41 protein-coding genes (1 of these 41 running past the window's edge) are annotated in these 57,671 nt (G+C 46.7%); 18 read left to right on the forward strand and 23 right to left on the reverse strand.

Annotated elements, in window-relative coordinates; genetic code table 11:
* Positions 1-56: 56 nt before the first annotated feature.
* The 4 genes from QUA77_RS10875 to QUA77_RS10890 form a co-directional block, all read right to left on the reverse strand.
* A complete protein-coding gene (locus QUA77_RS10875) occupies positions 57-671 on the reverse strand; it encodes an SMI1/KNR4 family protein (RefSeq protein WP_333450130.1) in 615 nt (204 codons plus the stop codon).
* A gap of 69 nt (positions 672-740) precedes the next feature.
* A complete protein-coding gene (locus QUA77_RS10880) occupies positions 741-3,089 on the reverse strand; it encodes a DNA phosphorothioation-associated putative methyltransferase (RefSeq protein ID WP_333450131.1) in 2,349 nt (782 codons plus the stop codon).
* A gap of 206 nt (positions 3,090-3,295) precedes the next feature.
* Entirely contained in the window at positions 3,296-6,712 is a 3,417-nt protein-coding gene (locus QUA77_RS10885) for a response regulator (protein ID WP_333450132.1), read from the reverse strand.
* Between the two features lie 124 nt (positions 6,713-6,836).
* Positions 6,837-7,268 carry a response regulator gene (locus tag QUA77_RS10890; protein ID WP_333041223.1) on the reverse strand — a complete coding sequence of 144 codons (432 nt, stop codon included), beginning with the start codon at positions 7,266-7,268 and terminating at the stop codon, positions 6,837-6,839.
* Positions 7,269-7,525: 257 nt separating this feature from the next.
* Between QUA77_RS10890 and purC the strand changes: the two genes are divergently transcribed.
* The 8 genes from purC to QUA77_RS10930 all read left to right on the forward strand — a co-directional run bounded on the left by purC (position 7,526) and on the right by QUA77_RS10930 (position 16,792).
* A complete protein-coding gene (gene purC / locus QUA77_RS10895) occupies positions 7,526-8,254 on the forward strand; it encodes a phosphoribosylaminoimidazolesuccinocarboxamide synthase (protein ID WP_333041222.1) in 729 nt (242 codons plus the stop codon).
* 185 nt (positions 8,255-8,439) lie between these two features.
* Positions 8,440-10,824 (forward strand): BamA/TamA family outer membrane protein, encoded by a 2,385-nt coding sequence (locus tag QUA77_RS10900; protein WP_333450133.1) that lies wholly within the window; start codon positions 8,440-8,442, stop codon positions 10,822-10,824.
* Between the two features lie 258 nt (positions 10,825-11,082).
* Entirely contained in the window at positions 11,083-11,937 is an 855-nt protein-coding gene (gene lpxC, locus QUA77_RS10905) for a UDP-3-O-acyl-N-acetylglucosamine deacetylase (protein ID WP_333184362.1), read from the forward strand.
* Positions 11,938-12,022: 85 nt separating this feature from the next.
* Positions 12,023-12,544 (forward strand): 3-hydroxyacyl-ACP dehydratase FabZ, encoded by a 522-nt coding sequence (gene fabZ, locus QUA77_RS10910; RefSeq protein ID WP_333041219.1) that lies wholly within the window; start codon positions 12,023-12,025, stop codon positions 12,542-12,544.
* Between the two features lie 228 nt (positions 12,545-12,772).
* A complete protein-coding gene (lpxA, locus tag QUA77_RS10915; RefSeq protein ID WP_333041218.1) occupies positions 12,773-13,567 on the forward strand; it encodes an acyl-ACP--UDP-N-acetylglucosamine O-acyltransferase in 795 nt (264 codons plus the stop codon).
* A gap of 41 nt (positions 13,568-13,608) precedes the next feature.
* Entirely contained in the window at positions 13,609-14,211 is a 603-nt protein-coding gene (locus QUA77_RS10920) for a Uma2 family endonuclease (RefSeq protein ID WP_333450134.1), read from the forward strand.
* A gap of 9 nt (positions 14,212-14,220) precedes the next feature.
* Positions 14,221-15,393: a lipid-A-disaccharide synthase gene (gene lpxB, locus QUA77_RS10925; protein WP_333041216.1), complete on the forward strand. Its 1,173-nt coding sequence runs from the start codon at positions 14,221-14,223 to the stop codon at positions 15,391-15,393.
* A gap of 136 nt (positions 15,394-15,529) precedes the next feature.
* Positions 15,530-16,792, forward strand: coding sequence for a DNA cytosine methyltransferase (locus tag QUA77_RS10930; RefSeq protein WP_333450135.1), 1,263 nt, complete (start codon positions 15,530-15,532; stop codon positions 16,790-16,792).
* Positions 16,793-16,979: 187 nt separating this feature from the next.
* Here the strand turns inward: QUA77_RS10930 and QUA77_RS10935 are convergent, their stop codons facing one another.
* On the reverse strand, positions 16,980-17,180 hold the full coding sequence (locus QUA77_RS10935; RefSeq protein ID WP_333450136.1) for a chemotaxis protein CheW: 201 nt from the start codon (positions 17,178-17,180) through the stop codon (positions 16,980-16,982).
* A gap of 143 nt (positions 17,181-17,323) precedes the next feature.
* Between QUA77_RS10935 and QUA77_RS10940 the strand changes: the two genes are divergently transcribed.
* The 3 genes from QUA77_RS10940 to QUA77_RS10950 all read left to right on the forward strand — a co-directional run bounded on the left by QUA77_RS10940 (position 17,324) and on the right by QUA77_RS10950 (position 21,884).
* Positions 17,324-17,668, forward strand: coding sequence for a BON domain-containing protein (locus QUA77_RS10940; protein ID WP_333041213.1), 345 nt, complete (start codon positions 17,324-17,326; stop codon positions 17,666-17,668).
* Positions 17,669-17,910: 242 nt separating this feature from the next.
* Positions 17,911-18,282, forward strand: a complete 372-nt coding sequence (locus QUA77_RS10945; RefSeq protein WP_333184346.1) for a DUF4278 domain-containing protein — start codon at positions 17,911-17,913, stop codon at positions 18,280-18,282.
* A gap of 233 nt (positions 18,283-18,515) precedes the next feature.
* A complete protein-coding gene (locus tag QUA77_RS10950; RefSeq protein WP_333450137.1) occupies positions 18,516-21,884 on the forward strand; it encodes an RNA-binding domain-containing protein in 3,369 nt (1,122 codons plus the stop codon).
* Between the two features lie 229 nt (positions 21,885-22,113).
* On the opposite strand, the gene QUA77_RS10955 is transcribed toward QUA77_RS10950, so the two are convergent.
* On the reverse strand, positions 22,114-23,295 hold the full coding sequence (locus QUA77_RS10955) for an RtcB family protein (protein ID WP_333450138.1): 1,182 nt from the start codon (positions 23,293-23,295) through the stop codon (positions 22,114-22,116).
* A gap of 383 nt (positions 23,296-23,678) precedes the next feature.
* Positions 23,679-26,906, reverse strand: coding sequence for an efflux RND transporter permease subunit (locus tag QUA77_RS10960; RefSeq protein WP_333450139.1), 3,228 nt, complete (start codon positions 26,904-26,906; stop codon positions 23,679-23,681).
* Positions 26,907-27,090: 184 nt separating this feature from the next.
* Here QUA77_RS10960 and QUA77_RS10965 point away from each other — a divergent pair, with 184 nt between their 5' ends.
* Positions 27,091-27,222 (forward strand): hypothetical protein, encoded by a 132-nt coding sequence (locus QUA77_RS10965; RefSeq protein ID WP_333450140.1) that lies wholly within the window; start codon positions 27,091-27,093, stop codon positions 27,220-27,222.
* Between the two features lie 365 nt (positions 27,223-27,587).
* Here QUA77_RS10965 and QUA77_RS10970 read toward each other — a convergent pair whose 3' ends face one another.
* From QUA77_RS10970 to QUA77_RS10985, 4 genes are all read right to left on the reverse strand, one after another.
* Positions 27,588-28,532, reverse strand: coding sequence for a GDP-L-fucose synthase (locus QUA77_RS10970; protein ID WP_333450141.1), 945 nt, complete (start codon positions 28,530-28,532; stop codon positions 27,588-27,590).
* Between the two features lie 408 nt (positions 28,533-28,940).
* The gene (gmd, locus tag QUA77_RS10975; RefSeq protein WP_333042705.1) at positions 28,941-29,972 is read right to left on the reverse strand and encodes a GDP-mannose 4,6-dehydratase; all 1,032 of its coding nucleotides are present in this window, start codon (positions 29,970-29,972) and stop codon (positions 28,941-28,943) included.
* A gap of 455 nt (positions 29,973-30,427) precedes the next feature.
* A complete protein-coding gene (locus QUA77_RS10980) occupies positions 30,428-31,159 on the reverse strand; it encodes a sugar transferase (protein ID WP_190663127.1) in 732 nt (243 codons plus the stop codon).
* A gap of 243 nt (positions 31,160-31,402) precedes the next feature.
* A complete protein-coding gene (locus QUA77_RS10985) occupies positions 31,403-32,569 on the reverse strand; it encodes a glycosyltransferase (RefSeq protein ID WP_333450142.1) in 1,167 nt (388 codons plus the stop codon).
* Positions 32,570-32,868: 299 nt separating this feature from the next.
* Here QUA77_RS10985 and QUA77_RS10990 point away from each other — a divergent pair, with 299 nt between their 5' ends.
* Positions 32,869-34,956: an iron uptake porin gene (locus QUA77_RS10990; protein ID WP_333450143.1), complete on the forward strand. Its 2,088-nt coding sequence runs from the start codon at positions 32,869-32,871 to the stop codon at positions 34,954-34,956.
* 459 nt (positions 34,957-35,415) lie between these two features.
* Here the strand turns inward: QUA77_RS10990 and QUA77_RS10995 are convergent, their stop codons facing one another.
* The gene (locus tag QUA77_RS10995; RefSeq protein ID WP_333450144.1) at positions 35,416-37,215 is read right to left on the reverse strand and encodes an NFACT RNA binding domain-containing protein; all 1,800 of its coding nucleotides are present in this window, start codon (positions 37,213-37,215) and stop codon (positions 35,416-35,418) included.
* Positions 37,216-37,444: 229 nt separating this feature from the next.
* Entirely contained in the window at positions 37,445-39,022 is a 1,578-nt protein-coding gene (locus QUA77_RS11000) for an NAD(P)/FAD-dependent oxidoreductase (protein ID WP_333450160.1), read from the reverse strand.
* Between the two features lie 66 nt (positions 39,023-39,088).
* Between QUA77_RS11000 and QUA77_RS11005 the strand changes: the two genes are divergently transcribed.
* A complete protein-coding gene (locus tag QUA77_RS11005; RefSeq protein WP_333450145.1) occupies positions 39,089-39,673 on the forward strand; it encodes a hypothetical protein in 585 nt (194 codons plus the stop codon).
* Positions 39,674-39,910: 237 nt separating this feature from the next.
* Here the strand turns inward: QUA77_RS11005 and QUA77_RS11010 are convergent, their stop codons facing one another.
* On the reverse strand, positions 39,911-42,376 hold the full coding sequence (locus QUA77_RS11010; protein WP_333450146.1) for a CHAT domain-containing protein: 2,466 nt from the start codon (positions 42,374-42,376) through the stop codon (positions 39,911-39,913).
* Positions 42,377-42,618: 242 nt separating this feature from the next.
* The gene (locus QUA77_RS11015; protein WP_333450147.1) at positions 42,619-43,221 is read right to left on the reverse strand and encodes a hypothetical protein; all 603 of its coding nucleotides are present in this window, start codon (positions 43,219-43,221) and stop codon (positions 42,619-42,621) included.
* An 83-nt stretch (positions 43,222-43,304) separates the two neighbouring features.
* Here QUA77_RS11015 and QUA77_RS11020 point away from each other — a divergent pair, with 83 nt between their 5' ends.
* A complete protein-coding gene (locus QUA77_RS11020; protein WP_333450148.1) occupies positions 43,305-44,195 on the forward strand; it encodes a hypothetical protein in 891 nt (296 codons plus the stop codon).
* A gap of 179 nt (positions 44,196-44,374) precedes the next feature.
* Here the strand turns inward: QUA77_RS11020 and QUA77_RS11025 are convergent, their stop codons facing one another.
* Positions 44,375-44,857 (reverse strand): hypothetical protein, encoded by a 483-nt coding sequence (locus QUA77_RS11025; protein ID WP_333450149.1) that lies wholly within the window; start codon positions 44,855-44,857, stop codon positions 44,375-44,377.
* A 210-nt stretch (positions 44,858-45,067) separates the two neighbouring features.
* On the opposite strand from QUA77_RS11025, the gene QUA77_RS11030 reads away from it, so the two are divergent.
* Positions 45,068-45,253, forward strand: a complete 186-nt coding sequence (locus QUA77_RS11030; protein WP_332952640.1) for a ribbon-helix-helix domain-containing protein — start codon at positions 45,068-45,070, stop codon at positions 45,251-45,253.
* A gap of 313 nt (positions 45,254-45,566) precedes the next feature.
* On the opposite strand, the gene QUA77_RS11035 is transcribed toward QUA77_RS11030, so the two are convergent.
* The 4 genes from QUA77_RS11035 to metK all read right to left on the reverse strand — a co-directional run bounded on the left by QUA77_RS11035 (position 45,567) and on the right by metK (position 53,108).
* The gene (locus QUA77_RS11035) at positions 45,567-47,528 is read right to left on the reverse strand and encodes a HAMP domain-containing sensor histidine kinase (RefSeq protein WP_333450150.1); all 1,962 of its coding nucleotides are present in this window, start codon (positions 47,526-47,528) and stop codon (positions 45,567-45,569) included.
* Positions 47,529-48,086: 558 nt separating this feature from the next.
* Positions 48,087-50,003: a HEAT repeat domain-containing protein gene (locus QUA77_RS11040; protein WP_333450151.1), complete on the reverse strand. Its 1,917-nt coding sequence runs from the start codon at positions 50,001-50,003 to the stop codon at positions 48,087-48,089.
* 459 nt (positions 50,004-50,462) lie between these two features.
* Positions 50,463-51,638: a family 10 glycosylhydrolase gene (locus QUA77_RS11045; RefSeq protein ID WP_333450152.1), complete on the reverse strand. Its 1,176-nt coding sequence runs from the start codon at positions 51,636-51,638 to the stop codon at positions 50,463-50,465.
* Positions 51,639-51,845: 207 nt separating this feature from the next.
* Positions 51,846-53,108, reverse strand: coding sequence for a methionine adenosyltransferase (metK, locus tag QUA77_RS11050; RefSeq protein WP_190663141.1), 1,263 nt, complete (start codon positions 53,106-53,108; stop codon positions 51,846-51,848).
* 302 nt (positions 53,109-53,410) lie between these two features.
* Here metK and QUA77_RS11055 point away from each other — a divergent pair, with 302 nt between their 5' ends.
* Positions 53,411-55,135, forward strand: a complete 1,725-nt coding sequence (locus tag QUA77_RS11055) for an AAA-like domain-containing protein (RefSeq protein ID WP_333450153.1) — start codon at positions 53,411-53,413, stop codon at positions 55,133-55,135.
* A gap of 91 nt (positions 55,136-55,226) precedes the next feature.
* Here QUA77_RS11055 and QUA77_RS11060 read toward each other — a convergent pair whose 3' ends face one another.
* Entirely contained in the window at positions 55,227-55,574 is a 348-nt protein-coding gene (locus QUA77_RS11060) for a rhodanese-like domain-containing protein (protein WP_333040418.1), read from the reverse strand.
* 98 nt (positions 55,575-55,672) lie between these two features.
* On the reverse strand, positions 55,673-56,302 hold the full coding sequence (locus tag QUA77_RS11065) for a hypothetical protein (RefSeq protein ID WP_333450154.1): 630 nt from the start codon (positions 56,300-56,302) through the stop codon (positions 55,673-55,675).
* A gap of 196 nt (positions 56,303-56,498) precedes the next feature.
* On the opposite strand from QUA77_RS11065, the gene rpsD reads away from it, so the two are divergent.
* Positions 56,499-57,107, forward strand: a complete 609-nt coding sequence (gene rpsD, locus QUA77_RS11070; protein WP_172190738.1) for a 30S ribosomal protein S4 — start codon at positions 56,499-56,501, stop codon at positions 57,105-57,107.
* A gap of 272 nt (positions 57,108-57,379) precedes the next feature.
* Here rpsD and QUA77_RS11075 read toward each other — a convergent pair whose 3' ends face one another.
* Positions 57,380-57,671, reverse strand: partial view of a catalase gene (locus tag QUA77_RS11075; RefSeq protein WP_333450155.1) — the end only. The gene runs 911 nt beyond the window's last position; 292 of the gene's 1,203 nt are visible here — the last part of the coding sequence; its start codon lies beyond the right edge, outside the window; the stop codon is at positions 57,380-57,382.

The raw sequence follows: 57,671 nt of genomic DNA on the forward strand, positions 1-57,671 counted from the left end.
TTACTTAAACGGCTTAATTGGTAAATCACGAAAAGCTGCTTAAGTATTTTTACTCATCACAAAAGTGACACGCTCCCGTATCGATCAGTATCAACTGCGCGATCGAGTATTTCAAAGTCAACTAGATCGACTAACCCATAACCATTCTCAGAAAACCAATATTCTCTTCGTTCTAGTGCATCTGCAAAGGTCTCCAGATAAACTCGAAAATTAGGTGCAATAAGCCATCGGGTAGCCTCCTGCCACTCTACAATAATGACTTGTCCAAAATTTCCGCCTGCTGCTGGAGCTAAATCTACGCAGTTGCAAGCACCATTGCTTTCCATTGTAAATGGAATCCAATTCTGGTTCCACCAACCGTTCCAGATTCCTTCAAAAATGTTGTCACGATCGCACCTAAAATTATCGTCTGAACAATCCTGCCATTTTTCAGATATTTCGATCGCGCTTTGGAGAGAGAGGAACTCCAAGTTGGGGAACAGGGAATAAGATTCTTCATCCTGACCGTTATGCACGCGGTAAGACAGCTTGAAATCTTCGGGAAACTCTACACCAAAGAATGCTTCTGCTCGATCGATCTCCTCATCAGTAGCGCCCGGTCTGAGACTTTTCAGCACTTGAGGTGCATTGGCTGCCAGCCAATTATCAATCCTTTCCCAAATTATTTTCATGAAAAAACCTCCGAATCTCTCTTTTATACCTGAGCATTGTTAGACCGAGCCTTACCCGATCGCCCCTCTCTAATTCAAGGTTTCGATCGTAACAGTACCATCCTCAACTGCTTCAATCTGAACCTTTTTTCCATCCTTTGTGCTCTCTGTACCCTCTACGGTTTGTTCAATCTTTCCCCCATTTACCTCAATCTTTTTCTGCTGACGTTCCGAGGCAGCTTTTTGCAGCATTTTCAACTTTTCTGGGTCAGCATTCGATCGCCAAAACAACTTATGATCCTTAATTTTAACGCAGTTTTCCTCCAAACACTTCACCCATTCCCGATGTTTCTTAACTGCGCCACGATCGAGAATCCCTAACTTCTCTTCTTGGCGGGTGAGTTTCGCAAACTTGTCGTAATGGGGATAACTAGCAGTAACAAAAGCTTCTTTTCTCAATAAAATTGGCGGGTTGTACACATCAGAATAGTCTTGATAACTGACAGAAAGGTCGCGCAAATCTATGTGCATAGAAGTGTGAAGGGCGGGATGCGGGTTCGTGTCAAAATCGGGATAAAATAAATAGGAAATCTGAGGTTTGCGAGCGTAAAATTTGATGATTGTCGCGCCGTCAAGTCTGCCAATTGTGCGGTTGGCGCAGCCTTCGTAAAGCCTGAGCAAAGGGTCTAGTTCTTCTAATGCAGAGACGTGAACTGAAAGAGTACCGGGCTGTTTGTAGCCGATCGCACTATCTTCGCAGCAATCCGCAACAATATCAGCTTTGCCCAAACTGTACAGCATTAAATCAGCCAAAGTGCAAGCTTTTTGATAATTGTCGAACAAACCTTTGATGTCGTTGCGGATTTGAGCTGGGAGTCGGCGCATTGAAGGCCGATCGCCCAAACCGATCAGAGCCAGATACACCAGCAAATCCTGGCGGCGCTTGTCGGCGATTTTCTCCCAATCATCCGCATCCGTTGCTTGCAAAATCACCCTCCAAGCGCGATTAAAACTGTGAAATTCCTCCTTAATTGGTGATTCTTCGGCTAATTCGCCTTTAACTGGAAGGCGGCCCCGATCGCTCACAAAAGCCATCAAAGGAGCCAGCATTTCCGCATAATCCTCAAACCGCTTAACTTGCGATCGCACTCTGGGAGTCGATAAGTGCGATCGAAACCGAGAAGCACGAAAACCTTCACCCTCCGCAGCATCCCGAAACACAAAATAAATCCCCAAAGCAACAGGAATTGCATCCACACTCAAAACTTGGTCGATATAAACCTTCAACTCTTCTTGTTCGTAATACTTCTGAAAAGTATTCCGAGAAGTAATCACCCCATCCCCGTAAACAATTTGACCTTGTTGGCGATCGTCAATCAAAACCTGAGCTGCTACAACTAATAAATTCTTAGTTAATTCCCAAGCATTCAGCAAAGCTTCTCGGCGTTCCGCCAAAGATTCAATGACATTAATCACGTAACCAATATTCACAATATCAGCACAAATTCGCGGAGTATCCGGCTGATAGTATGGGTCCCAACCAGAAATAGCATAACCCTCTTGTGCAATATATTTAATATCCCCGCCGTAACCGCAACCGTAATCAAAAAAAGTAGCCCCGTCCCTCGCTAAATCTGCTTCTAAAACCAGACGCAGAGGTTTAGAAAGCGAATTGCGTACCATTGCAGCTTTGTGCCGCTCAATCTTAGGAATTGATAGCTCACTATTCTCCTGTTTCAAACGTTCGACAACAGTATGATCTTGGATTTCCACACCGCAATATCCCAAATATTTGAGCCAACCCTCGCGAGTGCCGATAACGCTAGTATTGTCAAGCAGCCCCCACTTTTCCTCGCAGCGAGTCAGCCTCGAAAACTTTTCGTAATGGGGATAATCTGCTGCTACAAAAGTTTCCTTACGGTGCAAAACAGGGGGATTTTCGCTGTTGCTGTAATCGAAATATTTAACTTCCCCAGTTGCGAGATTAATCTGGATGCTGGTTTGCAAACCAGGATGAGCATCTGTATCGAAATCTGGGTAAAAAAGATAAGATATTTTAGGTTGATGGAGTGAAATTTTAACTAAAGTTGCTTCATCAATATTTTCCAGAGTGCGTCTGGCACAATTTTCGTAGATTTTGAGGACAGGGTTGAGTGTCTGCAAAGCCGAAACGTGAACGTAAAAAGCGGTCGGTAATTTTTTTCCAACCTTGCTTTCCCGACAGCAGCGAGCCACTTTTGCTAGGAGATTCTCAACACAAAAATTATTGATTTCTTCGGGGGGAGACGGCACAGCATTTACCGATCTTTGCTCACCAACCGCCTTGTTTTCATACAATAAAACTTCCTGAGCAAAAACCCTCAAAGGCGTAAGCATTTCTTCATTATTTTCTAATGAATTGATCTCTAAGATATTGTTTGTACTGGTATCGTAATTCATAGCTAAATTAATTATTTTTTTAATTAACCGCAGAGAACGCAGAGGACAGGGAGTGAAGAAACCAACAAAATTTACCTATAATTTCTATATGTATGATGCACACTCCGTACCGTACCGCTTTATTTCTTAGTCTCTTAGAGAGGGACTTCGTTTTTGTAATGGCGATTTTTATCGCCGACTACGATTGACTACGAGCGAGTAAGATATTAACCCAAAATTCGAGTTTCCACAAATTCTTGAACCAGGGCTAAATGACTGGACAAACTCACTAATATGTTCTCAATCCTCTCAATATTTAACAATTCCACCTCTGGTGTTTCAGATTGAAAGCATCGCGCTTGATGCTCCAATTGTGCGGCCAAATCCGACATCAGAGCAACTCCCACATTAGCAGAAGTTCCTTTGAGACGGTGGGCTTGATATTCCACAGCTTGCCAATCTTTAGCTTCTACGGCTAGTTTGGCCGCAGCGATATCAGCTTGAGCGTCTGCCACAAAAGCTTGCAAAAGTCGCTCTGGCAATTTAATATTGACTCGTCCGAGTTGCTCCAATCTGCTCTTGTCGAACAGTCCGTCGTAGTCTCTATGTTCCCAAGTTTGAAGTGCGATCGCCCTTGGTGTCGGCAGAGCTACAACCTGCGCTTTTTCCATAACTTCTGTATAATTTGTTGCTAAGTGAGATTTATTTTCCGAATTTATACTTTTAACTCCATACTTATTTTCACCCTGAACGTTTAGGGCTTCATACTTTTTCAGGGCCGCCGCCAAAGCATCTAAATCTACAGGTTTGCTGAGATAATCGTCCATCCCCGCCGCCAGACACTTTTCTCGTTCCCCCGGCATAGCATGAGCAGTTAAAGCCATCACAAAAGTATGCCGATCACTTCCTTCGATTTGCCTCAACTTTTGCGCCGTTTTGTAACCATCAAGTACCGGCATTTGACAGTCCATCAGCACTAAATCATAGCTTTTTTTTGCCAGCAAATCCAGCGCTTCTTGACCGTTGACCACGCAGTCAGCCTGATAGCCTAAAACTGCCAACTGTTCGACAAGAACTTGTTGATTGATCGGGTGGTCTTCCGCCACCAAAATTCTCAGCGATGACAGCGAATTCGGAGTAACATATTGAGAATTAACTGGCGGCAACTTGCAAGTATTAGCAGCCTCCACTCTCCCAAACTCGCCCGTTCCCTTCACCGGCGCCTGCAAAGCCTCAAGCAGGCGGCTTGGTCGCACCGGCTCGATCAAATATCCGTTAAAACCCCGACTGCAAAGCGATTCAGCCTTCGGCTGTTCTCGCAAACCAGTCATGGCGATTAACGACCCAACTGTCGAGGTCGATCGCACTTTCCTAGCAAATTCCTCTGCATCCAACTCCGGCATTTGCAAGTCCACAAGCACCACATCCCAGCTTTTTCCACCCTCTCCCGAATTCTGAGAAATCCTGCCTTGGGCATTTTTAAACCAACTAAAAGCCTCAGCAGCAGTTTCTGCCTCGTCGCAGCGCGCACCCCTACTTTGAGCGATTGATCGCACCGCTGCCCTCCTCAAAGCACTTCCAGAGACTACTAACAGCTTCTTGCCCGCAAGTTCGGGATCTTGAGGCTCCACTGGCAACTGTTTTTCCAAAGGTACCGTAAACCAAAAAGTCGAACCGCTGCCTAGCAAACTGCGAACTCCAATCTCGCCGGACATCATCTCCACTAACTGCTTACAAATAGCCAAACCCAAACCCGTCCCGCCGTAAGGCCTAGTAGGAGAATCGTCTACCTGAGAAAAAGATTGGAACAGCTTTGTTTGCCCTTGGACCGAAATTCCAATGCCAGTATCCCGCACCGAAAATAGCAATCTTGCTTCTTGTCTACCGTCGGCCCGTCTGTTGCCCTGTTTCACAGTTACGTGAACTAGAACTTGACCGCGATCGGTAAATTTTATCGCATTACCCGTCAAATTCAGCAAAACTTGCTTCAATCTGCCCAAATCGCCCACCAACTTTCTCGGCACTGAGCTGTCAACTAAAATATTCAATTCAATACCTTTTTCTTCGGCCAAATGCGCTATGATTTCTATCACCGACTCAACGCAACTATCCAAATCAAAATTAGCCTTTTCCAGTCGCATTTCTCCCGCTTCAATTTTAGAGAAATCGAGGATATCATTAATAACATTCAGCAAATGCTCAGCACTGCGGTAAATCGTCTGAGCACAGTCCCGCTGTTTCTGTTCTAGAGGAGCGCGCAGCAGCAATTGAGCCATTGCCAAAACCCCATTCATCGGAGTGCGAATTTCGTGACTCATGTTCGCCAAGAATTGCGACTTCACCCGGCTAGCTTCTAAGGCAGTTTCCCGCGCTTCCACCAACTCATTAATCTTGTCGGCAACCATCACTATTCCCCCGACTTTCTCGTCTGGATCGTACCAAGGGTGAGCAGCCCACCGCAGGTACAGAACCGATCCGTCGGCTCGTTCCCAGGCATCTTCGCTCACAGAAACTACCTTGCCTTTGAGCACTTCTTGGTACATTACTTTCCAGCGATTCGGTGTATCTGGAAACAATTCGTAATGGCTAAAATTATTCAGAGACGGCAAGTTTAAATTAAATTGACTAACCCATTTTTTAGAGTTAGCCATATAGCGCATTTGTGTATCGAACATCGCCATTGCTACAGGCACGCAAGTAATAATTTGTCTCAGTTGCTGCCGTTCCCTTTCCAGAGCGTCTTCCGCCTGTTTTCGCTCAGTAATGTCGCTAATCATGCCTGCCATTCGCAGCGGTTTTCCTTGGGAATTCCGCTGAGCTTTTCCCTGAGAAGTACAGTAGCGGTAAACACCGTTCGAGTGTAGCAGCCGAAATTCTACATTATAGTCTATTTCTTGTTCCAAGTGAGCGGCGATCGCCGCGACAATTCCCTCCTTGTCATCGGGGTGCAGGCGGTTGTATAGAGCGTCCATAGTCCTGCCAAATTGCTTTCGCGACAAACCGATAATTTCCAAAAGGCGATCGTTCCAATAAACCTCATTTTTACTTAAATCCCAATCCCAAATTCCGTCGTTCACTCCCTCTAAAACTAACCTGTATCGTTCCTCACTTTCCTTGAGCTTTTGACTGGTATGAAACGCCTGAAATTCGGCGCGGTAAACGCGCATCGCATTGGATAAACTGCGAGACAAACTTTTGGGAGAAAGCTTGTTTTTAGCGATATAATCAGAAGCTCCTGCCTTCATTAATTCCACAGCAATTTGTTCGTCGCCTTGACCTGTGAGCACAATTAAGGGAACTTTCAGCCCAGCTTCTCGTAGATATTTTACTAAACTCAGTCCGTCACCGTCCGGCAATCCGTAGTCGAGCAATACGCAGTCAAATTTGCACTCAAATATTTGATTTAATAGCAGCCCTTTTTCGGTCTCCTCAACCTCGCTTAAAGGTTGAGATTTATTTGGTTTGGAGAGTTTCGTGGTAGCCTGCATAGAATTTTTGCTGACCGAGAGTTGGGCCAGGGCATCCGCGCAGTCTTCTGCTTCAGTAACTTCTGCCGAAACACCAGCGGACTTGAGCGAACGTTTGATCGCCATTCGATCGACTGCATCGTCATCAACTATCAGAATTGTGAGAATTTTGTCCATAACAACCGAATTGTGGATTACTCCGAAAAAGCTGCAGTCTGGAAAAAGGAATTAAAATAACGGCAGCGCTGAAAAATCACCAAGCCCGATCAAAAAATAAATTTTTTATTAAATTTTCCCAATTTTAGGGAATTTCGCTTAGCATCCAGTATCTGTTGAGGGTAGCCATCACTTCCACAAAGTTAGAAAAAGTAACGGGTTTAAGAATATAACCCGCTACATTCAAATTATAAGCTTTTACTTTATCTCTATCTTCATTAGAAGTTGTGAGGACGATTACTGGAATCGACCTCAAACATTCATCCAGTCGCAATTCTTGCAAAAACTCGATCCCGCTCATTCTCGGCATATTCAAGTCCAGCAAAATCAACCGGCGCGCTTGAGGCATGGGAGGATCTATTTTTGCTTCTCCACGTAATATAGCTAGAGCTTCTAATCCATTGGCAGCAATGTAGAGGGGGTTGACGATGTTATTTTTTTTGAAAGCTCGCCGGACGTTCATCACATCAACCTCATCATCTTCTACCAAAAGAATATGAATTTTTTTGTCTTGCATAAATCAGCCATTTTATAGATGTTTTTTAAGCGCCCGTCTCGTTGGTAAGGTTTAGTCAGCACGGATCGCGAACCCAGCAGGTTTAATCTCTATTGTCGTTTGTCAAGAATCATTTATGGTTGGGCCGCTCGCGGGATCTACCTGCAGGTGTACTCGCCCCTCATGCTCTGAGTGGCGCAGCCGAGATCCAAAAACTCGCCAATAACGCCCGATCGAGCTACGGTAAAATCTAAAACTCATCTACATTATTAATCGCCATGTCAGCCGATCGCAAACTCTACGAAGGCAAAGCCAAAATCCTCTACTCCACCGAAGACAGCGAAATTTTGCTGACCCACTTCAAAGACGACGCCACAGCCTTTAACGCCCAGAAACGCGGCAGCATCGTCGGCAAAGGCGAAATCAACTGCGCCGTATCCGCCCACCTGTTTCGGATGCTAGAAGCCAAAGGCATTCCCACCCACTTCATCGACACGCCGGCCCCCAACCAAATGCGAGTCTGTCGCGTCCAAATCTTGCCCTTGGAAGTCGTAGTCAGAAACATTGCCGCCGGCAGTCTTTGCAAGCAGACCGGACTCGCCCTCGGCACAATAGTCAATCCGCCGCTGGTGGAGTTTTATTACAAAAACGACGATTTGGGAGACCCGCTGCTGACCCGCGACAGGCTGCTGCTAATGCAGTTAGCCACCCCCGAACAAGTAGACCAACTAGAAATCGCCGCCCGCGAAATTAACGAAATACTCAAAGAATTTTTCAGCCAGTGTGGCATCACCCTGGTAGACTTCAAACTAGAATTCGGGATCGACCAACATCAAAATCTGATCCTCGCCGACGAAATCAGTCCCGACACCTGCCGCCTCTGGGACAACGCAGAAGCCGACCCCGACGCCCGTGTTATGGACAAAGACCGATTCCGCCGCGACTTAGGATCGGTAGAAACCGCTTACCAGCAAGTTCTCCAACGCGTTCTCGCTCAGAAAGTCTAGAGGCCTTGGTAATGCGCTAGAATTGCACAGTTTGTCACCCTTCTGTTTTCGATGTCAGCAATCAGCGGTCAACAGTCATCAATTAGCGGTCAGCGCGAAATTCCACCGACTTATATAACTAATGACTAATGACTAATGAATAATGACTAATGTGGTGTGTGGATTGCCCAAAAAAGTGAACAAAAATGCGTTTATCTGCTGTATTGGTGGCAGTTTTTACTGCCTCAGCAACATTCGGGTTATCAAATTCGGCAAGTGGCCAAACATCCTACTCTGAATCAGCAGAGGAAGCTGTGGCTGCCCTTCCGCCCGCCCCGTCGATCGAATTACCCGATCGCCCCATTCCAGAATTAACCCAAAACCCTCCTCAAAACCGCAAAGCCGCTAAAACCAGCAAAGCCGAAGCCCTAAAAATAGCGGAGGCCCCTGCCAGAGGAGAGGACGACCGCGATGATCCCCCAAACCGAGTCAGAGACACCCCCTCCCCGGTTTCACCTCTGAGCCTTGAAATCAAACCCGAGCTAGCATCCAACCCCTCCCCCGCCTCTAGCAGCCAAAACGCCCTGCCAGACGCGCAACAAGACAGCTCGCTCCCCCCATCGGAAGCGGCTGTAACGCCCGCCTGGATCGCAGCAGAGCTAGGGAAACCAGAGGAACCAGGGACGATCGCTCAAAACGCCCAAGTTACCCCCAGACCGGACCCGACCAGACCGCCGGCTGACACCGTTCCCCCATTACCCCCTGGCCCAGCACCGCAGCCCAGACAAACCCCCGCACCCGCCGGGGCGGCAGAACCGCAAGTGCTAGTTGCAGAAGTTACAGTCACCGGGGCGACGGACGACCTGGAAAGCGAAATTTACCGAGTCATCAGCACCCAACCAGGACGCACGACCAACCGCAGCCAACTGCAACAAGACATTAACGCCATTTTTGCCACGGGCTTTTTCAGAAACGTGCGGGCAGTACCGGAAGACACCCCGTTGGGCGTCCGGGTGACTTTTATTGTGCAGCCAAATCCGGTGCTGCGGGGAGTGACAATCACCGGTCAGCAAGTGCTGCCCCAAAGCGTAATTGACGAAAGCTTCCGCGATCAATACGGCAAAATTCTCAACCTCCGCCGCTTTGAAGAGGGAGTGAAAAAAATTAATGCGTGGTATCAAGACAACGGCTATGTTTTGGGCCAAATCACTGATGCCCCGCAAGTAGCAGACGACGGCACTGTCACCCTGGTAGTGGCAGAAGGCCAGATCGAATCCGTTGATGTCCGCTTCCTGAACAAGGAGGGAGAGTCAACGGATGCCACGGGTCAGCCGATCGGAGGCAACACACGTCAGTTTGTCATCACCCGCGAAGTAGAACTCAAGCCCGGAGACATCTTTAACCGCACCAAGGCGGAAAGGGATTTGAGACGGGTGTTTGGTTTGGGAATTTTTGAAGACGTGCGACTTGCCTTGGAACCGGGAACGACTGACCCCCGCAAGGCAAGGGTAATTGTCAACGTCATTGAGAAAAATACCGGTTCTCTGGCGGCGGGTGCGGGTTTGAGTTCCGCTACGGGTTTGTTCGGTACGCTGAGTTACCAGCAGCAAAACTTGAGAGGTAGGAACCAGAAATTGGGGGCTGAAGTACAAATCGGGGAACGCCAAACGTTGTTTGACCTGAGTTTTACCGACCCCTGGATTGCGGGCGATCCTTACCGGACTTCTTATACGATTAATGCGTTTAGAAGACGATCGATCAGCGTGATTTTTGACGGCGGGGAACGGGAAGTCAGATTGCCGAACGACGATCGACCCCGCGTCGTCCGCACCGGTGCCGGCATCAATTTCACCCGTCCCCTGTCGCGCAATCCTTTTGCAGATCCTGAGTGGACAGCTTCAGTCGGCTTGCAGTACCAGCGAGTCTCAATTACCGATCGCAAAGGCAGGCGCGAGTCCGAGGACGAACTCGGCAACCTGTTGAGTTTTAGCGATTCGGGCTCCGACGACTTGACAACTTTGCAAGCAGGTGTTGTGCGCGATCGGCGCAACGACCCCCTCCGCCCCACTAGCGGTTCGCTGCTCAGGTTTGGGATGGAACAATCGATTCCTGTAGGTTCCGGCAGCATCCTGTTAAACCGCCTGCGGGCCAGCTACAGCTTGTACCTACCAGTCAAGTACACTAACTTTACCCCCGGCCCTCAAACCCTGGCATTCAGTTTTAGAGGCGGCACCGTCTTCGGAGATTTGCCTCCCTACGAAGCCTTTGCCTTGGGGGGCGCGAACTCGGTGCGCGGATACGACGAAGGCGACATGGGAGCAGGTCGCAGCTTCCTAGAAGCCAGCGTTGAGTACCGTTTCCCGATTATTTCGTTTATCGGCGGAGCGCTATTTTTGGATGCTGGCACCGACTTGGGCACGGGCGAAGAGGTCCCGGGCGACCCTGCCGGTATCCGCGGAAAGCCCGGTAGCGGTTACGGTTACGGCCTCGGCGTGCGGATTCAATCTCCTTTAGGGCCGATCCGGATCGATTACGGTATCAACGACACTGGCGACAATCGAATTCACTTTGGGATTGGTGAGCGATTCTAATTGGGAATTGGGCATTGGGAATTGGGCATTGGGCATGGGGCATGGGAAATTGGGCATTGGACACTCGTACTGAGCGTAGTCGAAGTCTTGGGCATTGGACATTTAGAATTGGTAATTGGTAGTAATTAACTAATAACTAATAACTAATAACCAATAACCAATAACCAATTACCGATGCCCAATAACCAATTACCAATAACCAATTACCGAGACCCAATTCCCCATGCCCCATGCCCCATCCCCAATTCCCAATAACTAATGACTCAACGTACCTTAAAATCTGAATTTGAACTGTCGGGAATCGGTTTGCACAGCGGCGAACAAACTCGCGTCCGAGTTTTGCCTGCAGAGGTTGGGGAAGGCCGCTATTTTGTCAGAATAGACTTGCCCGGTGCTCCGAGAATTCCTGCAAAAATTGAGGCGGTTTGTCAGACTGCACTTTCAACTGAACTGGCAGGTATCGATGCTCAAATTCGCACTGTAGAGCATTTATTAGCCGCTTTGGCCGCGATGGGGGCGGATAATGCTCGAATTGAGGTTGAGGGGCCGGAAGTGCCGCTGCTGGACGGTTCGGCTCTGGTTTGGGTAGAGGCGATCGCCCATACCGGCTTAGTTCCTCAAGAATCGAAGCAAGACCCCACTTCCTCCTTCGTCCTAGAACAGCCAATTTGGGTGCGCCACGGGGATGCCTTTGCAGCAGCTTTACCGTCAGCGGAAACTCGGTTTAGTTACGGAATTGATTTTGAGGAACAGGCGATCGGCAATCAATGGTACAGTTGGTCGCCAGAGGCAGAAAGTTTTGCTAGCGCGATCGCCCCAGCCCGCACTTTTGGACTTGCTCGCCAAGTTGACCAATTGCGACAAGCAGGTTTGATCAAAGGTGGTACCCTAGAGAACGCCCTAGTTTGCGATCGATCCGGCTGGCTCAACCCGCCTTTGAGATTTGCCAACGAACCAGTGCGCCATAAAATCCTAGATCTAGCAGGCGACCTCAGTCTGCTCGGAACTTGGCCAAAAGCTCACTACTTGGCTTACAAAGCCAGTCACAACCTGCACGTCCAACTCGCCCAAGCCCTGAAATCGGAAGCTCTAGCTACCCTAGATAAAAGTTAGGAAAAAACAAGTGATCTTCTGTTAAGATTGCATCTTCCTTCTTCCTTCTGCCTTCTGCAATACCACACTCAAAAGTCTTCAAGCAATGTCTACGCTGACTGAAGTTAACACCCTCAATACTGCTAATTCTGAATCCGTACCCACCAAAAACGGTGAAGATTCTCCAGCGGTTAAATCTACTTTTACTCTCGAAGAAGTTCAGAAATTATTACCTCATCGCTATCCTTTTGCACTGGTTGACAAGATTGTTGATTACGTGCCGTCCGAGAAGGCTGTAGGAATTAAAAATGTGACTTTTAACGAACCGCATTTTCAAGGGCATTTTCCCGGACGGCCGATTATGCCGGGAGTATTAATTGTCGAAGCGATGGCTCAAGTTGGCGGTATTGTTCTGGCTCAGTTGCCCGACATCAAGCAAGGATTGTGGATGTTTACCGGAATTGATCAAGTCAAGTTCCGTCGTCAGGTTGTACCAGGCGATCAGTTGCTGATGACTGTAGAATTGCTGTGGGTAAAACGCCGCCGCTTTGCAAAAATGCAGGCTCTGGCTGAAGTTGACGGACAAAAAGTTTGTGAAGGAGAATTGACTTTTTCGATGGTAGATTAATTTGGGAATTGGTGAGTGCTTGCGGGTAGTTTTAAGTGTTGAATTTTTAATTTAAATTAAAACCGCGAAGCCTTCCTCGGAATGAAGCAATCTTAAAATTTTAAAATATCCTTCTTCCCTCTTCCTTCTTCCCTCTTCCTTCCTTCTTCCGTCAACATCCATTCGTTTAATCCGTTACACTGCGCGTTGCCAAACTTCCTTCCCACTTACCAGCAAAACAACTGACAAATGCTTACTTTGATTCACCCAACTGCTGTGATTCATCCCCGCGCTGAACTTCACCCAACTGTAGAAGTGGGAGCTTATGCTGTAATTGGGGAAAGAGTGAAAATCGGGCCGGATACTAAGATTGGCGCCCATGCAATTATAGACGGGCTAACAGAAATAGGCGCTCGCAATCAAATTTTCCCCGGTGCGGCGATTGGTTTGGAACCTCAAGATTTGAAATACGAGGGTTCTCTGACTAGGGTGAAAATTGGCGACAACAATCTCATTCGGGAATACGTGACAATTAACCGCGCTACAGGAGCCGGAGAAAGCACGACAATTGGCAATCATAATCTATTGATGGCTTATGTTCATGTGGGACACAATTGCGCGATCGCCGATCGAGTAATTATCGCAAATGCTGTAGCCTTAGCCGGACACGTTAAAATCGAGTCTCAAGCCCGCTTGAGCGGTGTTTTGGGCGTTCACCAGTTTGTCCACATCGGCCGCTTGTCTATGGTTGGCGGCTTGAGCAGGATCGATCGAGACGTACCTCCTTATATGCTAGTCGAGGGGAATCCTTCGAGAGTGCGAGCAATCAACAAAATAGGTCTCGAACGCGCTGGTTTTACACCAGAAGATTTGCTAGTTTTGAAGAAAACTTTTCGTATTCTATACCATTCGGGCTACACTCTCAATCAAGCTTTGGAACAGTTGGATTTGTTGCCAGAAAACCCCCACTTGCAGCACCTGCAGAGATTTGTGCAGCAGTCTATAACCAAAGGGCGGCGCGGTTTGATTCCTGGAAAAAAGTGAATCAGGTAGAATAAACCTATGAACTAAGCGACTGTTGCCCTATGAATGTATATACTTCAGTCAAATCTACATCCCCTGAAACAGAACCAGATGGCTGCATCAGGTTCTCAGATGTTAGTTGGGAGCAATTTGAAGCTATAGAAGCAGCTTTTAAAGATTTTCGAGGTGTGAAATTTTTCTATCTCGATCGACTACTGCAAATTATGACTGTCTCGCCCGAACACGAAATAATCAAGAAAACTCTCTGTATGCTGGTAGAGGCATATATGAGAGCAAAGGGGCTTCGATTTTACGGCAAGGGCGGCCCGACTCTAGGTAACAGAGAATTAGGCGGTAGAAAAGAGCCAGATGATTCTTATGATATAGGAACGCAAAAAATAGTCCCAGATATTGCTATTGAAGTGGTAATTACCAGTGGCGGGATAAATACTCTAGAATTCTACAAAAGATTGGGCGTTCGGGAAGTCTGGTTTTGGCAAAATAGTCAGTTATCTCTCTATTACTTAACAGGTGAAAATTATCAGGAGATGGCCCGAAGTACATTCCTTCCCGATCTGGACTTAGAATTACTGCTAAGCTGTGCTAATATGCCCGATCAATATGATGGTGTTACCGAGTTATTAGCAAACATCTCACCTGTATAAAGTCAGAATATGAAAATTTTTATCAGCACTGGTGAGGTTTCTGGCGATTTGCAAGGATCTTTGTTAGTGGCAGCCTTAAAACGTCATGCTGTCGCCGCCGGTTTGGAGTTAGAAATAACCGGATTGGGCGGCCCTCGTATGGCGGAAGCTGGGGCTACAATTTTAGGCGATACTGTGGGCATTGGTTCTATGGGTCTGATAGAATCAGTGCCGTATATTTGGCCCACGATCAAAGTTCAGCAAAAAGCTAAACAATATCTCAAAAACTTTCGCCCCGATGCTGTTGTATTGATTGATTATTTGACTCCAAATCTCGGTATTGGCAGCTACATCCGGCGCTGTTTGCCTGATTTGCCGGTGGTTTGGTACATCGCACCTCAAGAATGGGTTTGGTCAATTTCTCCTCGCAATACTGATCTGATTGTCAATATTTGCGACCAACTTTTGGCAATTTTCCCAGAGGAAGCTAGTTATTATCAAAAAAAAGGAGCCCAAGTGAGTTGGGTTGGTCATCCTTTGGTGGATAGAATGCAATCTGCGCCCAGCCGGGAAGTTGCCCGCAAAACTTTGGGAATTGAGCCGGAACAGGTCTCGATCGCTCTAATTCCCGCTTCCAGACACCAAGAACTCAAGTACCTGATGCCGGTTATATTTGAGGCTGCTCAAATTATTCAAGCTAAATTGCCGGAAGTTCATTTTTGGATTCCGCTTGCTAACAAAGCTTTTCGCAGCAAAATCGAACAGGCGATCGAGAATTACGGTTTGCGGGCTACTTTGTTAGAAAATCAAACTCTGGAAATCTTGGCTGCTGCCGATCTGGCGATTACTAAATCTGGTACTGTTAATCTGGAGTTGGCTTTGCTGGATGTTCCGCAAGTTGTCCTCTATCGCGTCAGTCCAATTACGGCTTGGATTTTTCGCCACGTCCTGAAATTTTCGATTCCTTTTATGTCTCCGCCCAATTTGGTGCAAATGAAGCCGATCGTCCCGGAGTTACTGCAAGACGACGCTACTGCGGAAAATATAGTGAATCACGCACTGGAATTGCTGCAAAATGCCGATCGACGCCAGCAAACTTTGGCAGGTTATCGGGAAATGCGGGAAAGTCTCGGAGATGTGGGTGTGTGCGATCGGGCCGCTGTGGAAATCATGAAAAATGTTAAATTAAATACAGCTTCTTAAAGCATTTTTCGTCTTGAAAGGTTATGTATAAACCCGGTTTATTTGTGGCTGGATCGTGGACAAACCTACGATATATTACCAGAAACGCGGTTGATTTCCTTAATTTCTATTAAAGCAACTTTGTTATTGAAATGTTATGCCAAGCAATCGGAAAAAGCGACCGATCGCTGTTGATTTATTTGCAGGCGCGGGCGGCATGACCCTGGGTTTTGAACAAGCAGGTTTTGATGTACTTGCCTCAGTCGAAATTGACCCAATTCACTGCGCCACACACCAGTTTAATTTCCCGCTGTGTTCTATTCTGTGCAAAGATGTCGCACAGCTTACGGGTTCGGAAATTAGGAAAAAATCGGCGATCGGGCGGCGCGAGATAGACGTAGTAATCAGCGGTTCGCCCTGTCAAGGATTCTCGATGATGGGCAAGCGCGATGTGGACGACCCGCGAAATTCTCTAATTTTTCACTTTAAACGCTTAGTTTTGGAGCTAAAGCCCAAGTTTTTTGTAATGGAAAATGTGCCGGGAATTGCATCAGGAGAACACAAAGAACTCCTGAATATTTTAATTACCTCTTTTCTGGAAGCCGGCTATAAAGTCGAAGAAAACTATCAAGTTCTCAACGCTGTTCACTATGGAGTGCCGCAAGCTCGCAAACGCTTGTTTCTGATTGGGTGCAAAGCAGGTTATGAGCTACCCAAATACCCTCAGCAAACTACTATATTGCCTAAAATTAAAATTCCTAAACGCTATAAAAAAATTAATTTACCTGCTGTCCCGACAGTTTGGGATGCGATTGGAGATTTGCCGGAAGTGGAAAAGTACAGCGAGTTGCTGCACCGAGATTGGGTCAGGGCGGAGTACGGAAAGTGCAGCACTTATGCGAGTATAATGCGCGGAATTGATGGTTTGGATGATGATTATTCCTACGATCGCGAGTACGATCGACAAATCCTCTCTTGTAGTTTGCGAACTAAACATTCTCAGGAATGTATGGAAAGGTTCCATGCGGCCAAACACGGCGAAAAAGAGCCGATCAGCCGTTTTTACAAGCTGCATCCCGAGGGAGTTTGCAACACTCTCAGGGCCGGAACCGACAGGGCGAGGGGGGCTTATACTTCGCCGAGGCCGATTCACCCGATCGCCCCTCGGTGCATTACAGTCAGAGAAGCTGCGCGACTGCATTCGTATCCTGACTGGTTTAGATTTCACGTCACAAAATGGCACGGTTTTCGCCAAGTCGGAAATTCTGTACCACCGCTATTGGCGAAAGCTGTAGCAGCCCAGATTATTAGTGCTTTGGGCGTGACAGCAATTAAGCCGAGTCTCAAGCTGACATGGGGAGATGATTCGTTGCTTAAACTGAATTGGTCGGAAGCAGAACAATATTATCTAAAAAGTTAAGAATTAGATTTAATTATCTATAATTGGGAATTGGTGAGTAGTAGTTGGGAATTGGAAATTGGTGAGTAGTAATTGGGAATTGGGAATTGGGAATGGGGAATTGGTAAATAAGTAGTGATTTTTGCCTTTCATCTGCACACAGCGGCTTACATCAAATTGCATCACTACTTATGGAGGACTACACCAATTAAGCGCGGGTTAGCGTCCCCTGCATCAGTGAACACAGTTCGATGACCCGCACGAGATGTCCCCAGTAGTTAAACAAACCGGGAATGTATTCCGGCGCGCTGTGCAGGTTTTTCAAGGTAAAAGTGGGAACTATTTCAACTACTGGTCTGCAATCCAAGGCGTAGCGAGCGTCAGATACATAAAATAGCCAAATCAACATCTAGATATCAGGGGAGATTTGAGATTGTGAAAGTCTGCCGAAAAACATTTTGATAAATTTCGCTGAGTTTTGCAACAATTACGAGTCTTTTGGAATTCTAGAGCTATCTTGGAAAAAGTGTATTTTCAGGAGACTCAAATACTATGGGTTGGTTTAAAAGACTGTTCGGACTCGAAAAGCCTGCACCCCAGGCTGAACCGATGGCACAAGTAGTACAGCAAGCTGCCCAAGCGCAATCCATCGCTCCTGCTAAAGTCGGCCCAGACGGAAATTTTGACGAAAGCGGCCTTGCGAAGCGGGTTGCTTTAGCTTTTGACGCCGATCCAGAAGTTGCTGATATCGAGACTGTTTATGTGGCTCAGCTCAGCGGCACGGTTGTTCTCAAAGGTCAAGTTCCCAGTCAGGAAATTCTCGACAAGTTGGTGGCGATCGCCTCTGCTGAAGAAGGTGCCGCAGGCGTGCAAACCGATCAGGTGACAGTTGGCTAGTTCTTCGGAACCGAAGCAGTTTCGCTCCGGGTGCTGCTCGAATTAGTCAAAAACTCGATTAAACCCGCTCCGGCGGGTTTTTTGTTGCCGTCTCCCCCTCAAAATATTAATTTTTGTAAATAAAACGGATTCATCTCAAAGAACAGTATAATTGAATACAGAAACTAAAAAAGTTTTAGCCAAAAAAACCAACCCTGACCTGACTGCCCTTTTTATCTTCATAAATATAAGGATCAAAAAATATGAAACTGACTTATCGCGGTTCAAACTACGAGTACGACATTCCTACAGTTGATATGGTCGAAGGCGAAGTGGCGGGCAAATACCGGGGCCAAAACTGGAACTATCGGTATCCGAGACACATTCCCAACCCCAAAAAATACGGTGGCACCAACAATACCAAAAAGCGAGATGCTCAAGCTGGCGATCGGGATGCCGCAGCAGCGCGCACCTCAGCGACAGTGGAATATTACCCCACAGTTGTGGAAGTGGCGCAAGTGCACCAGGCGAATATTTGCAATATTCTCGATCGTAGAAAGCAAGCAGCCAAGGCCAAGGGCGACGAAACACTGCTGCGCTTGCTAGAAATTGAGTCGAGACAGATGGTCTGTTAGAGAAAAAGCTTCAGAAAACAAAGCGTTTGTCAAGAGGGGGAAATTTAGAGTGCTTCATTTCCCTCTCTGATTTCACAAATAAGTAATTGATTTTTTCCCTCTACAAATAGGCTATGCTGCCTGAGTCACGGGTGGCAGGAAGAGAAATCAGTTCTATTAAATCAACAAATCGCTATACTGGACCTAGAGCCAACCTTGGCTTTGGAAATGACTAGGAACCCTATAGCAGAAAAATGCCTGACCCCAGAGAAGTTTTTCAAAATCCCAGCAAATACTGGGATTTTCTAACAGCCTCAGTCGATAAAGACTTTGAAGGTCAGTTATTCGATCGCAAAGAAGCTGGAAGAATCGGGTCCAATGGTTGCGTTGAGAAAAAACAACTAGATGGCGTTCTGGACCAAGTAGCTGAGTGCATATCTGCATTCGCCAATAAAAACAAATCTGGAAGTTTATTGGTTATTGGTATTTCCTCACAAGGTGAAGTTAAAGGAATTAGCCACTTATCAGATGACCAGAGAAGCAGATTGACTGGTTTTAACTCGTTGTTATCCGATCAGGCAGCTCAAGCGCAATTCTTTGAATGCCTCAATGATTCTGGCAGACAAGACTCGATCTGTCTAGTCTATATCCCTTACACATCACGGCGAATTTGCCAAACAGTGGGAAATCACCCTCGTGCATGGGTCAGGCAAGGTTCACAAAACATTTGTCTTAACCAGGCACAGCTTGAACAGTTGCGGCGAGATAAAAAAGTCATAGAGTACGAGCAAGCAGATTGTTGCCCCTATGATTCTAGAGATTTGGATCGAGCAGCTTTTCAAGAATTTCGTAAAGTATTCTTAGTGGACTCTTCTTATGACTACAACGATGAAGAGTTACTGTACCAGGTTGGTGCAATCAATAGAGATGGCGAAGGATATACCTTTACGAACGCAGGTTTACTTTTTTTTGCATCCAATCCTCAGAGATATCTGCCTGCCTCATTTATTCGTTTACTTAGGTTTGAAACGGATGTGGAAAATAGAGATAATCGAGGCTTGCCAACATTTGACAGAAAATTTACAGGACCAATCACAAAACAAATTCGCGACCTCAGAACTTTTTTTAAAGAATCAGGATTCTTCAAGCTTTACCAAAGAAGAAAAGCTGAGGGTGGTTTTATCGAGGAGCCAGAATATCCTTTGATTAGCGTCGATGAAGCGATCGTTAACGCTGTGGCTCACCGTGAATATGCCATTGGATTGCCAATAGAATGTGAGTCTTATAAAAATGCTTTTGTTGTACGCAATTCAGGAAAAATTCAGCAAAGAGATGGCGATGTACCTGCAGAATTTTCTCTGGAAAATATGCGACTCAATTCTTCCCCACGCAATCCGCAACTTATAGAGTGGCTAAAGATGATGCGTGATGAGCGTGGGGCTGAATTTGTTAGAGCACTCAGTGAAGGAACTAGGCGTATGCGTGACGAGATGAAACTCCTAGGCTTGCCAGCACCCATATATAGGATCGGCGAGTCTCAGACAACAGTTGTTTTATTCAACAACGCTAAAGATAGAGAAGCTACTTTTCGATTAGCTGCTATATCTGAATCTACTGAATTTGCAAATTTATTCCCCTTGACTTTTGTATCTGAGAGTAACGAAACTCTTAGTATTGATGAGTTATCCAATCGATATATAGATATTATGAATGGTTTGAAAGATGCGCTTTCAAGTCACGGTTGGTTTATAGACAGTTCTAAATTTAGTAAATTAATAGCTCACCGACAAGGAATAAATATTTCCCTATCATCCTCAGTTGATGAATTAGTAAGATTGTATCCAGCATATACATTTCAACTACGTCAATATTTAGGAAGTTATTATTTGTGTATTGATTATACATTAGAAGTCAAAAATCTTAAGACCGCTAAAGATTGTCTTGCTTTCTTTTCTACCAATGAATTAATTGGCAAATCAGCAGTTGTCAGATGGAATGGTTGGGAACTGGGCAAAATTACTTCTCTCGATTCCGAATGGGCTAATGTGTATCTATTCGATTTCAAGCAAGAAATTCAGGTTTCCAGTAATAAAGTAATTCCAAATTTGTCAAGGTCACAAATCGAACTTTTACTCAGCGAACACAGAATTAGATTTGATCTCTCTAGAGCAATAAAACAACATAGCTTAGCTCTGGAGCCAAGCTCTTCAAGAGTTCGTGCCGAAAAAACTCAAAAAACAGCTACCGATATTGCTGAGGAGATATTTCCATTGAAAGTTAATGGATTTTGGTGCAACCTTCAACCTGAGCCAAGGCCCTTACACAGGCAAAGCGAATTTTTTAATGGCTTTCAAGTTCGCAGTGTGCCTGAGCCAGATGTTGAATTTAGCCGTCATCGCGAATCCAAAGATATTCGTGATGGTATTACAAAGTTTGGAGCTTATGGTAATTTTGAAAAAATAGTTGAAATTGTACCTGTTTGTAGCTCGGATTTACGCAGTAATATGGCTGCTATTATTGAGCGTCTGAAAACAGGAAAGTATAAATATCGGGGTTCAGAACGTACTTTTGGGACACGATTCACTTACTCTTCTATTGTGACGCCCGTCTCAATTGAGGATACTCTAGCCGAATGTAAAAGATTACTTCACGAACATCCAGAATGGATTGGGTCTCCAAGCCTTGAGCGGATATTTCTTATTCACATTCCTGAAGGAAGTTATGCAGTTGATGATGAACGCTCTCCGTACTATACCGTTAAAAGGTTCTTGCTTGAGAAGGGGATTCCTTGTCAGATGCTCGATACCCCTACACTTCTCAACCCTGATTGGAAGGATCTTAATTTATCTTTGAATATAGTTTCAAAATGCGGTGTTACTCCTTGGGTACTACCAGGAGCAATACCTGATGCTGACTTCTTCATTGGTCTTTCCTATACACAGAGCAGTCGAGGTAACTTCGATCGGCTAATGGGATACGCAAATGTGTTTGATCAGTATGGTAAATGGCAGTTTTACTCCGGCAATATAAATACTTTTCCCTATAGCGAAAAGATTAGGTATTTTAGCTTGTTGATAGAACAAACTTTAAAGAAGCTGGCGTTATCTGAAACACCAAGTATTTATTTTCATTACTCTGCCAAATTTTCACGCGAGGATAGAGGAGCAATCCTAGAAGCGGCTAGAAAAATTAGACCACAAGGAAAATATTCATTTATTTGGATAAATTCACATCATAATGTGAGACTCTATGATAGTCGTCCTGAAACTGACGGGAGTTTGAGTCGAGGCAGCTATGTAATTACATCTCCCAATCAAATCTACCTTTCGACAACAGGTTACAACCCTTATCGTAAAGCCCTTGGAACTCCGATAATGCTTGAGATAAATGCAAGAGCTGAGTATCCTCAAGGTACTCCTAACTCTCCACCTGATTTGAGAGCAATAGCAGCACAGATTTTAAGTTTAACTAAGCTGAATTGGCGTTCTACTGATTCACTCTGTGGTGAACCAATTACAACTAAATATGCAGGGGACATTGCTTACTTGACATCTGCTTTTATGAGACAAGGTGAGCTTTTTCGGTTACATCCTGTTTTAGAAAGAACTCCTTGGTTTATTTAGGATTGATCGAGATCGGTGCTTGCAAAAGTAGCGATTGCCCCATAAAATGAAAGACCGATCTCCCTGACTGTTTTTTCCCATTGTGCAAGCTGTTATCTTCACTTCAGCCTCAAAAAGATGTCAAAACAGTGATGCGAATCAAACTTGCCTCTCCCAAAATTCCCGACAGTAAAAATTGTCCGCGTGTACGATAGGAAATTTGCTGTGGCGAGCTTCCAAATTCTCACCATCACCCCTTGACGCAAACCACCTGCTTCAAAGTCGCCACAATTTCCACCAAATCCGACTGCTGACTCATCACCTCATCAATCGGCTTATAAGCCCCCGGAATTTCATCTAAAAATTGCTCATCCTTCCGGCACTCAACCCCCTCAGTCTGCCGCACAAAATCATCGAGAGTGAATACATTCTTCGCTTGATTGCGAGACATCAATCGGCCAGCACCGTGACTGCAACTACAGTAACTCTCAGCATTTCCCTTCCCTTTAACAATGAAAGATTTCGCCCCCATCGAACCAGGAATAATCCCGTAATCTTCTACATCCGCGCGCACAGCACCTTTGCGAGTCACATACACATCTTCGCCAAAATGCACCTCTTTTTCCGCGTAATTGTGGTGGCAATTCACCTCTAATAACGGCTTAACAGATTTGCCACCCGCGACGTGCTTTTCCACAATTCGCTTAAACCGATTCATCATCACATCGCGATTAAAACGAGCATAATCTTGCGCCCACTGCAAATCGTGCCAGTAAGCCGCAAACTCCTGCGTACCCGCTACAAAATAAGCCAAATCTTTGTCAGCAAGATTAATTTCTGCCAGTTTAGCTAAATCTTTAGCCGTCTCGATATGCTGCTGTGCGAGCAAATTTCCTATGCCGCGAGAACCGGAATGCAGCATCAGCCAAACAAAGTTTTCACTATCAACGCAAACCTCAATAAAATGATTGCCGCCACCGAGGGAACCCATTTGTTTTAAGGCTTTATTGTTTTGGTGCTGCACACCTTGATGAAGTTCCTTAAACTCGCCCCATCCTTGCCAGTTGGTGACAGTTTTTTCTACTTCCTTGTTTTCCGCAAATCCCACGGGAATTGCGGCTTCGATATCGAAGCGAATTTGTTTAAGTTTACCTTCTAATTTTTCAGCCTTGAATGGCATTTTAATGGCAGCCATCCCGCAACCAATATCAACCCCCACAGCAGCCGGAATAATCGCTTCTTTTGTGGCAATTACTGAACCGACTAAAGCACCTTTGCCTAAATGTACGTCGGGCATTAGGGCGACGTGTTTGAATACAAAGGGCAAAGATGCTACGTTTGCGGTCATCTTGGTTTCTTTTTCGCCCAGGGCGTGATTTGCCCAAGATAATACTGGTTTTGGGGCTGATATGTCTAATTTTTCGTAGGGCATTTTTGTTTAAGTTTGTTTTGCCTGGTTGTTATGTAGTATTATTGTAACATACAAGTTTGGGATGTCAAAAACACTAATTCTTGTAGGGTGTGTCAGTCGGGAATTTCTTTTGGGAGTTATAAAAAGTTTACTGACGCACCTTACCCACTAATTCTTGCGGCGTCAACTTCACATCCAATGCAGTACCGGTATTGTTTGTAAGTCCGACAGTCCGACAGGGAATGAATTCCCTGTCTCATAGCGAAAGTCCTCTGAAAGAGGACTGAAATAGATCGCACTTTCCGTCAAAATCTACAGTCGGTTTTAACCGACTTTTGCTGTGAGGCAGGGGTTTAAACCCCTGCCGGATTGCGTCGAAGTCCATAAAAAGCTGACACTACATTTTACAAATTCGGAGTCTTTCTCGCCGTTTTCTGCAGCGGAATAGCCACCGCCTGCGGCTTCTTCTTCGCTGCAAACATCCCAAAGAAGTCGTGCAGCAAAATATAGAAGCAGGGAATAATAAACAGCGTCAGCAAAGTTGCCAGCGACAAACCAGAAAATACCACAACCCCTAAAGGTTGTAAGAATTCCGAACCCTCTCCAATACCCAAAGCTAGGGGAAACAAACCCAAAACTGTAGTAATAGTTGTCATCAAAATCGGCCGCAAGCGCTGAGGTGCCGCCCTGAGAATTGCCGTTGTGCGATCGACTCCTTCATCTTCCAGAATTTGGTTCGCCAACTCGATCATAATGATGCCGTTATTCACCACAATTCCCACTAGCAAAATTGCACCGATCATCACCGTCGCACCGATCGCAGTTTTGGTCACATAAAGCCCGAATACTCCCGCCGCCAACGCCAGCGGCACTGTCAGCAAAATCACCAGCGGGTCAACCAAAGAATTGTACTGCACCGCCATCGCTACAAACACTAAAAAAGTCGCCAACCCTCCCAAAAGCTTGAGAGAAGTTTGCAATTGCTCATTAGTTTCAGCAGCCGCACTCGGCACAATTCTTACTCCTCGCGGCAACTTGAGTTCTGATAAAACTGCATCGACTTGCTGGACAGCATCGCCGAGACTTGCACCCTTATTCAAGTTTCCGACAACTAAGAAAACTTGCCGCTGATTGAGACGCTGAATTTCTGCCGGCGCTTTGCCGAGAATAATATTTGCCACGTCGCTTAAACGGATGATGCTGTTATTGCTGCCAGATAATGGAATTTGTCCGAGTTGAGCAATAGATTTGACAGAAGTGCGATCGAACTGCACCCGCACATCTATTAATCGGTTTCCCCGCTGCAACTGAGTGGGAACAGCACCTTCAATTGCTGTCTGAATTGTCTCCCCAATATCTTGGGCTGTCAGCCCGTACACAGCCGCCCTTTCCCAGTCTGGACGAATTTGTACCTCTGACTGCGGCGGGTCTGCCTCCGGCCGAAACCGGGCTAATTTTACCTTCTCATCTAATGCTTTTAATATCTGACTGCCTGCTTCCTGCAATGATTCTTCAGTGTCCCCCTGAACCACGACATCAATTTCGCCACCTCGCACTGGAGAATTAGTTAAAACTAAACCCCTAATCGATTCTGGAACTAGCCGCAGACGAGTTCCTTTAGGAAGGTCAATTTTTTTCAATTCCTCAGTCATTCTTTCTGTAAAATCGGTGGTATTGGTACCAGATTTGAGCGTAATTGTGCTGCTTCCCCGGAGCAAATTTTCAACCGTATTGTTGCCGAACAGCAGCCCTCCCGCTGTCGTTAAAGTGTACTCTGTTTCTGGCTGTTCTAGTAGAATTTTATCGACAGCAGCAATCACTTTTTGATTTGTTTCCAAGTTAGTACCCGGAGGAAATGAAGCAAATAATCTGGCTTGGCTTGTATTAACTCTTGGCAAAATTTCTTGGGGAATTTGTCCCACCATCACCCAAGTGCCGCCACCTAAAATTACAAAAGCGAGGGCAATGATAATTAACCGCAAACCCAGCACTTTTGACAGCATTGAACCGTAGGCTCGCGTGCCGTTTTCAAAACCGCGGTTGAAATGTTTTATCGGCCCGAACTGACTGATACCGCTGGAATAAGACATTCCCATCAAGCGAGAAGTCAGCATCGGCACTACCGTTAAAGCTACTAGCAGAGACGCTGCTACTGCAAAGCTAATTGTCAAAATCAATTCGTTAAATAGCAGCGAAAAGAAGCCACCGATCAGCAAAAATGGCAGCACTGATACTAAGTTTGCCGCTGTAGAGGCAACCATTGCTGATTCTACTTCTTCACTCCGCTCTACCGACTCTTCTATCGTGCGTTCTTTTCGATCTTTTATGTTGCCTTTTTTCAGATGAGGGTTGCTGTCTAGACCGACTACAATATTTTCTAAAATAACTACGCTGGTATCGATCGCCTGACCGATTCCTAGCGCTAAACCGCCTAAACTAAATAAATTCAGCGACATACCGAACAGCCGCATTAAAATAATGGCTGCTAGAGTACACAGAGGAATAGTCAGAGAGATAATCAGGGTTTGTCTCAGGGAGCCTAAAAAGAACAAAACTGCGATCGCAGCCAGCACTGCCCCTGAAACCCCCGCATTCGCCACATCGGCTAAGGAATTGCGGATAAATCTGGATTCATCTAAGGTAGTAACTACGGTCATGTCCGCCGAAATTAAGCCCGACTCCTGCATTTCTTTGATGCGATTTTTCACTCCGTCTACAACAGTAATCGTGTTGGCGTCCGGCTGTTTCAAGATGCTAATTTTAACGGCAGGTTTTTGATTGAGAAAAACTTTTACTCGCTGTTCTTCCGTTCCGTCATTGACTTGGGCAAAATCGCGCAGGTAAACTCGTTTTGGCGGGTTGGAACCGGATACTTGAAAGGAAAGATTGGCGATTTCAGAAGCTGTTTTAAAGCGACCGATTGTGCGCGTCAGCGGTTCGTTAGATTCTTGCCGCAGCCGGCCACCGGAAGTGTCTAAATTGCGATCGCGCAAAGCATTAAAAACGTCGTTAAGATTAACTCCTAAACTTTGCAGCCGGTTCAGGTCAATATTAACTTGAATTTCTTCTTGAACCCCGCCGGAAACGTCAACGGAAGCTACTCCGGGAATAACGTTAATTTCCCTGGCTAATTCTTCATCGGCAAATACCCGCAAATCTACCCCTTGTCGCGAGTCTGAAGTCAGGGCAAATTCGTAAACCGGCTGTTGAGAAGGGTCAAATTTAAACAGATTTGGCGATTCAACCGTATCGGGAAGTCGGTTGCGAATGCGGTTGACGGAGGCTGTAGCGTCATTAAGAGCCTGGTCAATATCGCCGCCCGGTCTGAAGAATAAATCGACGCTGACTTGTCCTTCGCGGGTGCGGGAAAAAACTTGCGTGACTCCTTCTGTTGCGGAAAGTCCTTGTTCGAGGGGGCGAGTAATTTCGTCAACTGCAACTTCTGGCGAGACTCCGGGGGCGTCTAAGCGCACGCTGATGCGGGGATAGGTGATGGAGGGCAGCAAGTCAACGGGCAGTTGGGTGATGTAGAAAATGCCCACGACTATAATCGCAAGTGTCAGCATGAGGGTGCCGATGTGGCGGCGAATCGCGGTCGCGCTAATGCTGAATCCGGGTTTGTCGGCTGTCATTTGATTTTAGATTTTAGATTTTAGATTAAAGAATTGGAAAGTTTACACCGTCACTCAGCCTGCAAAGGAATGAATCGCGGGGCTAGTGACCAAATTGTTTTCGGTCAGGCTTGATTTTGTATAGGGAGTGAGAGAGTATTTACGCTCCGCACCTGACAAGTAGTATAATAAATTTTAATAAATTGTGAAAAATGTTTTTTTGAATATTCCTTTAGAGGTAGTCGATCGCCCAAAACGCAGATTGACAGAAATTGCGAGCGGCTTTTTTATCGATCGAAAGCAATTGCGATTTACCGCTATCGTGGGGGTGGGTTGACTATATTGTTGGTCTTACCCACAGATGGTTTGTAAAACCCGCCCCTCCATTCTTATTCGGCGTTGCGGATTTACGGTATGGAAAGCTAAATATGCCGGATATTCCGTACTTCGTGTGCTCATTTATCTGAAATTAATAGCCTAAATTTTTACACAGCAAGGTTTTCCAGTCTTACTTTAGTTAATTTGGAGCCATTTTTTCCTTCGATTCATACATAGCTTTAGTTTTCACTACTTAAACTAATCGTTTGGCACACTAAGTAAGGAAGAGCCAGCTTTACTAACAAGTTCTTTCTACTGATTTACTGCCATTCACCACCTTTCCTAAAAAAACCCGGTTTCAGGAAGAAACCGGGTTTTTCACACTTAAACTGCGTGTTTTCGATACCACTCAATCGTATTTTTCAACCCTTCCTTAAACTTCACCTCCGCCACAAAACCAAACTTTTCCTTAGCCCTTTGGGTATCCAAACAGCGGCGCGGCTGACCGTTCGGCTTGTCTGTTTCCCAAACAATTTCTCCCTCAAATCCCATCAATTCGCAAATCGTTTCCACTAAATCGCGAATTTTAACTTCGCTATTCGTTCCCAAGTTAACCGGGTCAGATTCACTGTAATCTTGCGTTGCCATCACAATTCCTCGGGCGGCATCTGTGGAATACAAAAACTCGCGGCTAGGGCTGCCGTCGCCCCAAACGGGCAGTGTTTTGTCTCCCCTTTCTTGCGCTTCGTAGACTTTGCGAATTAATGCGGGGATGACGTGGGAACTTTTCGGGTCAAAGTTATCTTCTGGGCCGTACAGATTTACTGGTAGCAAGTAGATACCGTTGAATCCGTACTGCTGGCGGTAGGATTGCAGTTGCACTAATAAGGCTTTTTTTGCTACTCCGTAAGGTGCATTAGTTACCTCTGGATAGCCGTTCCACAGGTCGTCTTCTTTGAAAGGAACTGGGGTTAAATTGGGATAAGCGCAAATAGTGCCTACGCAGACAAATTTTTCGACTCCTGCTTCGTAGGCGGCGTGGATTAGTTGCGCGCCCATCATCAAATTATCGTAAAATAATTCAGCGGGTTTGACTAGGTTTAAGCCGATGCCGCCGACGTGGGCGGCGAGGTGAATGATAATATCTTGTTTGTCTGCGGCGCGCTTGCAGTTTTCCATAACGCGGAGGTCGCAGTCGCGCGATCGAGTTACCGAAATTTTATCAGCATCTGCCCCTGCTTTCACTAGCTGGTCGATTACCTGACGGCCCAAGAAACCGGCGCCGCCCGTGACTAGAATGCGTTTGCTGCTTAAATCCAAGCTTGTCATAATTTTAGCCTCGGGATTTTGAATAAAGGTCGATCGACAATTTCAATTCTAAAATTGTTGCTTTAGCAAAAAAAGCTTTCAGCTACAGGATGAGGTTGCCCACACATTTGTTTTAGCTGCGGTAGATAGGGACAATTTGCGCCGTGCACACCCGAAAGTTAGATATAGGGGTCGCGACTCCCCAACAATCATTTTAATGTTTTTTTTAGCCCGCACAGCCGAAAATTTTGCGAGCAATTAAGCTGGTTCTTTGAATGCCGATCGCCCTACGCTAATAGCTGTAACAACCCTCTCATCTGTTGTGAAGTGTGTGCAGGGGCAATCCTCCGGTGCACGCCTTTCGCCAAAGGGGTAGACACGGGGCCCTACCCCTACAAATTGTTCGCATTGACGGCTTGGTTTAGCGACTTAATCAAATCCGTTGCCCGAACCTCGACCTTGCTGGTCTAAAGCTTTCATGTCAGCATCTACCATTAAATGTACTAACTCCTGAAAAGTTACAGAAGGTTCCCAATTTAATTGCTGGCGCGCCTTAGTCGAATCGCCAATCAAAAGTTCGACTTCGGCCGGCCGCAAGTAGCGTTCGTCAAACTCTACATATTTTTGCCAATCTAAATTGACGTAAGTAAAAGCCAAATCGAGAAATTCCTTAATAGAATGAGTCTCGTTGGTAGCAATGACATAATCGTCAGGCTTGTCTTGTTGCAGCATCAGCCACATCGCCCGCACGTAGTCTTTAGCATAGCCCCAGTCTCGCTTAGAATCGAGATTGCCCAAGTAAATCTTTTTCTGCTTGCCGGCGACTATTCTGGCAACGGCGCGAGTAATTTTGCGAGTTACAAAAGTTTCGCCACGGCGGGGAGATTCGTGATTGAACAAAATGCCGTTGCAGGCAAAAAGTCCGTAAGATTCGCGATAATTTACTGTTTGCCAGTGCCCGTAAACTTTAGCGCAGGCGTAAGGGCTTCTGGGATAAAAAGGAGTTGTTTCCTTCTGCGGAACTTCCTGTACCAAACCAAACATTTCCGAAGAACCTGCTTGATAGAACCGCACTTCTATGCCGGTGCGGTGCTGATAGTCCCGAATTGCTTCTAGCAGCCGCAATACTCCCATCCCTACTGTGTCAACCGTATATTCCGGCGAGTCAAAACTGACTCGAACGTGAGATTGAGCGCCTAAGTTATAAATTTCTACCGGCTGAACTTCTTCCAATATCCGGCGGAGAGTGGTGCCGTCCGTCAAGTCGCCGTAGTGTAGAAACAGGCGCGCACCCTCGCTGTGAGGATCGACATAGATGTGGTCAATTCGATCGGTATTGAAACTAGAACTGCGCCGGATAATGCCGTGAACTTCATATCCTTTCTCTAACAGTAATTCGCTCAAGTAGGAGCCGTCTTGACCTGTAATACCTGTTATTAGCGCTCGCTTACGTTGCGTCATCTGATTTTCCTTTGACAGGCTGTGTTAATTCACAATAAATTTTTTGGCAGAGGCTGTTGCTCCCTGCCGGCCGTATTCTCAAACTCTACGTTAACTGCTTTATAAAACTTACTCAAACTTAACTTTAGTTACCTAAAGCCAGTTGAAGTTTACTTCCTACGCTGTTGGGTAGTGGGCTATCCCAAGATAAGTAGGCTATCCCCCTTAAGCCAAAGGTTATAGAGTTAAGTTTAACACCTAAACCTAAAGTAGTCTATCTAGAAGAACTGATCTTTCTAGATGAATAAGAGGTAGGTTTATTTAAGTATTTGCCCCTTTAGTTAAGCTCACAATTCTTCGATGGCATCCAGGAACTGTTTAGTTTTGACAAAGAGTTTGTCGCTGATTGTCAGTAGTCAGCATCAGTGGTCAGTAACAAATAAAACTAACTACCGATTGCTGACTGCGGACAAAAATTAATATGCGCCGTTATTTTTGGGAAAAATCACAACTCCAATTGTTTTGAAAACAATCCACATATCCATCCAAAGGTTTTTGTCATTTGCGTAATAGAGGTCGATTTGGACTCGGCGGGGATAGGGAATGTCGTTGCGACCGGACACTTGCCACAAGCCTGTAATTCCAGGCCTTATGGTGAGAATTTTGTTGATATGACGGCCGTATCTCGGCAGTTCTTCTTCAACTAAAGGTCTGGGTCCGACGACGCTCATATCTCCTTTTAAAACATTCCAAAACTGGGGAAACTCGTCTAAACTGGTCATTCGTAAAAATCTTCCAATCCAGGTAATTCGAGGGTCTTGTTTCAGCTTGAAATTGTCCTCAAACTCTTGACGCAAATGCGGAGAATTTTCCATGATTTCCAGCAATATATCGTCCGCATTTTCCACCATCGTTCTGAATTTAAGGCAATAAAACCTTTTACGGTTTTTGCCTACTCGTTCCTGTACGTAAAAAATAGGACCGGGCGAGCTTAAGGCGATTAAGAAAGCCAAAAGCAGGTAAACCGGAGCAAACAGGATCAGAACCGATAAGGAAAACAGGATGTCAAATAACCGCTTGAAAAGTTCTCCGTCGAGGCTCTGTAGAGAACGACTTATGCGTCTATCTCCTTGCAGGACAGACCCAAAACCGCGTCTTGCGATCGCTCGAATTACCTTGCCGGAGATTAGTTGGCTGTCGGCAGTCATCTTACTCCTTCACTTCACACCACACACAGTCCTGATCATAAAGCCTCAAGACGCTTTGTTCTCTCAATTATGTTTCCAATACTCAATTTTCTGCCTTCTGAAGGCTTCAAAAGGCAGAAGGAAGAAGGAAGAGGGCTTCTGGTGGCAGAAGGAAAAAGGCACAAGGCACTTATGCAGAGGTCTTCTGAAGGCACTTATACAAAGGCAGAAGGAAGATTGTCCCGCTATCGGGTTCTGGCACTCTCAAGCCCCAAACTCGGTAAAATCACGGGAGTGAAATTCCTGATAGCAGCGTTCCACAAAAGCTAGATAGCGCTGCCCAAAAACTTCGGGGGCAAACTGTTCAGCGCGCAACCTGCAGATTTCTGGCCGAAATTTGCCTTGCAACTGTTCAAATTCCTTGACAGCTTCGACTAATGCTGCTGCGGTTTGGGAGGAAAAAAATAAACCAGTCCCTGTCTCTGGGTGTTGGCGAATGTCGAGCACTGTCTCCAAAGCGCCCCCTGCTGCATAGGAAATTACTGGTGTTCCGCAAGCTTGAGCCTCTACCAAAGCTATGCCAAAATCTTCGCAAGCTGCATATACAAAGGCTTTCGCCTCGGCCATGTACTTTTCCACTATCGAAGCGGGCTGCCAGCCGAGCACTTGCACGTTGGGTTTGGCGATTTGCCGAATCATTTCTAATTCTGGCCCGGTGCCGATGACAATTAGAGTATGCCCGAGTTGATTGAATGCTTGGACGATCGCACTTACGTTTTTGTAACTTACCAACCGACAAACTGTGACGTAAAAGTCTTGTTTTTGCCGCATCAAGGAAAATCGCTGGATATTTACCGGGGGATAAATCACCTCGGCCCGCCGCCGATAGCAGCGCCAAATTCGGCGCGCAGTGTGTTGAGAGTTAGCGATGAAATAATCAACGCGATTGGCGGAAATTACGTCCCACTGTCGCAGTCGATGCAACAAATATCGCGTCAGCAGCCCCGGGATGCCCCGTCCGGCTTTGCTGCTACGCAAATAGTCAAAAGTTAAGTCCCAAGCGTAGCGCATGGGAGTGTGGCAGTAGCAGACGTGCAGTTGCTGGGGACTGGTGAGGATGCCTTTGGCGACGGCGTGGGAGGATGAGAGGAGGATGTCGTATTCTCGCAGATCTAGTTGTTCGATCGCCAAAGGCAGAAATGGCAAATATTTTTGGACGCCGCTGCGGGCCTTGGGAAAGTGCTGCAAAAATGTTGTGCCAATCTGTCGCCCGAAAAGATAGCTTTCGGGATTGGCTGATTCAAAGTCGATGAGGGCATAGACATCTGCCTCGTCTACGTGTTTGAGAATTTCCTGTACTACGAGTTCTGAACCGCCAGTAGCTAAGGGCGTCAACCATTCGTGAACTAGGGCGTATTTGAGTTTTTTCACTTGTATTTGTAGCCGATCAAACGATTTGTTAGCGCCAGTGCTGTCAATATTAGTCTTACTGAGGGATAACTTACGCAATATCCAGCCATCAACCAGGTTTCTATGTAGGTATTTAGCTCAAACCAAGGATTTTGGGAATAAACGGAGTTTTTGTCAAATCAACCACAGCCAAACTGCTCTCTCCGGCAGTGATTTCCCCGATAGTTGACAATAAATACTATTAGGCTCAATACTGAAGGTGATTTGCTGACGCCTAAATCTTTGGAACGGGCGATCGGCTCAATGTGGTGTGAGGAAAAATGTCCAAATTTTTGTGGAAGGGACTTTTAGTTAGTCCCGCTGTATTGGCAGCAAGTTTATTAGTATCTTCGACAGCCCTAGCCGCAGAGCAACCTCTAGAAATTGGCGCTGCAGGTCCAGCTAATCTGCAATTAGCAGGTGCTGCAACCGAGGCAGCCAAGTCTGAGACAGCAAAGCCTGAGACAGCCGAACCAGCGTCACTAGCTAGCAAATCAACTGTTGAAACTATTGAGAAAGAAAGTGCGAGCCTCTACGAGGGCTTCACTAACGATGCGATCGCCCCAGTTGCCGAACAAGCAAAAGCACCGGAAGTTGCAGCAACAGATTTAGGCGAAACCAAACCCGCAGTAGCGCCCGCAAATTTAAGTCCCGAACAACCTGTCGCGGAGCAAATCCCCGCAGTAGCGCCCGCAAACTTAAGCGAAACGCAACCCCCCGCACCACTGGCTAATTTAAACGGAGAAAAACCCGCCGCACAGCCCGATCAGATTTCGCAATCCACTGATTCAAGTGCCCAACCTCAACCACAGTCTAATGTTTTAGAACAAATCAACCAATACAGCACAGAAGGCAGTAGCACCGAAGATGCTGCCGGCCAAGTAACATCTGTGTCACAACTTTCCGACGTTCGGCCAACCGATTGGGCGTTCCAAGCTTTGCAGTCTCTAGTAGAGCGCTACGGGTGCATAGCTGGCTATCCTGACGGCACTTTTCGTGGCAACCGGGCGATGACTCGCTACGAGTTTGCAGCGGGTTTAAATGCGTGTTTGGATAAAGTTACCGAGCTAATTCAAGGCGGTTCCAGAAATCTGGCGACGCGAGAAGATTTGGCTTCTGTGCAAAGGTTGCAAGAAGAATTTGCGGCGGAATTGGCAACTTTGCGCGGCCGCGTCGATGCTTTGGAAGCGCGTACCTCTGAATTAGAAGCAAATCAGTTTTCGACTACGACTAAACTCAACGGCGAAGTGATATTTGGTTTGGCGGGTATCGCCAGGGGAGATGATGCCGAGGGCCGCGAAGCTGATAAAACCACGGCTTTTGGCAGCAGGGTTCGGATCAATTTCGATACGAGTTTCTCTGGAGAAGATTTGCTGAGAACTCGATTGCAAGTTTTAAATTTGGGTTCGTTTTCTACTAATAATACGAAAACCGCTGAAGGGGAATTGCGGTTTAATGCCGGGCCTTTTGCCGAGGCTAGCAATACGGTAGGTTTAGATGCGCTGCTTTACCAATTCCCTATCGGCAAAAGCACTACTGTAATTCTCGAAGCTAATGCTGGCGCTGCTGATGATTTTGTTAACACTGTCAACCCTTACTTTGACGGAGACGGCAGCTACGGCGCTCTTTCTAACTTCGGTACTCGCAACCCAATTTACTATTTGATTGGCGGTTCTGGCATCGCTATGCGGCATCAGTTTGGGGAAAAACTCGAACTGAGTTTGGGATATATGGCTGGCAATGCTGCGGACCCGACGCGAGGAAATGGTTTGTTTAACGGCTCTTACGGCGGTTTGGCTCAGTTGACTTTTACACCGAGCGACAGCATTGCTTTAGGTTTAACTTACGTTAATTCCTACAACGTCGTTACCGGTACCGGCAGCAATGCTTCTAATTTCCCGGTGCGTCTCGCTTCCTTCGGGCTCGACAGCGATAGCAATATGCCAGTTTCTAGCAATTCCTACGGGGCGCAAGCTTCGTGGCAGTTGAACCGGAGATTTGCAATTGGCGGTTGGGCGGGTTACACCAACCAGCGCATTTTATCCAACTTGGCTACTCCTACGGGTTCTGTGCAGCGGGGAGATCAAAAAATCTGGAACTGGGCGGTTACTTTGGCTTTTCCCGATTTGTTGAAAGAAGGAAATGTGGCGGGGATTGTGGTAGGTATGGAGCCGCGGGTGACGAGTTCTACTAATCGGACTTTGCCGGAAGATAAGGATACTTCGCTGCACGTTGAAGGTTTTTATCAGTTTAAGTTGAGCGATAATATTGCTATCACTCCCGGTCTGATTTGGCTGACTGCTCCTGACCACAATAAGAATAATTCTGATTTGGTGATTGGGGTGGTCAGAACGACGTTTACTTTCTAGGAGCAGCCCACACCAATTTTAGATTTTAGATTGGCGGTTTTAATCTAAAATCTAAAATGGCCAATCTAAAATTGTCCGAGCTTGGGTTTGATGTTTAAACAAAAACGACCAGCTTTAGCAAAAGCTGGTCTGCACAAATAGTTAAATCCGTTGTGTTCCCACAGTGTTGTTCTCACAGTGAGGAAACCCAAGTTGCACGTTTATTTGCAGCGGGTTCTCAAAGAAATATCATCTCTCTTAAGTGGTACTATAACAACAAAATTTAATTTTGTGTAATAAAACTTTACATTACAGACGCATTTTAATTTTTAGGACGATCGCACTCCTGGTCACTTTGTATAATCAAGCCTGGGTTCAAAAACCCGGTTCCTGCGTAGGTTTATCGGTTGCAAACCGGTTATTTTGGGTAAAAACGAGGTTTCGAGTGGCGATCGACCATTCTCGCTCACTTTGTATAAATTAAGCAGGAGCTTGCTGCGGTCTACCCCAGACAATTCGCTCCTGCTTGTATACAACCATACCAGGTTTAGCACCTTTCGGCTTGTATACATATTTCGGTTCTGTATAAACCACGGGGACTTGTTCGCTGTGGCGGGCGCGACTGTAGTAAGCAGTCATGTCGGCGGCAAATTGCAAATCGGTTTCTTCAGCCACAGTACCGGGTTTGAGACGCAGCAAAGCGTGGCTTCCGGGAATCTCTAAGGTGTGGAACCACAAGTCGTAGTCGTTGGCGGTGCGAAAAGTGAGTTGGTCGTTTTGGCGGTTGTTGCGCCCGATTAATAATTCAAAGCCGCTGGGGGTTTGGTAGCGGTGAAATTCGATCGCAGCATTTTTGTCGGTACTGCGGTAGTCTGGTACGTCTAGATATTTTTGCTGGATCAGTTCTTCGCGGATTTCGGCGAGGGTTTGCAAATCTTGGGTGTTGCGGTAGGTTTCCAATACTGAAAGTGCGACTTCAACTTGTTCTAAATAGTCGATTTCTTCCTGTACGGCGGCTAACAAAGGTTCTACTGCAATGCGGGCTCTTTTAAGTTTTTGGTGTTTTTTGTAGAGGGCTTGAGCGTTTTGAACGGCGTTTTTTTCCGGGTTTAGGGCAATGATAACTGGTTTCTCGGTTTCAAAGTCGGGGAGAGAAATCGATTTCATTCCCGGTTCCCAATGCTGCAAATTTGCCATCAGCAAATCTGCTTGGGATTTGTGGGTGTCGGCGTCTGCTGATTGCTGCAAGCGTTCTTTAAATGTGTTGGCTTTGAGGCGCAGTTTGGCTAGGACGTTGTTGAGTTTTTGGGTAAGCTGATGCCGCAGTTGGGCGAATACTTCTTGATTGATTTCGCCTGTGTAGTAGCTGTTAAGTAATTCTTGAACGGAAGAAGGAAGTTCGGCAACGGATTCTGTAACGGATTTAACGGATGTCAGGAAGGAAGAATCAGAGGGCGGGCACGACACCGCCCCTACATTTTCTGGTGCGGGCCAATCGATTACGGTGTAGCCTTCGGGGGTAAAACTCGGGTGAAATTTAGAGTTTTCTAGGCATTGCAGCCAGTATAGCCAGCGCTGGAATAGTTGCTGCCATTGGTCGGGATTGAGGCTGTCGGTGGATTGTTCGGGGTCTAAGGAAGCCGATCGAATCATTGACAAAACTAAGGCTTTACTCATCCCTCGGTAATTCTTCAACATATTGCCCTTTAATTGCCCAGGAACCAGGCTAATTCGTGATTGCCAGCGGTTTTGAGATTCGCTCAGACTCGGCACTGCATCGGTCAAAGACGGGGGCATTTCGTAGGGTTGCCCGGTTTGGATTGGACGGACGGTGGACTGTTTGGCGCTGACTTGGTGGGCGCAGGTGACAACGAGGTTGTCTTGGGCGGTGAGGATGACGTTGCTGTACTTGCCCATGATTTCGGCGTAGAGATGCCAGAGGGCAGGTTCTCCGGGGCGTTTGGCGAATTGCAAGTCGATGACTCTTTCCCAGGATGAAACAGGGGCGATGGAAACTAAGGCTAAACCGCTGAGTTGGTGCCGCAGTTGTTCGCTGAAGGTGAAGGTGTCGGGAATGCGGGGCGGGGGGTCGCCGACGCAGATGCGGGCAGCCACAGGATGCCAGGAAAGGTCAATCCAGCCGCGCCCTTTCATGGTGCGGAGGGCCAGGGACACGGTGAAGCGATCGCGCTGGTAGACTTGTTCTAAGCGCGCTGGCAGCCATTGGGCTCGCAGTTCGCTGCAAGTGGCGGTTAAAGTTGTAAAGTCTACGGGTTGCACGGTATTCTCAGGGCGATCGAACTATCTATTTCTATGCTGACAGATATCGGTCACATTTTACTAACTCTATAGAATTATTGTTTACTTTTGCTTGGCGTCCTTCGCTAGGAAAGCTCTTCCATAATTCCGTTAACAAATAACAAATAACTAATAGACATCTCCTAAAAAGCAGGTTTTGAACAGCCACGGTGCCTGTTCCACAATAATTATGGGAGATGTTTAATAACAACTAACTAAGAACTTCTCGAATCAATTCCAAATGTTTGTACAAAGGTGCGATCGTATTGGCGGCGATCGCACCGCTAGCAGCAACCGCGGGCAAACCAATTCCCGGAAATGTCGAATCTCCGCAGCAAAACAGCCCCGCTAAAGGTGTTCTCGGCCCGGGAAACAAGCCACTACCCGCCCGAATTCCGGGCCCGTAGGAACCGCGATGGCGGCGCAAAAACCGTTCGTGGGTGAGGGGTGTCCCAACTAAGGTGACTTCGGCGCGCGATCGAATATCGGGGATAATTCTCTCTAAGGCTTCCCACATTACCTCGGCGCGCGCTTGTTTTTGCAGCTTGTACCCTTGGCTGGTGCGATTCCCTACGGGATAGCTTCGCTTCACGAGCTTTTGCCACAAATCGTAAGGCTCGTTTCCGGGGGTATATGCGTGAATGACGTGCTTTCCCGGAGGCGCGAGGTGGGGGTCGAGGAGGGAGGGAATCGAGACGAGAACGACGTTCTGAGGGGCTGTAACGCCCATTTCCCAGTCTTTCACGAAGATGTAGTGACAAGCCAAGTCCGATCGCACTCCGGCTGCATCAATTCCCAGATGCAGGTGCATGAAGCTGTCGCACTCGGGCGTCGCCTGCCGCTGTTGCCGAAACCTTTGCGGGACAGAGGTTTCAGGCAACAGTTTCAGCGTATCCCAAACGGAAGCGTTGGAGACGACGGCTTTGTGCGATCGAATAATTTTGCCCGATCGCAGCCGCACGCCGGCAGCCCGGTTGTTTTCGACCAAAACTTCTGCAACGTGGGAATTTAGCAGCAACTGCCCTCCGTGGCGCTCTAAACCGCGTACCAGGGCATTTACCAAAGCTGCACTACCGCCGATCGGATAGTCCAAAACTGCATTCGGGCGATACCAGTCGGCGAACATGAAAGCGACTTCGGCTGCGATCGTTCCGTCGGCGGGAAGTCCAGACAGCAGGAAACACAACAAATTCAGCCAATTTCGGACAAACGGATCTTTGACATTTTTGTCCATTATTTTGCTGAAAGGGCCTGCAAGTGCGATCGCGTCGCCAGCACTTTGCAGGAAAGCCGGCGCAAATTGACCGAGGGTAAAAATACTGCCCAAATCGAAGCGCAAAGCGAGGGAGGGCAAGGCTGTGGCAGCTTTGGCGTAGGGCTCCATGATGCGCTGGAGTTGCCGCCATTCGGCGACTGCTGCCGCGCCGCGCAGTTGTGCGAGCACTTCGGCAAATTGACTCGCACCGACGGATGTGTCGAAATCGCCTTCTGGCAAACAGCAACCCCAGGTATCGTAGGTGATGCAGGGGAGTTTTTCGCCGATCGCATCCAAAACTTGCCGCAGGGGATTCGCAGACGGGCTGTAGGATAATCCTGAGTACAGCGAGGGCCCGGAGTCGAAGCTAAATCCGTCGCGTTCAAAACCGTGTGCAGCCCCGCCCGCGATCGAATGGCTTTCGCAAACTACAACGTCAAAGCCATAGCGGGCGAGCATTGCAGCGCAAGTCAATCCGCCTATCCCGCTGCCGATGACGATGATTTCTGTGTCTGTGGGGGCGATCGCAACCATGTTTTTCTCCGCTACATCAGCTAATATTATCTCTGTTACCAACAATAAAACTGGTTTGTATATTAAATGGAAAATATATCTATTCTAGAACAAGCAGCTAAATCTAATTCTAAACCATCTTCCAACGCCGTAGTTATTGCCCTCCTAGAAGCTGAGAAAAGCGCGAAAAAAACCAAAACTCGCTATTCTTTCGAGCAATTAATCGGCAACTGGCAACTCTGCTTTATCACCGGCACGAAAAAGACTCGACAAAAAGCGGGAATTGTGTTGGGCGCGGGACGTTACATCCCTGAGTGGATTGCGAAAATTCAAATTGCTTATTCGGCCCAACCTGTTGCTGAAGGGGAAGAGAATAGCGAAACCGGCAGGGTGGAGAATTCGGTGCAAGTTGGGGCGATCGTACTCACTCTTTCCGGGCCGACTAAGTTTTTGCCTAACAATATTTTAGCTTTTGATTTTACCAGAATAGCGGTGAAATTGTTGGGAAAAACTGTGTATCAAGGATTTATTCGCGGCGGTGAAGCGCGGGAGGCGGAATTTTTTAGTTTGAGTGTGGGAAAGCAAGCATTTTTTGCATATTTTCTGGTAGAAGATGGGATAATTGCGGCTAGGGGAAGAGGCGGCGGCTTGGCTTTGTGGGGGAGAGTTTAGTTGGAAATGTGCGATCGCAAGACAACAGTCTTTATTCTGTATCTCTCGTTTTTATCGGAGTCTAGATCCCCCTAAATCCCCCTTAAGAAAGGCGACTTTGAATGATCTTATCCCTTAAGAAAGGAAACTTTGAATGCTCTTGTCCCCCCCTTCTTAAGGGGGGCTAGGGGGGATCGGTTTTAATCCCCGCCGGAGTGCGGATTTGACCTGGTTGTTGACAACAATATACTACCCATTCTACCGCGCATCGCCAATTAAAATAAACGGCGACCAATAAAACGGATGCCGCTGGATTTGACTCAACTTAGCTTGCCGCAAAGCTTCATTTTTACTCATCCCTTTATTGATATTTTGATAAAATTGAACCATCAAATCTTTAGTAGCGGAATCATCAACACTCCACAAACTCGCCATCACCGCTTGTGCGCCCGCACGCTCAAATATATATGCAACTCCCGATATTTCTTCACCGTTAGAATTTGCTTGCATAGCAGTTTGACACGCGCTTAAGGTGAGGAGTCTGGTGTTTTGCAATCCTAATAACGCGGCATCGCGAATATTGAATTGGCTGTCAGCAAATAGCAGTGTATTTTCCTCCATGCCCAATTGTTGACAGCCTCCCCGTTGGAAACAGCCGTGAGTTGCTAGGTGTAAAAAAGGAAAGCGAGGTGCTTGAGTTTTGAATTGGTCGAGGGTGGCGGTATTGCCGATATAGGCGGAACTTCCGGGGAATAATTGAGCGATATTTCTAACTTCTTCTTCTGTACCGGGTAGATTTTGGGGCAGACGGGGGATGGGATTTCCTAATGCTAAGACTCCGCCTTGTAAAGTAGAATTGGGAATTGACCTTGTGGAAATGCGGGTGAGATAGTTGACGGGATATTTCTGGATGAGGAATTGGCGATTTTTCTTGTCCCAAAGGGTTTCAAAGGGGATGTAACGCAATTTTCCTGTGGCGATGATGCTCAATTGTTTGGGAGATAATGCCTGTATTTGGTCTGCGAGTGGGCGAATTATGATGTCGTATAGTTTGCCGCCAGTTTCTCTGTAATCTGAGTTGAGATAGTTTGATATTTCTTCGCGGTGTTCGGTAAGGAGTTTGTCAAATTCTGCGGGGTCGATGGCAATTTTTTTAACACTTAGACTGTCTTTTGTCAAGACAAATAGGGCGACGGTGTTGGGAACCTTTCTGACATTTGTGAGCAACACGGGTTGAATGACAACGATATCTGGTGCGATACTGGCTTTGAGTTGGGCGATGTCTTTGGGTGTGGTTTCAAAGAGTTCGGCGACTTCTGGGAATTGGCGGCGGATTTCTTCTGCTTCGCTGTTGACTTCTGCTTCTAATTCCCGCATTTGTCGGGCGAGATTGTCTGAGAAGTTGTCTTCGAGTTGGCGACGGAGGAATTGGAGTTGTTGATTTTTTTGATTCCACTCGTCAATAGCTTTTTGTGCTTCGGGGTTGGCAACTTTGGCGTCAATTAAGCGGGTATAGTCGGCGAGATCGGCGGTGGTGGCGATGTTGACCCATTGAAAAGCGCGATCGGCTTGGTTTTGGTCGATGAGGAGGGATGTGAGGGCGATCGCTGTTCCGTCGTTAGCCTGTAGAAACTTGTGCCGATTTTCTCGCTGTAAACCACTTCGTATTTCTAAAGTAATTTTGAGCGATTGCTCCCTATATTCGATCGCTTGAGTTGGTTGCTTCGTATCTTGGTAGGCTGCGCCAATATTACTCAAAGTAACAGCTTCCCCTGCACGATCGCCCACTTCCCGCCTAATTGGTAAAGCTTGGTTGAAGTATTTCAATGCCTTTTGTTGTTGTCCAATTCTGAGGTATACTGCACCAATATTATTCAAAGTAGTAGCTTCCCCCGCGCGATCGCCCACTTGCAGGCTAATTAATAAAGCTTGGTCATAGTATTTCAATGCCTTTTGCGACTCGGACATATTGTTGTAAACTACACCGATATTATTCAAAGTAGTAGCTTCCCCTGCGCGATTTCCTACTTCTCGCATAATTGGTAAAGCTTCGTTATAGTATTTCAATGCCTTTTGTGGATCTCTGAGGTCATCATAGGCTGCACCGATATTATTCAAAGTATAAGCTTCCTGGGCGCGATTGCCCGCTTCCTGCAGAATTGGTAAAGCTTGGTTATAGTATTTCAAAGCTTCTTCCGGGTCTCCGAGACTGTTATAGACTACACCAATATTATTTAAAGTTATAGCTTCTCCTTCGCGATCTTGTACTTCCAGCCTAATTGGTAAAGCTTGGTTATAGTATTTCAAAGCTTCTTGCAACTGGGAAATCTTGCTGTAGACTACACCCATATTACTCAAAGTAGTTGCTTCTCCCGAACGCTCGCGGAGTTCTTTATAAATGACAAGCCCTTCCTTGTAATATTTCAAAGCCTCTTGTGGCTGTCCGATTCTCTCGTAATTAAAACCAATTTCATGGAGTGCTAATGCTTCATTTTTTCTCTCTTTCAATTGTCTGGCAATGGTTAGAACCTGCTGCCATGTTTTTATTGCCGGTCTGGATTGTCCTTGCTGTTGCTGTTGCTTTGATTGCTGTATAAGTCTCTGTAGTTCTTCAATCTGTGAATCTCGACTTTGCCCCCAACTCGGTTGAACCATCAGCGGCACAGTCAGAGGAGTCAGACACACACCTAAAACCAAAACACTGCTGATAAATCGTTTCATCATTATTTTTCTAATTTACCCAATTCGATTAATAGGATAGGAATCAAACCCAGAATCTTTTAATCCTTGCAATCTTCTAATGATTCGTCAACACCGTCAGATATTGAAATTAAATCGCGAACGCAGCTAAACAACGGCGGACAGAACTTACACACTCCCACCAAAGAAACCGGGTTTTTTACCGAATCTGCGGGCTGCACGAAATATTATCGTAAAAAAACCCGGTTTCTGACCTCCCGACGGACTCAATAGGGAGTCGCTACAATTGTCATGGTCTTTTTCTGCACATCAAACTGCATTTCATCGACGACAAATTGTGGTTTATTTTTCCCATCTCCAACCATAACTGACATGATACTGTCCAACTTGTCAAGAGAAAGAACAGACTCTAGCTTCACCTCCGCTTGACCTTGATTCGGATCTAGCAAGCGAAAAGCGTTCATGGGAATACCGCGCCAAGTCTCTCGACGGCCTTTCGCTGGAGTGCGATCGCCCCGAAGAATGGGCCCCCCATTAATGTAATAAGCCTTCGCACTTTCGGGAAACAAGATTTTATCAATTTGACCCAAGGGGATAGATAGCTTTCCCTGTCCTGCCTGTATCAATACTTTTTGCGTTTTATCATCAATCTGCACAACTCGACCGTCTCTTTTTCCGCCCCCTTTCATCACAATTTCCGCTTGCGTCGGCAACGCTACGGGTATCGGCCCCCTAGCGTTAGCCTGTGCTTGTACCGATCGCAAATTCTGTTTCTGGACTTCCTGACTGGCCGCATTAACTTGTGCTGCCATACCCGCTGTTACCGTAAAAAGTGCTACAACTAGAAATGAAAGTGTTTTGCGTTTCATCGTCCCCTAGACCCCCTTCAAGGATAAGCATTACCCCTGCTAATGTCATAAAATTGTACTCCACATCCCTTGAAGGTGATTCCGTGACAGCTTCTCCCCAACCTACTCCCGAATCGAATATTTTAGGCAACTTTGCCAGTGTAGTTGGCTTACTCAGTGCCGCTTTGTTTTTCACCGGCTGGATTTATCGCTGGTCTTATTTTTACTGCTTTCAGCTAAATGTAACTACCCTCGATTTACCTGTAGAATCGTTTTTCCTAGTACCGCTTCAGGTATTTTTAGGCGATGGCTGGACAATACTCAGAAGTGCGATCGCACTTCTGCTGACAGCCGTCGCCATTTACCTCAGTTTGTGGCTGGTTAATAGTATAAACAAGACAGTGGCTGCTAAAATTAATCTAAGAGCTAGACGTTGGCGTTTCTCTGCTCGCAGAAGAAGATTAGGGTTGCTTCATCGCTTCCTGAAATCTTGGCAGCGATTTAATCTCAATAGATATAACTCAATCAAATTATTGCGATCGCTCGTTGACGAAATTATCATCGTCGGTTGGGTATTGCTAGTGTTGTTTTGGTCAGCATACCACCAAGGTATTGCCGATGCCCGACGCGATGCCGGGGAAAATTCGTCTTTACCCGCCGTTGCCTTAATCGCCAAACAAGACAACATTGCTTTAGGCAGAAAACTCGACGATCCAACACTCCGACTAGACCCCAAAGGATTTAAGGCGATCGGCGATGCAGGTTTATTTGCAGATTTGAGCAAAAGAGATTATACTGATATCAATAATCCCAAAGAACCTAGAGTTTGGCGGTTGCTTTTGGAGAGAGGAAACTGGATTTATCTGTTTCCGGCTTTAACAAAAGAACAGCAAAAAGACCCTAAAGCTCGCCCGCCAGTGATGGCTATTCAACAAAGTCAATCCGGCGATCAATTGTTAATTGTAAGTCCCGAAGCTTCTCAACCGTCTAAATAAATTTGGGGCGGGTTTATTGCATACCAAAATAATCTCGATCCCCCCTAACCCCCCTTAATAAGGGGGGGACAAGAGCATTCAAAGTCCCCCTTCTTAAGGGGGATTTAGGGGGATCAAAACTTAACAACAAGTGAGAGATACAAAGTTCCCCTTAAAAAGATGGGATTTGTGTTTATTTGTTAGGTACGATCGCACACAACTTCAAACACACCTCCTGGAATAAACCGACACAAAGCCCTCCGCCGATCGTCCGCATCTTGGCGGTTGACAAAACGCGCAATCGTATAGTGCTCCGCATTCGGTAAAATGCGGACGATCGCCCAAGAATTGCGATCGCCCTGCTTTGACTTTTCAGGTGTTTTCGAGATCGGGTTTGAGTTGAGTTCGATCGCGGGGCGATCGGCGATCGTCGGAGAATTTGCTTTTCTGAGAGTGTTGACGTAGCGGGCGATCGTACTACCTTTGAGATTCGCCCCGACGCGCAGAATCAGAAACACCGCAAAGCTTTCGATCTCTGGCCCAGTCATGCGCGCGCGATCGGCATCAAAGTCCTCATCAGAGTAGCTGCGAATACCCGACAGCAGTTGCGTGATGCCAAAATCATTCAAAGCTTGTTGATAGCCGCGGTTATATTCGCTGCCGTCGCTCACAGGCTTTACCATAGTAATAGTCTCCTTTTATGTGGATTGTCTCCTTGTATTTGGGGAACCCTCAGCCAGCGCGGGCCCTGCAAAAGTTCAGCGCTGGCTTTTGACTCTCTAAGAATATAGCGCACAATGCAGCATAATGCAACACACTGCTGCATTATCGACAAGATTGTCTAAAATACTGGACAATGACGATCGGCTTAAATAAGAAACAATTAACCTCTAATGTCTAAACGCATATCAACCTCGATAGGAGAAGGAATCTATGACCTACTTCAAGAGTGGGCAAATGAGGAACGCCGTTCAATCAGCGGCTTGTCAGCATTCATTTTGGAACAAGCTGTAAGGGAACGTCAAAAACAAATGCAAAAACAGTCCCCACCATCCGATGAGAAACAAGATAAAAGTTGAGTGCAGTTTGTGCGCTCGATCTTTTACTCTTTTCCCCGTAGAAGATTATCTACTTCTTCCTGATTCTTCCTGATTCTTCCTTCGCGTCTTCGCGGTTCAATAATACTAAATGAAATTTATTAGAATCGATTTAGGTTGGAGTTCAGGAGCCAGTGGTTTGTGCTGTTTGGATTGGTAAAATAACCAATTAGAATTAATAGAGTGCGATCGCCCCCACTAGCCAGACTAAAGCATTGGGACATACCGCCAGAGGTTTGAAACATAAATTTTCGCCCCTCTGCCTACCCCCTAAATCTCTCGCCCAAACATCACATTACCCATTTCCTGCGGGTATCCGCACAGTGAAAATAGACCCTTTTCCCTCTTCGCTTTCTACCAAAATCTCCCCACCCATCATCTGACAGTAGTGGCGACTGAGTGTCAGCCCCAATCCGGCGCCGTCGTAAGGTCGCGTTGTTGAACAGTCAGCTTGCACAAAAGCTTCAAACAATTTGTGCTGTTGTTCTTCCGACATTCCAATTCCGGTATCCTTAACCGATAAGCAAATCCAATCCGACTCTTCAACATTCAGCAGGGGACAAGCGATCGCCGCAGGAGGAGTTTCATCGGCAGGCATTGAATCGTCAATCGCCGATCGATCTGCTGTATTCAATTTGCCACTGCCTTCAATGCGCCTGACACTCAGTTTAACCCTGCCGTTTTTGGTGAACTTAGCAGCATTACTCAGCAAGTGCATCAAAACCTGCCGCACTTTCTTGAAATCTGCGTGCATGATACCTGCAGTTCGATCGCACTCTATTTCTAAAACATTGCCATTTTTCTCTACCCACGGTTTCGCGGCACACGCAACATTGTCAACCAGAGATTCGATGTCAAACTCCTGGATTTCGAGTTTCATACCCCCCGCTTCAATTTTTGAAAAATCGAGGATATCATTAATCAAAGATAGCAGGTGCGTACCCGCCGTCTGAATCTTGTCCAAGTCGGGTACAAACTCATCAAATCCCGCATCTTGGGCATCTTCTGAAAGTAGTTGACTGTAGCCGATAATCGCATTTAAAGGAGTACGCAACTCGTGGCTCATATTGGCTAAAAACTGGCTTTTAGCAGTGTTAGCGGTGACGGCGGCTTCCTTAGCTTGTTTCAATTCTTTTGTATGTTGGGAAACTCGCTCGATCAGGTGATTGAGAGACACAGCTAACGAGCCTATCTCGTCTTGTCCAGTGACGGGGGCTCGCAAATCAAAATTCGACTCGGCGGCCACTTGTTCGGCAATCTGAGTGACGCTCACCACTGGTTTGGCGATCGCCCGACTGGTACGGTCAGCAACAATTCCAGCCACCACTACCGACAGCAGCATACTAATAATAATTATGGCTTTTTCCATTCCTTGAGCCTCCTCCATCACTTCACCGCCTTGCCCCTCTTGCTGCTGGGCAATATCGAGGATTTTGCTCAATTCCTCAAGGCTGCTGTTAAGCTGCTTTACACCTTCTCCGCTTACTGTCGCCAAAATTTTTCTGGCCGACTCTATCTCCCCAGGTGACAGTTGCGATTGCTGGATTTCCTGCAAAGTTGGCTTGAGAGTATCGGCGTAGGATTCTAAATCTTCGGTGCAATCTTGCAGTAAACTTTTGAGAACTTCCGGCTTTACTGCCAGCCAAGCAGGTTGGCTGTCGGCAAACTTCTCTATGCGTAACCGCAGCTCTTTTGCCTGAACAATACTCTTGACAAACTGCTCTTCTTTCAATCCCAGCTTGGCAGGATTATCTACAAAAGAATCTAGCTGCGCTCCCTGCAATTGTGCCGCCAGCGCTGCATCTTTAAAATTGCCCAGCAATTGCGCTTGTAGGTGAGCGTCATTGAATTGTTCTAACCCTTGTCCTTGATAGTAATCGGCAATCACCAGCCCGCTCAGGGAGCCAATGAATCCGATTCCTATTGCCAGGAAATACCCGCCGCCAATTTTTTTATGGATGGACCAACCGCCAATTTTAGATGGCAACATTTTGCGGAGTTTTAAGCATGATGTTTCTACAAAATCCTGGCTGGGGATTTTCTTATGTGGGGTTTCTATAGAAGCGACTTGTTCAGAAATAAAGAGCGGCATCAGTTTACCTACTTTGCTATTTTTTGGGTTTACCTTTCGCGTTGCCACAGGTTCTTTCTGCGGGTTAAATGGTTCTTCTGGATTGAACTCGCCCTGGTATTCCGAAACGGCAACCGATAAACTTGCTTCGTTCCCTGTTTTTTTTAGCAAGTTAATTTTTGACATATGCAACCCCTGTATTCTGTTGAAATCTACCACCCTGTTAAGTTTTCCAAACGGGAAATCTTGTCTATTTTCCAGTAGACATCTGCGAAAAAGGATCTGAAACTCTTGTCGATTCAGAGGAGAAACTTAAATTCGGTGGATGTCTAATAGATAATTAGGCTGTTGATGGCTGTTGTCAAATTACTTTTTCGGCTTGTAAAAGTCTGTAGCAGGCAAAATAAAGAAAATTTTATCCAAGCATGGAATTCTGCAGGCAGAAAATTCTCTCTGACCTGTTTTGCCTGTGAGTAGCCCAAAGCTGATATTGTCTGTTGACAATGCACCCGATTCCTTCGCTTTAGACTTTGGCTGCCAGCAATGCGACGATTGCTTGACGGTTTTTGTTGAGCATCCGACAACTTCTTAGCACAGAATGTCACAAATGCAGCAGCCGATCGAACTTTTGCACCCTGGCGATCGACTTTTGGCATCGTTGCCCCGCACAGACAAGTCTGAGGTGAAGTGTCGTTAGTTGAGTATAACTGTAGCGCTTGCGAAAAGAAACCCAGTTTCTGCGAGTCAACTGTTGGCGATTGCGAGTTCTGGAGTTGCGGTGGTCGATTCGATCGCCAGTGCTAGCTTACCGTCTCTACCCAAAGCTTCATCGGCCAAGTGTACCATCCAGCGATTCGGCTTGGCTTGGGGTCTGGCGGCGAGCACAACCGCCCAAGCTTCCCGTTCTTTGCCGCGACCCAACAGCGCAGCACAAACAGTCAAAGCTGTGGCCGTTGAACGGCTGATCCCACTTTGGCAGCAGATGAGCAAACTGCCTCCCTGCGACGACATTTTGAGGGCGAAGTCAATAATTTTCCGTACATCCTCAAGGGTAGGCAAGATTTGATCGGGGTCGTCAACGGGGGTGTCGAGGTCGTTAAACTCCAGGCACATTCGGTTTGGGATTTGATCGAAAGTTTTGGGTTCGGGCACACCCGGACTGCCGATCGAGATCAGGTATTTAATCTCGCGTCGCGCAGGGCGTTCAACAATGTATTGGCTGGCTTCTACTTGCGAAGCTATCAGGATGTCCGGCAGTTTTTCCTTCGAGAAATCTGCCGAGACTGAGGGATCTAAATCAACTGTTTCTGCCTGAGTGCTGACATCCGCCAAGTATTGGGCAGCCAGCGCCCGAACGTCAGCAAATTCGCGATTTAAAGCTGTTTCCAGAGCCAAAATAGCAGCCGTTGAGCCAATTTGACCAAGGGATTTAACAGCCTTTTGGCGCACTCCAGAAGTTTCGTCTCCCAGCAGCCGCACCAAACCTGCCACAGCTTCCTCTGTCCCAATTTCCCCCAAAGCAGCAGCAACTCTCCACCGCACATAAGATTCGCTGTCGCCAATTGCGCTCGCCAGCCCCGCGACGACCATTTTTGGCAATTTAGCATCTCCCTCTGTATTGATGTTCCCAAGGGCAACCGCCGCCCTGCCACGCACGAAAATGTCTCGATCCGAGAGCGACCCGATTACGGCCACCAGAGCCACCTCGCTGCTGATTTCCCCCAAGGCAGAAACTGCACTGCCGCGCACGTCTGAGTCGTCATGGTTGAGGGCTTGCACCAGCCCGGCCACAGCCGTTTCCGTGCCGATTTGTCCCAAGGCCTCGGCGGCCCTCAAAGAAACTGCATAGGAGTCGGGATCATCGTGAAGCAATTCTATTAAGCCGGGTACTGCTTCACAATCCCCGATTTTCCCCAAAGCCGCCGCCGCCCTAGCGCGGACGATGTGATTTTCGTCTCTGAGGGCATTCAGCAGCCCGGGAACTACCTCAGAGACGCCGATTTTCCCGCAGTTGACCGCCGCCCGCCAGCGCACCTCGGAGTCTTGGTGTTTGAGGGCGTTGAGCAGCGCGGGGACGGCTGTTTTCGGGTTAATTTTGCCCAAGGCCCAAACACCCCAGGCGCGCACCCTAGACTCTGGGTGTTTGAGGGCTTTGAGCAGTGCTGCGGCTGCTGGTTTCGAGTCAATTTCTCCTAAAGCCCAAGCGGCCCAAGCTTGGATTTGGGAATCTTTGGATTCGAGCGATCGGGCTAATTCAACTACTGCAGCTTCGGAGGCGATTTTCCCGATCGCTCGAATCGCATCAAGGCGCACGGCACTTTCTTTGTGGTTCAATGCGACCACCAGCATCGGAATTGCCCGATCGGAACTTGTTAGGGCCAGCAGTTGAATTTTGAGCAGCGGCGAAGCGGGGATTTTGTCGATTAATTTTATGGTGGCTGTTTGAAATTCTGGCTTTACCGTTCCTGCTAGCTTCGAGCCGAGTTTTAAATTTACTTTTAGAGCTAATTTTACTGCGCGCAAAGCCAGACTTTGCTGTTCTACTTGCGGCAATATAGTCGCCAAGGTGTGCATCCCTTGTTTTTGTTTCAAATATTTTTGATTGAATTGAGCATCGCTGAGCTCGGGTAGCTCTTGGATGAGGCTTGCGGCTGAGTTCACTGATTTATCCTAATATTTTGGCGAGCGGTTGAGATTGCTCTTTTAAACTGTCTTTAAAAAATATGGTGTCTACAAAACGCTACTTCTAAAAAAAAGCTTGCACCCACTTCTAAAATATGTCTTATTCCACTATTTTTGCAACTCCCCAATTATTAATTATTGGGTTTGTTTGGGCAATCACCTTGACAATTACTAGCGCTTGCTGCTTGGCCTTGCTGGGTTTTGAGATAGCCTAACTCTGCTATATCATTTTATCCTCACATCTTGCACCATTGTCAGCAACAGGCAAGATAGCTGTTCCACAAGAAAACTCACCCTTTGTGGAACAGCCATCTTGCCTGTTCATCAAAGCTTATTGAGAATGGTGCAACATCTTATTTTATACCAACTTGGTTTGAAATAGCGATCGGCGCGGTTGACTGCAGCCAACCGGAAACAGCTTGATTGCGGGACAATCTCTCAACGAGCATAGGGCCCTTTTTTCAAAACCTTAGCCAAAGCGTTATCGTTATCTCGCAAACCTTCGTAAAAAAACATCACTTCTCCTTGAATGCCCTGAGAGCGGTTGTAAGCAATTACTTGCAACAACAGCTCGGGAGTTATGCTATATTTGCTGCCTCGATTCGTCAACAAAATACCGGGCGACACGCACTTTACTTGCTGCCCGCTAAGCTGTCCCGACATCATTTTATCGACCAATTGTTTGTAAGCATTAAAATCGCGGCGATAAAACTGCGGGTGAAAGAGATCGACCAAATTTTTGTCAACCCAAGCTTTAGAATCTTGCAAATATTCCACCAGTCCCCAGTCATAAGGACTCGGCGACATCGATAGCAACAAATCAGGATTAATAGCTTTCACTTCTCGGTGTAAACGAGCTACAAACTCAGTAATAATATTAGCACGCCACTGCACCCAATGTTGCTCTTTACAATCCGACGGTGCTGCTTTACCGCACTCTTCTCGATAGCGTTTAACCGTTTTTTCGTCGTAACCGCCTTCTACCGGAAACGCAATGCGATCGTCTCCTTGAACCCCGTTTACCGGATAATTCTTGGCAACTTCCAGCATCAATCCCATCACAAAGTCTTGCACTTCCGGGTCAAGAGAATTCATCCAGTCAAAGTTATTTTTTTTAAGTAAATTGCCGCTGGCATCACGGGCGGTCCACTCAGGTTTTTTCGCCAGCAAATGACCGCCCTTGCGATTGTAAGAACTCACAAATCCGTATTCAAAACAAGGAATTACTTTTAAACCAACTCTCTTGGCCTCAACACATATTTCTGCTAAGGGGTCGCGACCTTGATAGCGCGAGTCAATTTCCACCCCAAATTTTTCTCGCATAATTTTAGAAGGATAAGCCGTATAACCCTGGCTCCAAATTATAGGAAAAATGGTATTAAATCCCGTATCGGCGAGAAAGTCCATTGCCTCAGCAATTCGCTCTTTTGATGTGAGAACTTTGGAGTCCGTGGTGGTTATCCAAACGCCGCGAATTCCACCAGGATTTTTAGTCGCAAACGAACTGGGCAGCGTTGCAGGATTTGGTGCAGAAAATCCAGTCGTCCCCAACCGCTGTTGGAGGGAAGAGGCAAAACTGCGAATTGCTGATTGGAAAGGTGTGAAAAATCGCATTTATTTATTCTTTTTTTCTTTGAAGGTGGGTACTGAACCCGCTACGTTATTATTGATTGGTAGAACCCGGTATTATTTATGGATAAGATGGGCAGCAAAACACCCAATATTATTTATGAATAAGGTGCGAAGTACGCACCCTACATTCATTGGTAGCACCCTATATTATTTATGGATAAGGTGCGCTGCGCGCACCCCAACATTGTACTATCCCGCTACTCCAGACAACTTCTGGCTCAAAGCTTCTTTCAAAAGTTCCGCCTTATCAGTTTCCTCCCAAGGCAAATCTAAATCAGTGCGTCCGAAGTGACCGTAAGCCGCCACATCTTGATAGAAACGACCGCCTCTTTCAGCAGGCAAATTCTGCAAGTTAAATGCCTGGATGATGCCCGCAGGACGCAGTTCAAAATGCTGCTTCACAACTTCTAAAAGGCGATCGTCATCAACTTTTCCAGTGCCAAAAGTTTCGATCATCATGCTAACCGGCCGCGCAACGCCGATCGCATAACTCAACTGCACTTCGCACTTTTCGGCTAAACCAGCCGCTACAATATTTTTAGCAACGTAGCGACAAGCATAAGCCGCGCTGCGGTCTACCTTGGTGGGGTCTTTCCCAGAAAAAGCGCCGCCGCCGTGGCGGGAATAGCCGCCGTAGGTATCCACAATAATTTTGCGGCCCGTCAAACCCGAATCTCCTTGAGGCCCGCCGACCACAAATTTGCCGGTGGGGTTGACAAGGAAGCGAGTTTCTGCATCCGGCTTCACGCTAATATCGGCAAACACGGGTTGGACGATAGCAGTCCAAAGGTCTTCTTTGATTTTGGCTTGAACTGCCGCTGTGTCTGTGATGTCGCCGATCGTTTCGGTGTGCTGCGTAGAAATTAAAATCGTATCTATGCCAACAGGTTTGCCGTCCTCATAGATGACTGTAACTTGGCTTTTGCCGTCGGGACGCAGGTAAGATAACTGACCGGTTTTGCGGACTGCTGCCAGTTGACGGCAAATCCGGTGCGCTAAACTGATCGGCAGAGGCATCATTTCCGGCGTTTCGTTGCAAGCAAAACCGAACATCAAACCTTGGTCGCCAGCGCCGATGGCGTCCAATTCCTCTTCACTCGATTGTTCCCGGCTTTCGTGGGCTGTGTTTACCCCTTGAGCAATATCGGGAGACTGAGAATCAAGAGCCACCAACACTGAGCAACTATTGGCCGAAAAGCCGTTGTCAGCGTGGATGTAGCCAATATCGGCTATTTTTTTCCGGGCTAATTCTATGTAATTTACCTGAGCTTTAGTCGTAATTTCGCCCGTCAGCAGCATTAAGCCGGTGTTGACGACAACTTCGGCTGCGACGCGGCTTTTAGGGTCTTCAGTCAGTAAGGCATCTAAAATCGTATCTGAAATTTGATCGCAGATTTTATCGGGATGGCCTTCAGTGACGGATTCAGAGGTAAACAGGTAGCGGCGTGACAATGATTATTTCTCCTTAGATAGGGACTCTTCCTGCGCGACCTCGACGACCGACGAGTTATTTTTCCGGTAAAGGCCAAGAATGATCGCGTCTGGGCTACCGTCGAATTTTTGTCGATCTGCAGAGCCGTGTTGAAGCAGGGTTTGAGACTGGGTAAAGTGACACTACTATAGCAAAGTCAGTTCCGGGAAGTCCCTAAAAACTTAGATTTTTTAGGATTGTCGATCGATCTTGGACACCGCTCGTCTACCTACTAACCTGACAAAGGTAAGATACAGTCAGGGTATCGCCTTGTGCAAGGACTATGGCAGGACTCCAAAAATCACCAAACTCGATCCAAACAGTTGCCGACCTAGATTTTCCCGGCGGCCCGATACCGCTTGACTCTCCATTTTATATTGAGCGCTCAGGGGCCGAAGCCCTGGCCTGTGCAGAAATTAGCAAACCCGGAGGCCTCGTTCGCATTAAAGCTCCTAAAAAAATGGGCAAAAGTTCGCTGATGCTGCGGATAATTGACGCGGCAGTCGATCGTGGATACCGCACAGTAACTTTAGACTTTCAGCAAGCCGACACAGCGGTTTTTGGTAGTTTAGATAAATTTTTGCGCTGGCTTTGTGTCAATGTCTCTCGGCAACTCAAACTCGAACCAAATATTGATGAATTCTGGGATGAAGATATGGGCAGCAAGGTAAGCTGCACTATTTACTTTGAAAACTATTTGCTCGCACAAATTGACAGTCCTGTTGTCTTGGCGATCAACGAAATAAATCGAGTATTTGAACGCACCAATATTGCTCAAGATTTTCTGTCTGTGATCCGTTTTTGGTACGAACAAGCTCGCGGTAGCCCAACTTGGCAAAAACTCCGCACCGTGGTTATTCATTCAACAGCAATTTATATTGATTTGAATGTTAATCAATCTCCATTTAATGTAGGAATGCCGATTAAACTCTCTGAATTTACTGCGGAACAAGTTCAAGATTTGGCGGGCAGATACGGACTAAGCTGGAGCGATCGCGATCCGATACAGCAATTAATGAACATGGTAGGCGGGCATCCTTATTTAGTGCATTTAGCGCTGTATCACTTGGCAATTTTGCAACAAAACCGCCTGTCCGTCGATCGGGATGAGCCTGGGGAGGAACTGGGGCGAGCCGAGTTGGCAGAACTGTTAACAGCAGCTCCTACTCACAGCGGAATTTATAGCGACTACTTGCAAAATCAGTCGATCGCCATTCAACAGCAGCCCGAACTCGCCTCCGCATTCCAACAAGTTGTCGATGCTAAAAATAGCATTCACCTCGAACCTTTGATGGCTTATCAGTTAGACAGCATGGGACTGGTCAAATTAGAGGGAAATAGCTGTAGTTTGTCTTGCGAATTATATCGGCTGTATTTTCAAGGGCAAAATTTGTGCGAGGACAAGTGGTCGGCTGTTGCTTTGGAGGAGTTGCAGCAAGAAAATCAAAGGCTGCAAGCTTTGGTGAATGTGGATGAACTTACTCAAATTGGCAACAGACGGCATTTTGATAGTTGCTTGCGAACCGAATGGAAACACATGGCTCGCGAGGGTTCTCCGATATCCTTAATTTTGTGCGATCTCGATTATTTCAAAATATATAATGATACCTACGGACATCAAGCAGGAGATGATTGTTTGCGATTAGTAGCTCAGACAATTCGCCGATCGCTCCAGCGTCCTGCTGATGTAGCTGCTCGCTACGGTGGCGAGGAGTTTGCTGTGATTTTACCTGAAACTGATGCGTCGGCGGCTGTGGTTGTTGCCGAACAAATTAGAGCGAAAGTGAAAGATTTGAATATTGTTTTTAACCCGAAGAGTCTTGACGGTCTGCCTAATTCTGTGGTAACGATTAGTTTGGGAATTGCCAGCGTTGTTCCGAGCGAGGAAAATGATGCAATAACGCTGCTACTGGCGGCTGATGAGGCTCTTTATGACTCGAAAAGGCAGGGGCGCGATCGGATCACTATGAGTACGCTTTTAAATTTTCGATTTGCTGCTGTTAATTAGCTCATTCCGGGGGAATATAATCGATTTATACACACACAAAGTCCGCCTGCGCGGACTCTAAAAAAACGATAGTTAAGAACTGGATTTGATGTTAATAGCGGGGGACGGTTCGATCGACCACGATTGAGTAAGCATCGATGCCGCCAACAATATTTTTAACGTTGGTAAATCCTCGCTCAGTTAACCAATGGCACATTTGAGCCGATCGCACTCCGTGATGGCACAGAACTAGGGTTTCTTTGTCGCGATCGAGTCTAGCGTCAATTTCACCAGACCATTCGGCAAACTCGCTCAACGGAAAAGCTACAAATCCCGGCAGCGCCGCGAGTTCAATTTCGTGAGGTTCCCGCACGTCTACAAGCTGCAATTTCTCAGCATTGGTTTCTGCTAATTGGCGAGCTAATTCTTCGACTGTAATTTGAGCAAAAATTTCTGACATTTGATTAGGAAAAAGTAGTCATTAGTCATCAGTCATTAGTCATTAGTCAACAGTTAACAGTCAACCGTCAACTGTCAACCGTCAACTGTTAACAGTGATTAATTGAGGGGCGCAGGCGGTGGAATTAGCTCCACAGGAGGGGTAGGTGCAGGAGGCCCGTCCAACTGGCTCACGCTGCCCCTCGGGTCAAGACAAGTGGCGATTAACCTGTCAGTGGGAAATTCGAGCCTGCCGCTCAAACCGACTACGCATTCAGCAAACTGTTGTGGCAATAAACTGCGGCGGCATCCATCGAGCACTACCAAGGGAGCCGCTGGTTGAGTTCGAGTTTTGCCGTTAATATTCACTACGCAAGTAGCCAATTCATTGGGACGCCTCACCCGCCGACAGCTAGAGAGCGCTTCGACCCCAGAAATATTGGTTTTGCGGTTGATTTGGAGGGCGCATTTAGATATGTCGCGGGGGCGGAGGGCGTCAGCACAAGCGCCGGCGGCTGCCTCTGCCCCCACTCCGGCTTCGATTAGTTCCAGAGCGCAGACGCGATAGGGATTCCTATTGCGAGGGATTCTAATAGTGATGGCTGAGGCTGGCGAGATTGGCAGTGCTGTTGCCAACAAACCTAGTGCTGCTAGCTGCGTGCCGAGAGCTAATATCCAGCGCGCGGTAGGGTTTGAGCCTGTCGGTGCTGGCTTTGGGGAAGAAGTGCGGGAAAAATTGCGGTTGTGCATGGCAGATCGAGTAGTGAGTTTTTTTGGCTGATTGGGGCGATCGATCGATCGGCTTTTCCTTCAGAATTTACCTCACATTATGGCTCGCGCTGCGGTCGATCGTTTTTTTATCGATCTTTATTTGAATTTTGACCGTTACCAACATATAATATAGAGTCTGCATAAAATTGCATACAGATATTAGAGAGGAAAATAAATGTCTCGATATCGAGGCCCCCGATTGAGAATCGTCCGTCGCCTGAAAGAGTTGCCGGGTCTAACCCGCAAAACCCCCAGACGAGATTATCCGCCTGGACAGCACGGTCAAAACCGCAAAAAGCTCTCTGAGTATGCGGTTCGCTTGCAAGAAAAGCAAAAACTCCGTTTCAATTACGGTGTGACGGAACGCCAACTGCTCCGTTACGTCCGCAAAGCCCGCCGTGTCACGGGCTCCACAGGTCAAGTGTTACTGCAATTTTTGGAAATGCGCTTGGACAATACTGTGTTTCGGATGGGAATGGCTCCAACCATTCCGTCCGCTAGACAATTGGTAAATCACGGTCACATAACTGTCAATGACCGTGAAGTCAATATCGCCAGCTATCAGTGCAAGCCTGGTGATGTGGTTGCGGTGAAAAATAGAGAGCGCTCGCGCACAATGGTAGAAGCTAATCTCAAAGACCCAGGCTTGGCTCACTTGCCGAATCACTTGGAATTTGATAAGCAAAAACTGGTTGGCAAAGTTAACGGCGTTATCGAACGCGAGTGGATTGCTCTACAGATTAACGAACTGCTAGTGGTGGAATACTACTCGCGGCAAGCTTAAGTTATTAGTCATCAGTCGTTGGTCATTAGTCATCAGTTGGTTGCTAGCAGAATAATTAATAATTGGGTACGAACCCAGTTATTGATTAATTGCTACTGAATAATGAGGACTAAAGACTGAGGACTAAGAATTCATAATTTTCAACACTCCCACCCCCTAAAAAGGGATGGGATTTTTTGAAGGTTTCGCTTGTTAAGTTCCTTGAGTTGCCATTTGCTCAGACGAGACCTCGCGGAGGGCATTAAATGATGTCCGACCCCCAAATTTTTCCTTTAAAATGTTTCTTCTCCGGTTGGTTCTTGGTGGACAAGACCTCGCTTTTGAAGGCGATAATTCGCTACAACGGGGTAAACAACACCGCGTATCCGATTGATCGCACCTACTGGACGATGAACTGCTAAGCCGTTCCAGGGAGAATATCTCAGGTTTTCGTTGAAATCAGATTGTTTTTCATAATCAATAATCTGATGCTTGACGGTGAGACGACCTACTCTCAAGAAGGGTGAATCCTGTTCCTTCCAGACATTGATGCCATCGTCGATCGGCATTTTTAAGCTGGTTTGG

Source organism: Microcoleus sp. K5-D4 (genome assembly GCF_036704575.1).
GTDB lineage: Bacteria > Cyanobacteriota > Cyanobacteriia > Cyanobacteriales > Microcoleaceae > Microcoleus.

What these genes read in the sequence shown, in the direction of transcription:
- QUA77_RS10875 (WP_333450130.1), bottom strand. Translation starts at nt 671, where the DNA reads ATGAAAATAATTTGGGAAAGGATTGATAATTGGCTGGCAGCCAATGCA.
- QUA77_RS10880 (WP_333450131.1), bottom strand. Translation starts at nt 3,089, where the DNA reads ATGAATTACGATACCAGTACAAACAATATCTTAGAGATCAATTCATTA.
- QUA77_RS10885 (WP_333450132.1), bottom strand. Translation starts at nt 6,712, where the DNA reads ATGGACAAAATTCTCACAATTCTGATAGTTGATGACGATGCAGTCGAT.
- QUA77_RS10890 (WP_333041223.1), bottom strand. Translation starts at nt 7,268, where the DNA reads ATGCAAGACAAAAAAATTCATATTCTTTTGGTAGAAGATGATGAGGTT.
- purC (WP_333041222.1), top strand. Translation starts at nt 7,526, where the DNA reads ATGTCAGCCGATCGCAAACTCTACGAAGGCAAAGCCAAAATCCTCTAC.
- QUA77_RS10900 (WP_333450133.1), top strand. Translation starts at nt 8,440, where the DNA reads ATGCGTTTATCTGCTGTATTGGTGGCAGTTTTTACTGCCTCAGCAACA.
- lpxC (WP_333184362.1), top strand. Translation starts at nt 11,083, where the DNA reads ATGACTCAACGTACCTTAAAATCTGAATTTGAACTGTCGGGAATCGGT.
- fabZ (WP_333041219.1), top strand. Translation starts at nt 12,023, where the DNA reads ATGTCTACGCTGACTGAAGTTAACACCCTCAATACTGCTAATTCTGAA.
- lpxA (WP_333041218.1), top strand. Translation starts at nt 12,773, where the DNA reads ATGCTTACTTTGATTCACCCAACTGCTGTGATTCATCCCCGCGCTGAA.
- QUA77_RS10920 (WP_333450134.1), top strand. Translation starts at nt 13,609, where the DNA reads ATGAATGTATATACTTCAGTCAAATCTACATCCCCTGAAACAGAACCA.
- lpxB (WP_333041216.1), top strand. Translation starts at nt 14,221, where the DNA reads ATGAAAATTTTTATCAGCACTGGTGAGGTTTCTGGCGATTTGCAAGGA.
- QUA77_RS10930 (WP_333450135.1), top strand. Translation starts at nt 15,530, where the DNA reads ATGCCAAGCAATCGGAAAAAGCGACCGATCGCTGTTGATTTATTTGCA.
- QUA77_RS10935 (WP_333450136.1), bottom strand. Translation starts at nt 17,180, where the DNA reads ATGTTGATTTGGCTATTTTATGTATCTGACGCTCGCTACGCCTTGGAT.
- QUA77_RS10940 (WP_333041213.1), top strand. Translation starts at nt 17,324, where the DNA reads ATGGGTTGGTTTAAAAGACTGTTCGGACTCGAAAAGCCTGCACCCCAG.
- QUA77_RS10945 (WP_333184346.1), top strand. Translation starts at nt 17,911, where the DNA reads ATGAAACTGACTTATCGCGGTTCAAACTACGAGTACGACATTCCTACA.
- QUA77_RS10950 (WP_333450137.1), top strand. Translation starts at nt 18,516, where the DNA reads ATGCCTGACCCCAGAGAAGTTTTTCAAAATCCCAGCAAATACTGGGAT.
- QUA77_RS10955 (WP_333450138.1), bottom strand. Translation starts at nt 23,295, where the DNA reads ATGCCCTACGAAAAATTAGACATATCAGCCCCAAAACCAGTATTATCT.
- QUA77_RS10960 (WP_333450139.1), bottom strand. Translation starts at nt 26,906, where the DNA reads ATGACAGCCGACAAACCCGGATTCAGCATTAGCGCGACCGCGATTCGC.
- QUA77_RS10970 (WP_333450141.1), bottom strand. Translation starts at nt 28,532, where the DNA reads ATGACAAGCTTGGATTTAAGCAGCAAACGCATTCTAGTCACGGGCGGC.
- gmd (WP_333042705.1), bottom strand. Translation starts at nt 29,972, where the DNA reads ATGACGCAACGTAAGCGAGCGCTAATAACAGGTATTACAGGTCAAGAC.
- QUA77_RS10980 (WP_190663127.1), bottom strand. Translation starts at nt 31,159, where the DNA reads ATGACTGCCGACAGCCAACTAATCTCCGGCAAGGTAATTCGAGCGATC.
- QUA77_RS10990 (WP_333450143.1), top strand. Translation starts at nt 32,869, where the DNA reads ATGTCCAAATTTTTGTGGAAGGGACTTTTAGTTAGTCCCGCTGTATTG.
- QUA77_RS11000 (WP_333450160.1), bottom strand. Translation starts at nt 39,022, where the DNA reads ATGGTTGCGATCGCCCCCACAGACACAGAAATCATCGTCATCGGCAGC.
- QUA77_RS11005 (WP_333450145.1), top strand. Translation starts at nt 39,089, where the DNA reads ATGGAAAATATATCTATTCTAGAACAAGCAGCTAAATCTAATTCTAAA.
- QUA77_RS11010 (WP_333450146.1), bottom strand. Translation starts at nt 42,376, where the DNA reads ATGATGAAACGATTTATCAGCAGTGTTTTGGTTTTAGGTGTGTGTCTG.
- QUA77_RS11015 (WP_333450147.1), bottom strand. Translation starts at nt 43,221, where the DNA reads ATGAAACGCAAAACACTTTCATTTCTAGTTGTAGCACTTTTTACGGTA.
- QUA77_RS11025 (WP_333450149.1), bottom strand. Translation starts at nt 44,857, where the DNA reads ATGGTAAAGCCTGTGAGCGACGGCAGCGAATATAACCGCGGCTATCAA.
- QUA77_RS11030 (WP_332952640.1), top strand. Translation starts at nt 45,068, where the DNA reads ATGTCTAAACGCATATCAACCTCGATAGGAGAAGGAATCTATGACCTA.
- QUA77_RS11035 (WP_333450150.1), bottom strand. Translation starts at nt 47,528, where the DNA reads ATGTCAAAAATTAACTTGCTAAAAAAAACAGGGAACGAAGCAAGTTTA.
- QUA77_RS11045 (WP_333450152.1), bottom strand. Translation starts at nt 51,638, where the DNA reads ATGCGATTTTTCACACCTTTCCAATCAGCAATTCGCAGTTTTGCCTCT.
- QUA77_RS11055 (WP_333450153.1), top strand. Translation starts at nt 53,411, where the DNA reads ATGGCAGGACTCCAAAAATCACCAAACTCGATCCAAACAGTTGCCGAC.
- QUA77_RS11060 (WP_333040418.1), bottom strand. Translation starts at nt 55,574, where the DNA reads ATGTCAGAAATTTTTGCTCAAATTACAGTCGAAGAATTAGCTCGCCAA.
- QUA77_RS11065 (WP_333450154.1), bottom strand. Translation starts at nt 56,302, where the DNA reads ATGCACAACCGCAATTTTTCCCGCACTTCTTCCCCAAAGCCAGCACCG.
- rpsD (WP_172190738.1), top strand. Translation starts at nt 56,499, where the DNA reads ATGTCTCGATATCGAGGCCCCCGATTGAGAATCGTCCGTCGCCTGAAA.